The 55,543-nt window shown below is 69.6% G+C and carries 54 protein-coding genes and 1 riboswitch (2 of these 55 cut by a window edge); of the genes, 34 read left to right on the top strand and 20 right to left on the bottom strand.

Features of this window, described 5'->3' with window-relative positions; genetic code table 11:
- Both ACIBQ1_RS25705 and ACIBQ1_RS25700 read left to right on the top strand, forming a co-directional pair.
- Positions 1-1,522 carry the 3' portion of an L-aspartate oxidase gene (locus tag ACIBQ1_RS25705; protein ID WP_397281328.1) on the top strand. The gene continues 1,013 nt to the left of window position 1, outside the view, so the window shows 1,522 of its 2,535 coding nt (coding positions 1,014-2,535); its start codon lies beyond the left edge, outside the window; the stop codon is at positions 1,520-1,522.
- Positions 1,523-1,525: 3 nt separating this feature from the next.
- Complete coding sequence (locus ACIBQ1_RS25700) at positions 1,526-2,308, top strand: type III pantothenate kinase (RefSeq protein WP_397281326.1); 783 nt, start codon at positions 1,526-1,528, stop codon at positions 2,306-2,308.
- Between the two features lie 64 nt (positions 2,309-2,372).
- Here the strand turns inward: ACIBQ1_RS25700 and ACIBQ1_RS25695 are convergent, their stop codons facing one another.
- Positions 2,373-2,855, bottom strand: a complete 483-nt coding sequence (locus ACIBQ1_RS25695) for a hypothetical protein (protein WP_397281324.1) — start codon at positions 2,853-2,855, stop codon at positions 2,373-2,375.
- A 147-nt stretch (positions 2,856-3,002) separates the two neighbouring features.
- Here ACIBQ1_RS25695 and lysX point away from each other — a divergent pair, with 147 nt between their 5' ends.
- The 3 genes from lysX (at position 3,003) to ACIBQ1_RS25680 (ending at position 5,878) form a co-directional block, all read left to right on the top strand.
- Positions 3,003-4,484, top strand: coding sequence for a bifunctional lysylphosphatidylglycerol synthetase/lysine--tRNA ligase LysX (gene lysX, locus ACIBQ1_RS25690; protein WP_397281322.1), 1,482 nt, complete (start codon positions 3,003-3,005; stop codon positions 4,482-4,484).
- Positions 4,485-4,601: 117 nt separating this feature from the next.
- Positions 4,602-5,003, top strand: coding sequence for a winged helix-turn-helix transcriptional regulator (locus tag ACIBQ1_RS25685; RefSeq protein ID WP_397281320.1), 402 nt, complete (start codon positions 4,602-4,604; stop codon positions 5,001-5,003).
- A gap of 662 nt (positions 5,004-5,665) precedes the next feature.
- Entirely contained in the window at positions 5,666-5,878 is a 213-nt protein-coding gene (locus tag ACIBQ1_RS25680) for a LuxR C-terminal-related transcriptional regulator (RefSeq protein ID WP_043615366.1), read from the top strand.
- A gap of 25 nt (positions 5,879-5,903) precedes the next feature.
- On the opposite strand, the gene ACIBQ1_RS25675 is transcribed toward ACIBQ1_RS25680, so the two are convergent.
- Entirely contained in the window at positions 5,904-6,854 is a 951-nt protein-coding gene (locus ACIBQ1_RS25675) for a C40 family peptidase (protein ID WP_397281318.1), read from the bottom strand.
- 95 nt (positions 6,855-6,949) lie between these two features.
- A riboswitch (cyclic di-AMP (ydaO/yuaA leader) is annotated at positions 6,950-7,099 on the bottom strand.
- Positions 7,100-7,374: 275 nt separating this feature from the next.
- Here ACIBQ1_RS25675 and ACIBQ1_RS25670 point away from each other — a divergent pair.
- The 6 genes from ACIBQ1_RS25670 to ACIBQ1_RS25645 all read left to right on the top strand — a co-directional run bounded on the left by ACIBQ1_RS25670 (position 7,375) and on the right by ACIBQ1_RS25645 (position 16,121).
- Positions 7,375-7,944: an amino-acid N-acetyltransferase gene (locus ACIBQ1_RS25670; RefSeq protein WP_355366221.1), complete on the top strand. Its 570-nt coding sequence runs from the start codon at positions 7,375-7,377 to the stop codon at positions 7,942-7,944.
- 85 nt (positions 7,945-8,029) lie between these two features.
- Complete coding sequence (locus ACIBQ1_RS25665) at positions 8,030-9,484, top strand: RDD family protein (RefSeq protein ID WP_397281316.1); 1,455 nt, start codon at positions 8,030-8,032, stop codon at positions 9,482-9,484.
- Positions 9,485-9,594: 110 nt separating this feature from the next.
- Positions 9,595-10,083 carry an RDD family protein gene (locus tag ACIBQ1_RS25660; protein WP_397281314.1) on the top strand — a complete coding sequence of 163 codons (489 nt, stop codon included), beginning with the start codon at positions 9,595-9,597 and terminating at the stop codon, positions 10,081-10,083.
- Positions 10,084-10,598: 515 nt separating this feature from the next.
- Positions 10,599-10,931, top strand: a complete 333-nt coding sequence (locus tag ACIBQ1_RS25655) for an Lsr2 family protein (RefSeq protein WP_355366212.1) — start codon at positions 10,599-10,601, stop codon at positions 10,929-10,931.
- A 1,084-nt stretch (positions 10,932-12,015) separates the two neighbouring features.
- Entirely contained in the window at positions 12,016-14,517 is a 2,502-nt protein-coding gene (locus ACIBQ1_RS25650; protein ID WP_355366209.1) for an ATP-dependent Clp protease ATP-binding subunit, read from the top strand.
- A gap of 665 nt (positions 14,518-15,182) precedes the next feature.
- Complete coding sequence (locus ACIBQ1_RS25645) at positions 15,183-16,121, top strand: sugar phosphate isomerase/epimerase family protein (protein ID WP_397281311.1); 939 nt, start codon at positions 15,183-15,185, stop codon at positions 16,119-16,121.
- Between the two features lie 79 nt (positions 16,122-16,200).
- Here ACIBQ1_RS25645 and ACIBQ1_RS25640 read toward each other — a convergent pair whose 3' ends face one another.
- Positions 16,201-16,665 carry a MarR family winged helix-turn-helix transcriptional regulator gene (locus tag ACIBQ1_RS25640; protein WP_397281309.1) on the bottom strand — a complete coding sequence of 155 codons (465 nt, stop codon included), beginning with the start codon at positions 16,663-16,665 and terminating at the stop codon, positions 16,201-16,203.
- A 60-nt stretch (positions 16,666-16,725) separates the two neighbouring features.
- Between ACIBQ1_RS25640 and ACIBQ1_RS25635 the strand changes: the two genes are divergently transcribed.
- Complete coding sequence (locus ACIBQ1_RS25635; RefSeq protein ID WP_397281307.1) at positions 16,726-17,142, top strand: cupin domain-containing protein; 417 nt, start codon at positions 16,726-16,728, stop codon at positions 17,140-17,142.
- On the opposite strand, the gene ACIBQ1_RS25630 is transcribed toward ACIBQ1_RS25635, so the two are convergent.
- Positions 17,135-18,016 (bottom strand): A/G-specific adenine glycosylase, encoded by an 882-nt coding sequence (locus ACIBQ1_RS25630; RefSeq protein ID WP_397281305.1) that lies wholly within the window; start codon positions 18,014-18,016, stop codon positions 17,135-17,137. The genes ACIBQ1_RS25635 and ACIBQ1_RS25630 overlap by 8 nt on opposite strands.
- Before the next feature lie 79 nt (positions 18,017-18,095).
- Here ACIBQ1_RS25630 and ACIBQ1_RS25625 point away from each other — a divergent pair, with 79 nt between their 5' ends.
- On the top strand, positions 18,096-18,770 hold the full coding sequence (locus tag ACIBQ1_RS25625) for a hypothetical protein (RefSeq protein ID WP_397281304.1): 675 nt from the start codon (positions 18,096-18,098) through the stop codon (positions 18,768-18,770).
- Between the two features lie 153 nt (positions 18,771-18,923).
- Here the strand turns inward: ACIBQ1_RS25625 and disA are convergent, their stop codons facing one another.
- The 5 genes from disA to ACIBQ1_RS25600 all read right to left on the bottom strand — a co-directional run bounded on the left by disA (position 18,924) and on the right by ACIBQ1_RS25600 (position 22,953).
- Positions 18,924-20,000, bottom strand: a complete 1,077-nt coding sequence (disA, locus tag ACIBQ1_RS25620) for a DNA integrity scanning diadenylate cyclase DisA (protein ID WP_397281302.1) — start codon at positions 19,998-20,000, stop codon at positions 18,924-18,926.
- 40 nt (positions 20,001-20,040) lie between these two features.
- Complete coding sequence (radA, locus tag ACIBQ1_RS25615; protein WP_397281301.1) at positions 20,041-21,444, bottom strand: DNA repair protein RadA; 1,404 nt, start codon at positions 21,442-21,444, stop codon at positions 20,041-20,043.
- A 58-nt stretch (positions 21,445-21,502) separates the two neighbouring features.
- Positions 21,503-21,808, bottom strand: coding sequence for a thioredoxin (gene trxA / locus ACIBQ1_RS25610; protein ID WP_355366182.1), 306 nt, complete (start codon positions 21,806-21,808; stop codon positions 21,503-21,505).
- A 2-nt stretch (positions 21,809-21,810) separates the two neighbouring features.
- Positions 21,811-22,179: a MerR family transcriptional regulator gene (locus tag ACIBQ1_RS25605; RefSeq protein ID WP_397281299.1), complete on the bottom strand. Its 369-nt coding sequence runs from the start codon at positions 22,177-22,179 to the stop codon at positions 21,811-21,813.
- 75 nt (positions 22,180-22,254) lie between these two features.
- Positions 22,255-22,953, bottom strand: coding sequence for a class I SAM-dependent methyltransferase (locus ACIBQ1_RS25600; RefSeq protein WP_397281297.1), 699 nt, complete (start codon positions 22,951-22,953; stop codon positions 22,255-22,257).
- An 84-nt stretch (positions 22,954-23,037) separates the two neighbouring features.
- Between ACIBQ1_RS25600 and ACIBQ1_RS25595 the strand changes: the two genes are divergently transcribed.
- The 7 genes from ACIBQ1_RS25595 (at position 23,038) to ACIBQ1_RS25565 (ending at position 29,895) form a co-directional block, all read left to right on the top strand.
- Positions 23,038-23,847 carry a sugar phosphate isomerase/epimerase family protein gene (locus ACIBQ1_RS25595; protein ID WP_397281296.1) on the top strand — a complete coding sequence of 270 codons (810 nt, stop codon included), beginning with the start codon at positions 23,038-23,040 and terminating at the stop codon, positions 23,845-23,847.
- On the top strand, positions 23,844-24,614 hold the full coding sequence (locus ACIBQ1_RS25590; RefSeq protein ID WP_397281295.1) for a class I SAM-dependent methyltransferase: 771 nt from the start codon (positions 23,844-23,846) through the stop codon (positions 24,612-24,614). Before ACIBQ1_RS25595 ends, ACIBQ1_RS25590 begins: the two co-directional genes overlap by 4 nt.
- A gap of 109 nt (positions 24,615-24,723) precedes the next feature.
- A complete protein-coding gene (locus ACIBQ1_RS25585) occupies positions 24,724-25,308 on the top strand; it encodes a TetR family transcriptional regulator (RefSeq protein WP_397281293.1) in 585 nt (194 codons plus the stop codon).
- 138 nt (positions 25,309-25,446) lie between these two features.
- Positions 25,447-27,552, top strand: a complete 2,106-nt coding sequence (locus ACIBQ1_RS25580; RefSeq protein WP_397281292.1) for a (Fe-S)-binding protein — start codon at positions 25,447-25,449, stop codon at positions 27,550-27,552.
- A gap of 148 nt (positions 27,553-27,700) precedes the next feature.
- The gene (locus ACIBQ1_RS25575) at positions 27,701-28,507 is read left to right on the top strand and encodes a hypothetical protein (RefSeq protein WP_397281511.1); all 807 of its coding nucleotides are present in this window, start codon (positions 27,701-27,703) and stop codon (positions 28,505-28,507) included.
- Positions 28,504-29,571 (top strand): glycosyltransferase, encoded by a 1,068-nt coding sequence (locus tag ACIBQ1_RS25570; RefSeq protein ID WP_397281290.1) that lies wholly within the window; start codon positions 28,504-28,506, stop codon positions 29,569-29,571. Before ACIBQ1_RS25575 ends, ACIBQ1_RS25570 begins: the two co-directional genes overlap by 4 nt.
- A gap of 42 nt (positions 29,572-29,613) precedes the next feature.
- Complete coding sequence (locus ACIBQ1_RS25565) at positions 29,614-29,895, top strand: metal-sensitive transcriptional regulator (protein WP_394506365.1); 282 nt, start codon at positions 29,614-29,616, stop codon at positions 29,893-29,895.
- 482 nt (positions 29,896-30,377) lie between these two features.
- Here ACIBQ1_RS25565 and ACIBQ1_RS25560 read toward each other — a convergent pair whose 3' ends face one another.
- A complete protein-coding gene (locus tag ACIBQ1_RS25560) occupies positions 30,378-31,700 on the bottom strand; it encodes a hypothetical protein (RefSeq protein WP_397281289.1) in 1,323 nt (440 codons plus the stop codon).
- A 53-nt stretch (positions 31,701-31,753) separates the two neighbouring features.
- On the opposite strand from ACIBQ1_RS25560, the gene ACIBQ1_RS25555 reads away from it, so the two are divergent.
- Positions 31,754-32,656, top strand: a complete 903-nt coding sequence (locus ACIBQ1_RS25555; RefSeq protein WP_397281287.1) for a hypothetical protein — start codon at positions 31,754-31,756, stop codon at positions 32,654-32,656.
- On the opposite strand, the gene ACIBQ1_RS25550 is transcribed toward ACIBQ1_RS25555, so the two are convergent.
- Entirely contained in the window at positions 32,628-33,149 is a 522-nt protein-coding gene (locus ACIBQ1_RS25550; protein WP_397281285.1) for a gamma carbonic anhydrase family protein, read from the bottom strand. The genes ACIBQ1_RS25555 and ACIBQ1_RS25550 overlap by 29 nt on opposite strands.
- A 150-nt stretch (positions 33,150-33,299) precedes the next feature.
- Here ACIBQ1_RS25550 and ACIBQ1_RS25545 point away from each other — a divergent pair, with 150 nt between their 5' ends.
- Positions 33,300-34,271 carry a hypothetical protein gene (locus ACIBQ1_RS25545; protein ID WP_397281283.1) on the top strand — a complete coding sequence of 324 codons (972 nt, stop codon included), beginning with the start codon at positions 33,300-33,302 and terminating at the stop codon, positions 34,269-34,271.
- A 628-nt stretch (positions 34,272-34,899) separates the two neighbouring features.
- On the opposite strand, the gene ACIBQ1_RS25540 is transcribed toward ACIBQ1_RS25545, so the two are convergent.
- The 3 genes from ACIBQ1_RS25540 to ACIBQ1_RS25530 form a co-directional block, all read right to left on the bottom strand.
- Positions 34,900-35,652: a GntR family transcriptional regulator gene (locus ACIBQ1_RS25540; RefSeq protein ID WP_397281282.1), complete on the bottom strand. Its 753-nt coding sequence runs from the start codon at positions 35,650-35,652 to the stop codon at positions 34,900-34,902.
- 152 nt (positions 35,653-35,804) lie between these two features.
- Positions 35,805-36,347, bottom strand: coding sequence for a VanZ family protein (locus tag ACIBQ1_RS25535; protein WP_397281280.1), 543 nt, complete (start codon positions 36,345-36,347; stop codon positions 35,805-35,807).
- A 40-nt stretch (positions 36,348-36,387) separates the two neighbouring features.
- Positions 36,388-37,101, bottom strand: coding sequence for a dienelactone hydrolase family protein (locus ACIBQ1_RS25530; RefSeq protein WP_397281278.1), 714 nt, complete (start codon positions 37,099-37,101; stop codon positions 36,388-36,390).
- Positions 37,102-37,226: 125 nt separating this feature from the next.
- On the opposite strand from ACIBQ1_RS25530, the gene ACIBQ1_RS25525 reads away from it, so the two are divergent.
- The 5 genes from ACIBQ1_RS25525 to kynU are packed head-to-tail and all read left to right on the top strand — an operon-like array spanning position 37,227 to position 42,169.
- Positions 37,227-38,636 carry an aldehyde dehydrogenase family protein gene (locus ACIBQ1_RS25525; protein WP_397281277.1) on the top strand — a complete coding sequence of 470 codons (1,410 nt, stop codon included), beginning with the start codon at positions 37,227-37,229 and terminating at the stop codon, positions 38,634-38,636.
- Positions 38,629-39,426 (top strand): 2-keto-4-pentenoate hydratase, encoded by a 798-nt coding sequence (locus ACIBQ1_RS25520; protein ID WP_397281275.1) that lies wholly within the window; start codon positions 38,629-38,631, stop codon positions 39,424-39,426. The genes ACIBQ1_RS25525 and ACIBQ1_RS25520 overlap by 8 nt, the downstream gene beginning before the upstream one ends.
- Positions 39,423-39,854: a RidA family protein gene (locus ACIBQ1_RS25515; protein WP_397281273.1), complete on the top strand. Its 432-nt coding sequence runs from the start codon at positions 39,423-39,425 to the stop codon at positions 39,852-39,854. The genes ACIBQ1_RS25520 and ACIBQ1_RS25515 overlap by 4 nt, the downstream gene beginning before the upstream one ends.
- Before the next feature lie 29 nt (positions 39,855-39,883).
- Positions 39,884-40,972: an ABC transporter substrate-binding protein gene (locus ACIBQ1_RS25510; protein ID WP_397281271.1), complete on the top strand. Its 1,089-nt coding sequence runs from the start codon at positions 39,884-39,886 to the stop codon at positions 40,970-40,972.
- Positions 40,973-42,169 carry a kynureninase gene (gene kynU / locus ACIBQ1_RS25505; RefSeq protein WP_397281510.1) on the top strand — a complete coding sequence of 399 codons (1,197 nt, stop codon included), beginning with the start codon at positions 40,973-40,975 and terminating at the stop codon, positions 42,167-42,169.
- Here the strand turns inward: kynU and ACIBQ1_RS25500 are convergent.
- Together ACIBQ1_RS25500 and ACIBQ1_RS25495 are read right to left on the bottom strand one after the other, a co-directional pair.
- Entirely contained in the window at positions 42,162-42,542 is a 381-nt protein-coding gene (locus tag ACIBQ1_RS25500; protein WP_397281268.1) for an MmcQ/YjbR family DNA-binding protein, read from the bottom strand. The genes kynU and ACIBQ1_RS25500 overlap by 8 nt on opposite strands.
- Complete coding sequence (locus ACIBQ1_RS25495; RefSeq protein ID WP_397281267.1) at positions 42,539-43,570, bottom strand: DUF2293 domain-containing protein; 1,032 nt, start codon at positions 43,568-43,570, stop codon at positions 42,539-42,541. Before ACIBQ1_RS25495 ends, ACIBQ1_RS25500 begins: the two co-directional genes overlap by 4 nt.
- A gap of 114 nt (positions 43,571-43,684) precedes the next feature.
- Here ACIBQ1_RS25495 and ACIBQ1_RS25490 point away from each other — a divergent pair, with 114 nt between their 5' ends.
- Complete coding sequence (locus tag ACIBQ1_RS25490; RefSeq protein WP_397281265.1) at positions 43,685-44,491, top strand: FKBP-type peptidyl-prolyl cis-trans isomerase; 807 nt, start codon at positions 43,685-43,687, stop codon at positions 44,489-44,491.
- 38 nt (positions 44,492-44,529) lie between these two features.
- On the opposite strand, the gene ACIBQ1_RS25485 is transcribed toward ACIBQ1_RS25490, so the two are convergent.
- Positions 44,530-45,426 carry a M23 family metallopeptidase gene (locus ACIBQ1_RS25485; RefSeq protein ID WP_397281264.1) on the bottom strand — a complete coding sequence of 299 codons (897 nt, stop codon included), beginning with the start codon at positions 45,424-45,426 and terminating at the stop codon, positions 44,530-44,532.
- Positions 45,427-45,535: 109 nt separating this feature from the next.
- Here ACIBQ1_RS25485 and ACIBQ1_RS25480 point away from each other — a divergent pair, with 109 nt between their 5' ends.
- Entirely contained in the window at positions 45,536-48,238 is a 2,703-nt protein-coding gene (locus ACIBQ1_RS25480; protein ID WP_397281262.1) for a BTAD domain-containing putative transcriptional regulator, read from the top strand.
- Positions 48,239-48,359: 121 nt separating this feature from the next.
- Here the strand turns inward: ACIBQ1_RS25480 and ACIBQ1_RS25475 are convergent, their stop codons facing one another.
- A complete protein-coding gene (locus ACIBQ1_RS25475; RefSeq protein WP_397281261.1) occupies positions 48,360-49,706 on the bottom strand; it encodes an NERD domain-containing protein in 1,347 nt (448 codons plus the stop codon).
- Positions 49,707-49,767: 61 nt separating this feature from the next.
- On the opposite strand from ACIBQ1_RS25475, the gene ACIBQ1_RS25470 reads away from it, so the two are divergent.
- The 3 genes from ACIBQ1_RS25470 to ACIBQ1_RS25460 all read left to right on the top strand — a co-directional run bounded on the left by ACIBQ1_RS25470 (position 49,768) and on the right by ACIBQ1_RS25460 (position 51,629).
- A complete protein-coding gene (locus ACIBQ1_RS25470) occupies positions 49,768-50,385 on the top strand; it encodes a type 1 glutamine amidotransferase family protein (RefSeq protein ID WP_397281260.1) in 618 nt (205 codons plus the stop codon).
- Positions 50,382-50,834 carry a MarR family winged helix-turn-helix transcriptional regulator gene (locus ACIBQ1_RS25465; RefSeq protein ID WP_397281258.1) on the top strand — a complete coding sequence of 151 codons (453 nt, stop codon included), beginning with the start codon at positions 50,382-50,384 and terminating at the stop codon, positions 50,832-50,834. The genes ACIBQ1_RS25470 and ACIBQ1_RS25465 overlap by 4 nt, the downstream gene beginning before the upstream one ends.
- A 528-nt stretch (positions 50,835-51,362) precedes the next feature.
- A complete protein-coding gene (locus ACIBQ1_RS25460) occupies positions 51,363-51,629 on the top strand; it encodes a hypothetical protein (RefSeq protein WP_397281256.1) in 267 nt (88 codons plus the stop codon).
- Positions 51,630-51,810: 181 nt separating this feature from the next.
- Here ACIBQ1_RS25460 and ACIBQ1_RS25455 read toward each other — a convergent pair whose 3' ends face one another.
- Entirely contained in the window at positions 51,811-52,308 is a 498-nt protein-coding gene (locus ACIBQ1_RS25455) for a C40 family peptidase (protein ID WP_397281254.1), read from the bottom strand.
- Positions 52,309-52,759: 451 nt separating this feature from the next.
- On the opposite strand from ACIBQ1_RS25455, the gene ACIBQ1_RS25450 reads away from it, so the two are divergent.
- Positions 52,760-53,026 (top strand): hypothetical protein, encoded by a 267-nt coding sequence (locus ACIBQ1_RS25450; protein ID WP_397281252.1) that lies wholly within the window; start codon positions 52,760-52,762, stop codon positions 53,024-53,026.
- Between the two features lie 281 nt (positions 53,027-53,307).
- Complete coding sequence (locus tag ACIBQ1_RS25445) at positions 53,308-53,649, top strand: STAS domain-containing protein (protein WP_397281251.1); 342 nt, start codon at positions 53,308-53,310, stop codon at positions 53,647-53,649.
- Here ACIBQ1_RS25445 and ACIBQ1_RS25440 read toward each other — a convergent pair.
- Positions 53,634-55,543, bottom strand: partial view of a germacradienol/geosmin synthase gene (locus ACIBQ1_RS25440; RefSeq protein ID WP_397281249.1) — the 3' portion only. It continues 238 nt past the right edge of the window; only the last 1,910 of its 2,148 coding nucleotides appear in the window; its start codon lies off the right edge, out of view — the gene reads right to left on this strand; the stop codon is at positions 53,634-53,636. The genes ACIBQ1_RS25445 and ACIBQ1_RS25440 overlap by 16 nt on opposite strands.

Genomic DNA, 55,543 nt, shown 5'->3' with positions numbered 1-55,543 from the left:
GATCTACGCCGTCTGCCGCGAGCACGGCATCGACCCGGCCGTCGAGCCGATCCCCGTGGCCCCGGCCGCCCACTACGCGAGCGGCGGCGTCATGACGGACCTGCGCGGCCGCACCTCGATCGAGGGACTGTACGCGTGCGGCGAGGTGGCCTGCACCGGCGTGCACGGCGCCAACCGGCTGGCCTCCAACTCCCTGCTCGAAGGGCTCGTCTTCGCCGAGCGCATCGCCGAGGACATCCAGGCGGTACGCCCCTCGCCGGGCGAGCCGGTCGAGCCGGTCGAGAGCGGCGCACCCTCCGGGCTGGCGGACCCGCGGGTCAGGCCCAGGATCCAGGCGCACATGAGCACCGGGGCGAGCGTGCTGCGCAGCCGCGAGTCGCTGCTGGCCACGGCCAGGGCGCTGCGGGAGGCCCGCTGGACGCCGGTCGAGGTGCCCGCCTGCACCGAGTCCTGGGAGGCCACCAACCTGCTCACCGTGGCCACCGTGCTCACCGGCGCGGCGGCGGCCAGGCTGGAGACCCGTGGCTCGCACTGGCGCGAGGACCATGACACCCGCGACGACAACGAATGGCTGGGGCACCTGGACGTGACCCTGACCGAGGAGGGCCTCCGCATGACGTACACGCCGCACGGTGACGCGATGCCGCCGCGCGTGGCCCAGGAGCTCACCGCCGCCGGGCTGGACCCGGCCGAGGTGGACGCGCTGATCGACCGGGCGCTGGCCGAGGACCTGCAGGAGGCCGGCGACGTGACGAGCCTGGCCACGATCCCGGCGGAGCAGCGTTCGGCGGCCGACGTGGTGGCCCGCAAGGACGGTGTCGTGGCCGGGCTGGCGGTGGCGGAGGCGGTGTTCGTCCGGCTGGGCGCCGCCCGTACCGAGAGGAGGGCCAAGGACGGCGAGCGGGTGCGGGCCGGAGACGTGCTGATGACGGTCGAGGGGCCGGTACGGGCCCTGCTGACGGCCGAGCGCACCGCGCTCAACCTGCTCACGCACCTCTCCGGGGTGGCCACGCTGACCGGCAGGTGGGTGGAGGCGATCAGCGGCACGGCGGCGCGCGTGCGCGACAGCCGCAAGACGCTGCCGGGGCTGCGGGCGCTGGAGAAGTACGCGGTGCGCTGCGGCGGCGGCGTGAACCACCGGATGTCGCTGTCGGACGCCGCGCTGATCAAGGACAACCACGTCGTGGCCGCCGGCGGCGTGGCCGAGGCGTTCAGGGCGGTCAGGGAGCGCTACCCCGATCTGCCGATCGAGGTGGAGGTCGACCGGCTCGACCAGTTGGCGGCCGTGCTCGACGAGGGGGCCGAGGAGATCCTGCTGGACAACTTCACGATCGAGGACACAGCTCGCGCTGTACATGTCGTGAAAAATCGGGCGGGAAACAGGGTTGCGCTTGAAGCCAGCGGGGGATTGACCTTGGAATCGGCTCGTCGTGTGGCCGAAACTGGCGTTGACTATCTGGCGGTGGGAGCTCTGACGCACTCTGCGCCGGCCCTGGACATCGCATTGGATCTGCGGGGGTAATTGATGCTGCTCACGATCGACGTCGGTAACACACACACGGTGCTCGGGCTGTTCGAGGGCGAGGACGTCATCGAGCACTGGCGGCTGGCCACCGACGCCCGCCGCACCGCCGACGAGATCGCGGTCGTCCTCCAGGGGCTGCTGGCACAGTCGCCGCTGCTCAAGGGGGCCGACATCGACGGCATCGCCATCTGTTCCACCGTTCCGAGCGTGCTCAACGAGATGCGCGAGATGTGCCGCCGCTACTACGGCGACGTGACGGCGGTGATCGTGGAGCCGGGCATCCGCACCGGGGTGCCCGTACGCATGGACAACCCCAAGGAGGTCGGCAGCGACCGCATCGTGAACGCGCTGGCGGCCATCGACCAGTACGGCGGCCCCTGCGTCATCGTCGACTTCGGCACCGCGACCTCGTTCGACGCGGTGTCGGCCAAGGGCGAGTACATCGGCGCGGTGACCGCTCCCGGCATCGAGATCTCGGTCGACGCGCTGGCCGCCGCCGGGGCCCAGCTGCACAAGGTGGAGCTGGTCAGGCCGCGCTCGGTGATCGCCAAGAACACGGTCGAGGCCCTGCAGGCCGGCATCATCTACGGCTTCGCGGGCCAGGTGGACGGGATCGTGGAGCGGATGGTGGCCGAGCTGGCCGACGACCCCGACGAGGTGACGGTGGTGGCCACGGGCGGCCACGCGGCGCTGGTGGTGGGCGAGTCGCGCTCCATCGACGTGCACGAGCCGTGGCTGACGCTCATCGGCCTGCGCCTGATCTACAACAGGAACACCGCCTGACCGGCATGAAGAAAGCGGCCCCCCGCTCGGGTGGGAGGCCGCCTGCGCGTCCGGGGACGACTCGTCACTCGCTCTCGGCGGTGTAGAGGTAGGACCAGGGGCCGCACTTCGTGGGGTAGTTGCTGTACTGGCCGATCTGGCAGACCTTCACCCGCACGCTGCTGACGTCGTTCTCCGAGAAGCTGAACTTCTTGTAGCCGGGGAAGCCGCAGTACTTCTTGGAGTAGACCGGGGACCAGTCGTCGTCGAAGTCGCTGGCCTCGAACTTCACGAACGCGCACTTGCCGCCCTCGTCCTCGTCGCGGTCGTCCAGGTCGTAGAGCCGGCCCCTGACGGTGGCCTCGTTCGACTCGCCGTCCTCGTCCCAGCTGACGCCGATCCAGCCCTGCGACTTGGCCAGGCCGTTCTTGGCGTAGACGGGGCCCCAGTAGTCGGAGGAGTCGTGGTCGTAGGCGGCCGTGCTGGCGTTGGCGGCGGAAGGCAGCGACAGGGCCAGAGCGCTGGTGGCGGCGACGGCGAGGAAGCCTGTCGCGATCTTCTTGAACATCGTCTCTCCTTGAGCTCCCCTTGGACCGGCTCCGTACCGGTTCCCCCCTTGAGCTCGTGAGATATTGATAAGAGAGGGCTCTTGCAGAGGTCCTGCAGCGCGCCGACGAACCCTTGCAGGTCGCCATATCCCCTACCCTTTGATGTTGTGAGCGACGAACTTCCCGAGCAGATGCGCATCCGGAGGGAGAAGCTCGACCGCCTTCGCAGCGAGGGCGTCGACCCTTACCCGGTGAATTTCCCCCGTACGGCCACCAATGCCGAGGTCAGGGAGAAATACCAGGGCCTGGAGCCCGACACCGCCACCGGCGACACGGTCGCGGTCGCGGGGCGCGTCATGCTCAACCGCGTGGGCGGCAAGCTCTGCTTCGCCACGCTCCGCGACGGCGGCGCCGACCTGCAGGTCATGATCTCGCTCGACAAGGTGGGCGAGGAGTCGCTGGCCGCGTGGAAGCGCGACGTCGACCTGGGCGACCACGTGGGCGTGATCGGCGAGGTCATCACCTCGCGGCGCGGCGAGCTGTCCATCCTCGCCGACAGCTGGCAGATCACCGCCAAGTGCCTGCGCCCGCTGCCGGAGAAGCACGTCGGGCTCACCGACCCGGAGGCCCGCGTCCGCCAGCGCTACGTCGACCTCATCGTCAACGACGAGTCGCGCAAGATGGCCCGCCTCCGCAGCGCCACGGTGCGCGCGGTGCGCGACTTCTGGCACGAGGAGGGCTACCTCGAGGTCGAGACGCCCATGCTGCAGCCCATCCACGGCGGCGCGGCGGCCCGGCCCTTCAAGACCCACATCAACGCCTACGACATGGAGCTCTACCTTCGCATCGCGATCGAGCTCTACCTCAAGCGGCTCGTGGTCGGGGGCATCGAGAAGGTCTTCGAGATCAACCGCAACTTCCGCAACGAAGGCGCCGACTCCACGCACAACCCCGAGTTCACGATGCTCGAGGCGTACGGCACCTACCTCGACTACAACGACATGGCCGACCTGACCCAGCGGATGTACCAGAAGGCCGTGGTGGCCGCCCTGGACACCACGGTGGTCGTCCACGACGGGGTGGAGGTCGACCTGGGGATCGCCCGGTGGCCGCGCATCACCCTGTTCGGCGCGGTGTCCGAGGCCGTGGGCGAGGAGATCACCACCTCGACCTCCCTGGAGGAGCTGCGCAAGATCGCCGACCGGCGCGAGATCCACTGGGACCCGAAGTGGGGCTCGGGCAAGCTGGTGCAGGAGATCTTCGAGGCCCTGGTGGAGCACACGCTCGTCCAGCCCACGTTCGTCATGGACTACCCGCTGGAGACCTCGCCGCTGACCCGCCAGCACCGGGACAACCCGCTGCTGACGGAGAAGTGGGACCTGATCGGCTTCGGCACGGAGCTGGGCACCGCCTACTCGGAGCTGATCGACCCGATCGAGCAGCGCCGCCGCCTGATGGAGCAGTCCCTCCTGGCCGCCGGGGGCGACCCCGAGGCGATGCAGCTGGACGAGGACTTCCTTCAGGCCCTTGAGTACGCGATGCCGCCGACGGGGGGCATGGGCGCGGGGATCGACCGGATGATCATGGCCTTCACCGGCAAGAACATCCGCGACACCATCCTCTTCCCCCTGGTCAAGCCCACCCACTGACCCACGCCCGGCTCGCGCGTGCGGCGGCGCCCCCAACCGGCCCGCCGCACGCCCCCGCCCTCCCCTTTCCGGGGAGTTACCCTCTCGGAGTAAGCAGGGGTGGAAAGGGGCGATCGGGTGGCCACGAAGACGGCGGCGGAGCGGCGCGACGAGGCCAGGCAGACCTTCGACGCGTACTTCGCCCAATGCCCTTCCAGGAAGCTGCTCGACACCCTCAGCGACAAATGGGTCACCCTCCTGCTCACCGCGCTCTCGGAGCGTCCGCGCCGCTACGGCGACCTGTCCAGGCGCATCGCGGGCGTCAGCCAGAAGATGCTCACGCAGACCCTGCGCGGCCTGGAGCGCGACGGCCTGGTCTCGCGCACGCTCACCCCCTCGGTGCCGGTACGCGTGGACTACGCGCTCACCCCGCTGGGCGAGAGCCTGATGCCGCTGGTGGCCGCGATCAAGAGCTGGGCCGAGACGCACATCGGGGACGTCGAGGCCGCCAGGGACCGCTACGACTCCGCCAACGGCTGAGTGATCACCGCTGTCGGGAATCCGGCTTCTGGGCCGCCCGGTTTCCGATCCGAAGACGCTTGTAAGCATCGCGTCAAGGTCGCGCAGGCAGGCCCCGCTCCGCCTCCGGGAGCGTCCGCGGCGCCTCGTCCGCCTCTGTGATCGCCTCATTGCACGCCGCGTACGGGCACCCGGAAACGAGGTCGCACGGCCCGGCCAACCGGGCGGGCCACCCGCCGGGCGCCGGCCCGCCGGTCGAGACCCCCGGCGGCAATTGTCCTGCGGGATTGATCAAATTGGCTTAACCGGCCGCCTGACCTGGGTGGGCGGATCGTGTGGCGGTGCCGTACAAAGCGAGCGATTGGTGGCTTGTCGCGCGCCGGAAAGATCGCGTCACGGACGCGCTCCCCGCGATATCGAGCTTATCGATCATGCGGAATATCCATACCGTACTGATCGAAAACCGGAAGGCTGGTCAGGGCCATTCCGGAGGGCCCAATGTGATCACTCACCGTCCTGACATATCGCGAGTGCGTCATATATAGCGGATCATGTCAATAGCGCTCGTCAAGTGCGGCGATTGTCGAGCTTGACGACCTTTCCAGGATGCGTTTACCGTCTGCGAGGAGCGGCTTTGGCCCATCTGTGAGGTCCAAGTTCTGCTGTTGGGGGGAGGGCTCCCGATGGATGTGCTCACTGAAGGCGTTGAGCTCAGCCATGCTGATTTGGCGCTGCTGGCGGAGCTGGCCAAGGGAGTCACGGTTGATCGAGTGGGGCGGCGGCTGGATATCAGCGGGCGCACGGTACGCCGCAGGTTGCGGGGCATCTGCGACCGCATAGGCGTGGCCACCGCGATCGAGGCCGTGGCCTGGGCAGCCCGCCGCCAGCTGATCTAGCCGCGGCGGACCGCCGGGGTGCGGCTCAGTCGGCGATGCGCACCGCGCCGGCGAACGGCCGCCTCGCGATCGACGCGATCCGTACGACGTCGCCCGTCTGCGGGGCGTGCACCATCATGCCCCCGCCGATGTAGATGCCCACGTGGTGCAGGTCGCTGTAGAAGAACACCAGGTCGCCCGGCCGGAGTTCCTCGCGCGAGATGTGCCTGCCGGCGGTCCACTGGTCGCCGGTGTAGTGCGGGAGCGAGATGCCCACCCGCTGGAAGGCCGCCATGACGAGCCCGGAGCAGTCGTAGGAGCTGGGGCCCTCGGCGCCCCAGACGTACGGCTTGAGCTGCTGCGTGAGCGCCCACCGCGCGGCCTCGGCCGCCTTGCCGGAGCCCGGGATCGGGAGGTTGACGCGCACGGCCCGCGTGCCGGGGCGCCCGGCCTCGCCCAGAGCCCGCGTGAACAGGCTGCTCTCGACCTTCGCCACCAGCTTGGTGATCCTGTCGCGCTTGGAGTCGATGTCGGTGACGAGCTGCTGGACCTCGGCTATGCGTGCCTTGGCGCTCTCCCTGGCGCGGGTGGCCGTGTCCATGGCCCTGGTGAGGGCGTTGATCTCCTCGCCCTGCTCGGCCTGCATCGCGTACGAGGTCGCGGCGCGGTTGAGGAAGCCTTCGGGGTCGTCGGAGGTGGTGAAGGCGAGGGTCTTCAGGCCGCCGGTGATGTAGGCGTTCTGGGCCAGCATGGCGGCTTTCGCGCGCTTGGCGGCCAGATCCGACTCGCTGCTCGTTAACGTCTTCTCCGCGGCCTCGGCGGCCTTCTTGGCGGTCTTGAGCTTCTCCCGCTGGCCGTTGTACTGCTCGCTCAGCGTCTCGATGTCGGTGTGCAGCTTCGTGGCCTGGTCGGCGAGATCCTTCAGCGTGGGCTTGGGGTCAGCGGACGCCGAACCGACGGGGATGGCGAACAGCAGCGCGGCGACTGTGAGACTCACCACACCGAAGCGGCGCGGTCGCCGAGCCCGTTCCGAAGGGCGGGCGTGCTTGCCCGCCGACTTCCCCCCACCGCTGAGCGTGCGCTTCACCAACCAGCTCCTCTCGTAGACGCCTACCGGGTTAGCTGACGGGTTCGGGCCGGAGCAGCCCTACCGAGAGGCTCGGATTCACCCCAGTGGTGGCGTCGGAGGTCGCCACCGGCGGTTCCCCGGCTTCCCTTGCGAGAATTGGGCGTGCCTCCCGCGCGATACGCGGGGGCATTGTCGCTGGACACTAATGCACTCCGGGTTCCTGCTCAACCAGAACTGCCAAGTCCGTAGAGGTTTCACAACCGAAGGGTCACAAGGTGATCTCGTGGACAGCCGTGCGGAAGAGGTCCTATGCCCTCTTTGTCCGCGCTTTCGATGGGCGGGAGTCGGCGGCGAGGGCCCGCGCCCATCTGGCCACAAGATGTAACAAGATGGGCCGAGACATGGGAGTTAGGGCTGAGCCGTAATGAGATCTGTACCCTGGAGAACCATGGAGCAGGTGGCCGAACTGACAGTGCCCGAGACCGCGGTGGTGGTCCGGCGTGCCCGCACGCGCGACGTGCGCATGGTCAGGCGCCTGGTGGACACCTATGCGGGTGCGGGGCCTCGGCTCCTGGAAAAGGCCACGGTGACCCTGTACGAGGACGTACAGGAGTTCTGGGTGGCCGAGCGGGGCGGGCAGGTCGTCGGCTGCGGCGCGCTCCACGTGCTCTGGGAGGACCTCGCCGAGGTCCGCACGGTGGCCGTGGATCCCGAGTGCCGGGGGATGGGCGTCGGCCACCGGATCGTCTCCGCACTGATCCAGCAGGCTAAGGATTTGGGTCTGCGGCGTGTATTCTGTCTTACTTTTGAGGTCGACTTCTTCGCGAGACTGGGGTTCCGCCCGATTCAGGGCACACCTGTTTCCCCTGAGGTGTACGCCGAACTGCTGGCCTCGTACGACGAGGGTGTGGCGGAGTTTTTGGATCTTGAACACGTCAAGCCGAACACACTCGGCAACACCCGCATGCTGCTCCACCTGACATCGGGTGACGCGGACCTTGACCAGATGGAAAGGTGATTGTTGATACCTATGTCGATACGTTGGGCAGCACAGGCATGTGTCCTGACACGTGCCACATGCGCACTCGAAGCGAGGTGACACGGTGAGTACCGGACAGCCGCCGTATCCACAGAACGAATCCGGCGACAACTCTGCGCCCCCCCAGTACGGGCAGCAGAACCCGGGCCGCCACCCCGGCGAGCCCGACCCGGACGCGACTGTGATCGGCTACCGGGCGGACGATGCCTACGGGCAGCAGCCCCCGTACGGTCAGCAGGGCTATGGCCAGCAACAGCAGTACGGCCAGCAGCAGCAGTACGGTCAGCAACCCCAGTACGGGCAGCAGCAGCAATACGGCCAGCAGCCCCAGTACGGCCAGCAGCAGCAGTCCCAGCCCGACTACGGCCAGCAGGGCTATGGCCAGCAGCAGGCGTCCCAGCCTGACTACGGCCAGCAGGGCTACGGTCAGCAGCAGGCCTCGCAGCCTGACTACGGCCAGCAGTACGGGCAGCAGCCGCAGTCGGGCCAGCAGGGCTATGGCCAGCAGTACGGCCAGCAGCAGCAGTCCCAGCCCGGTTACGGCCAGCAGCAGCAGTCCCAGCCCGGTTACGGCCAGCAGGGCTACGGCCAGCAGCAGGCGTCCCAGCAGGGCTACGGGCAGCAGGGCTACGGCCAGCAGCAGCCCTCGGGCCAGTACGGCCAGCAGCCCCAGTCGCAGCCGGACTACGGTCAGCAGCAGTACGGCCAGCAGCCGCAGTCCCAGCCGGACTACGGCCAGCAGCAGTACGGCCAGCAGCCGCAGTCCCAGCCGGACTACGGCCAGCAGCAGTACGGCCAGCAACCCCAATCCCAGCCCGACTACGGCCAGCAGGGCCAGTACGGGCAGCAGGGCTACGGCCAGCAGTCCCAGCCCGGCTACGCCCAGCAGGGCTACGGCGACCAGCAGTACGGCCAGCAGCAGTACGGGCAGGCGCAGCAGTACGGCCAGCCCGGCTACGGCCAGGCCTACGGTCAGCCCGGCCCCGTGGGCGTGCAGCCGCCCGGCGCGCCGGCCCCGCTGGCGGAGTGGTGGCAGCGTCTGGTGGCCAGGCTCATCGACGGGGTCATCCTCTTCGTCGTGAACCTCGTCATCAGCGGCATCCTGACGGCGATCCTCGTGGCCAGCTACGTCTCGGGCAGCGGCGCCAGCAGCGGCTTCTTCTCGAGCGTGGTCGTGGGCATCCTGATCACGATCATCGTGACCGCCCTATGGGTCGGTTACGACTTCTTCCTGCTGAAGGCGAAGGGCCAGACCGTCGGCAAGATGGTCATGGGCATCAAGGTCGTCCCCGTGGGCCAGGCCCTGTCGCCGGGCGGCCTGCCGACCGATGCGGCGCTCAAGCGGGCCGGCGTGACGTGGGGTGGCTACGCGCTCGGCGCCATCCCGCTGGGCTTCCTCAGCTCGCTGCTCGCCTACGCGGCCGTGGCCGTCAACGGCGCCTCGCAGCTCTGGGACAAGCCGCTGCAGCAGACGTTCGCGGACAAGGTCGCCAACACCGTGGTGGTGAAGATCAAGTAGTCCAAGCGTCAGGTAAAAGCAGGGGCCGGCTTCGTGCCGGTCCCTGTTTTGTGTGCGGGGGCCGTACCAAAATGGGGAGCCTGGGCCGCTGATGACGCGAGGTGGGGGTTATGGCCGGGTCGCCGCCGCGGGCGGACGCGCCGCCCGCGGAATGGTGGGAACGGCTCGCCGCCCGGGCGATTGAAGCGTTCGTCTTCGGAGTGTTCTATTACATTCTGTTCATCGCGCTGTGGGGCATCTTCCGAACTGTCGGGATGCTGGAGGCGTTCGACGGGCGGCTGCCCGGGGTGTTCGCGTGGCTGGTGGCGGGGCTGGCTTATACGGGCTACGACTGGTCGGCCCATTACCGGCGCGGCAGGACGTTCGGCAAGGCGATCATGGGGATTCGCCTGGCACCGGCCCACGTCTCCGCCTGGGCGCTGCTCAAACGGTCCCTGGTCTATCCGGGCCCTGTCATGCTCATGGGCATTCCCGTGGTCAATCTGCTCGCCGGAATGCTCCTGTTCTGCGTGGGGCTGCTCATCCTGATCGACAAGCCCCTGGAGCGCGGTCCGCACGACAGGCTGGCCGGAACACGTGTGGTAAAAGATCTTCGCTGACCCATCCGTGCCTGGCAGGACGCCAATTCCAAAAATTTTCTCTTGATCCGGTAAGGAGCCTGGAGAGACTGGCATTAGGCTATGGGGCGTCCGGGTTGCCGGATGTTGGTGCCCCGCGAGGCGCAGGGCATCTGTGCGCCGCTATGGTCGGGTGCGAACGGTAGTCACCCAGCGCGCCGTGAGGGCCGCAGCGCTCCTCCCGGGCGCGCTCCCATCCGCATAATGCGCCCCCCAAACCCCGCTAGCCGTGGAGGCGAGGACGAATGGAAGCCCTTACAGACGTATTGTCAGCGCTCATCCCCCCTGTGGTGGTGGGCGGCGCCTTCATCTTTGGCGTAGTGAAGTTGGTCCGGTCCGAGGCCCTGGGCGGCCGCCGAAACCGCGAGGATCAGGCCGAGAGCCAGAACTGATCGGCTAGTCAGCCGAATCCCCGCTGCGCTGAATTGTCTCCGCGCCTTTCCGGGTATATGTTTGGGCAGGCGAATGAAACAATGCTCCGCGAAAGGATTGCGTAGATGGCCAAGCAGATCCAGGAGATTCTCATCGATGACCTCGATGGGGGCGAGGCCAATGAGACGGTCAGCTTCGCTATTGACGGCTCGTCCTATGAGATTGACCTCAGCGACCTTAACGCGAAGAAGCTGAGGGACGCGCTCACGCCTTTCGTGCAGCACGCGCGCAGGGCGGGCGCCATCTCCACGCGTCGCCGCGGTCGCGGCGGCAGCAGGGCGATGAGCCGCGAGAAGAGCTCGGAGATCCGGCAGTGGGCCAAGGCCCACGGCCTGCCGGTCAGCGAGCGCGGGCGGATCGCCTCCACGGTCGTCGAGAAGTACGAAGCGGCTCACTGAGCGAGTCAACGATCGACCATGCGCTTATGCCGTTCGCCTAGGACCCCGGCGGCCGCCATAAGCGCATGATCGTTATCCGGGCCCGGAACTCGAAAGCCGGACGTCCGGATGGTGATCTTCCATGCGCACATATGCGGGCGTTTTGGCTGCATGTTCCGGCTCCGTCCCGGGCGCTGTTTCGGCGGCGGGCGTCCACATATGTGATGGCGCCGCAGTCGCGCGCCGAAAGCCGTGTGGGGCGGTCATGCCCCATTCAACGTACGCTCGCGTCCGTACGTCATGAGCGTTCCTCCGCGCTCATGGAACGCGCCATAGCGGAAAACCCGGCGCCGTATAGCCTTGGAGCGATCTACGGACGGCGCCGCGTGTATACCGGTGATCTCACCGAGCGTAAACCCGTGACCGGCTCCCGGGTAAAGCCGTGACGGAGGGGATGCACGGAGGCGGGCAATACCGCGGGCGCCGGGATCCCCGTCGGCGGGCAAAACCCGCGAACCCGAGCACGGCTCGGACAATCCCCGTTCCCCGGCATCTGCGCACAATGCCGTGTCTTCTCAACTGCGTAGAAGTTGCTCGAATCCCGCGCGCCCTGCGGGGCGTGGTCTCATCATGCGAGATGAAGTTGGTAACCGGGCTGACCGGATACAAGATTCGCCCGGTGCGCCGCCTGTGCCGCGTTGTGCTCAGGGCGTAGGACGGGCGTTTGGACGGTGGCCCTCCGCTACGTAGGATGATTACGTAACGATACGGACGCGGCATCTGGGATGTGCGGGCGAAGTGGCGCCCCAACGCCGACTCCGCCCGGGCGCGTCCGATGGCCGATCCGTGTGTATCGCATGCGCCGCAGGGGCGATTTTCGACGCTTCCGCGAAGCGTCCTAAACATCGTTCGCTTGCGGCGTATCGGGAACACGTCACCCCCGAACAGTAGTTGGATGGAGGGTGAACGCCCTGCTCTCGGGGAACGTCTCTGCTATAGAGCGTGTCAGTGGCAGTGGGCACGGTTCGCCGAGCCAGGGCTAGCATGCGGGATGACGGGCCCGGATTTACCGGACCTGACTGACCGCTCTGTGAGGAGCGACGAGATGTTCGAGAGGTTCACCGACCGAGCGAGGCGTGTTGTCGTCTTGGCCCAAGAAGAGGCCAGGATGCTCAACCACAACTACATCGGCACTGAGCACATTCTTCTTGGCTTGATCCATGAAGGTGAGGGCGTGGCCGCCAAGGCTCTGGAGAGCCTTGGGATCAGCCTTGAGGGTGTGCGCCAGCAGGTCGAGGAGATCATCGGCCAGGGCCAGTCGGCTCCGTCGGGGCACATTCCGTTCACCCCGCGGGCCAAGAAGGTCCTCGAGCTGTCGCTCCGTGAGGCTTTGCAGCTGGGTCACAACTACATCGGCACCGAGCACATCCTGCTCGGGCTCATCCGCGAGGGTGAGGGTGTGGCCGCCCAGGTGCTGGTCAAGCTTGGAGCTGATCTCAACCGTGTGCGGCAGCAGGTCATCCAGTTGCTCCACGGTTACCAGGGCAAGGAGCCGGCCGCGGCAGGCGGCCCGCAGGAGTCGGCCCCGTCGACCTCCCTGGTGCTCGACCAGTTCGGCCGCAACCTGACCCAGGCGGCCCGCGAGGGCAAGCTGGATCCGGTCATCGGCCGTGAGAAGGAGATCGAGCGGGTCATGCAGGTCCTCTCCCGGAGGACCAAGAACAACCCGGTTCTCATCGGCGAGCCCGGCGTCGGCAAGACCGCCGTCGTCGAGGGCCTGTCGCAGAAGATCGTCAGGGGCGAGGTGCCCGAGACGCTGAAGGACAAGCAGCTCTACACGCTTGACCTCGGCGCCCTGGTCGCCGGCTCCCGCTACCGCGGTGACTTCGAGGAGCGCCTGAAGAAGGTGCTCAAGGAGATCCGCACGCGCGGCGACATCATCCTGTTCATCGACGAGCTGCACACGCTCGTCGGCGCGGGCGCCGCGGAGGGCGCGATCGACGCGGCCAGCATCCTCAAGCCCATGCTGGCGCGCGGCGAGCTGCAGACGATCGGCGCGACCACGCTCGACGAGTACCGCAAGTACCTCGAGAAGGACGCGGCGCTGGAGCGCCGGTTCCAGCCGATCCAGGTGGCCGAGCCCTCGCTCAGCCACACGATCGAGATCCTCAAGGGTCTGCGCGACCGCTACGAGGCGCACCACCGCGTGTCCATCACCGACGACGCGCTGGTGGCCGCCGCGCAGCTGGCCGACCGCTACATCAGCGACCGCTACCTTCCCGACAAGGCCATCGACCTCATCGACGAGGCCGGCTCCCGGATGCGCATCCGCAGGATGACCGCTCCGCCGGACCTGCGCGAATACGACGAGAAGATCGCCAACGTCCGCCGCGACAAGGAGTCCGCGATCGACGCGCAGGACTTCGAGAAGGCGGCTGCCCTCCGCGACCAGGAGAAGCAGCTCCAGCTCAAGCGCGAGCGGCGGGAGAAGGAGTGGAAGGCCGGCGACATGGACGTCGTGGCCGAGGTCACCCAGGAGCTCATCGCAGAGGTTCTGGCGACCGCCACCGGCATCCCGGTCTTCAAGCTGACCGAGGAGGAGTCGCAGCGCCTGCTCCGCATGGAGGACGAGCTCCACAAGCGGATCATCGGCCAGGACGACGCCATCAAGGGCCTGTCGCGGTCCATCCGGCGCACCCGCGCCGGTCTGAAGGACCCGCGCCGTCCCGGCGGCTCGTTCATCTTCGCGGGCCCCTCCGGTGTCGGTAAGACCGAGCTGTCCAAGGCTCTGGCGGAGTTCCTCTTCGGCGACGAAGACGCTCTGATCAGCCTGGACATGTCGGAGTTCATGGAGAAGCACACCGTCTCCAGGCTGTTCGGCTCGCCTCCCGGCTACGTCGGCTACGAGGAGGGCGGTCAGCTCACCGAGAAGGTGCGGCGCAAGCCGTTCTCCGTGGTCCTCTTCGACGAGATCGAGAAGGCCCACCCCGACATCTTCAACTCGCTGCTGCAGATCCTGGAAGACGGTCGCCTGACCGACGCCCAGGGCCGCGTGGTCGACTTCAAGAACACGGTCATCATCATGACCACCAACCTCGGCACCCGCGACATCTCCAAGGGCATCGGGGTCGGGTTCGCGAAGTCGAATGACGCCGACTCCAACTACGACCGGATGAAGTCCAAGGTGCAGGAGGAGCTCAAGCAGCACTTCCGGCCCGAGTTCCTCAACCGTGTCGACGACATCGTGGTCTTCCACCAGCTCACGCCGAAGGAGATCATCCAGATCGTGGATCTGATGCTCACCCAGGTGGACAGCAGGCTGAAGGACCGCGACATGGGGCTCGACGTCTCGCCCGAGGCCAAGCAGCTGCTGGCCGACCGGGGCTACGACCCGGTCATGGGCGCCCGTCCGCTGCGCCGTACGATCCAGCGCGAGCTCGAAGACTCGCTGTCGGAGAAGATCCTGTACGGCGAGCTCCGGCCGGGGCAGGTCGTCAAGGTGACCATCGAGGGTGAGGGCGACAACGCCAAGTTCATCTTCAAGGGCGAGTCCGCCTCCAAGGTCCCCGACTCGGCCGCCGCCATCGCGGCTCCGATCCAGCACTGACGGATCCCGAAAGCCCCCGTGTGAATCCCTCACACGGGGGCTTTTCGCATGCCCGCATGCCTTGGGTGCGGGGGTGCGGGGGTGCGGGGGTGCGGGGGTGCGGGGGTGCGGGGTGCGGGGGTGCGGGGGCGCCTCTTGGCGTCAGGGAGGCGCTGAGCGGCTCCTGCTTCTCTTGGGGATCGCGTTGCGGCTTCGGCGCCCCGCCCGCCCGGTGTGCGCGTCTCCGTGACGTCGGGGGTGGCGTCCTTGTTGCTTCGTCCGCCTGGCGTTCCCGGGACTTCACGGCGCGGTAGGCCTTTTGCCCGTATGACGCCCGCATGGCCCACGGCGACCGGGTAAGGTCGGCAGTCGCCTCGGCCCTTCGCCTGGCCGGCGTCCCCTTGCGCCGCATGTCCCGGCGGTGGCCTCACTCGGTCGTTGCGTAATTGTTGAAGTACCGGGTGTGCCGCCACCGCGAGTAGTACTACAATGTGTAGAGCTTCTCCGAAGTCGCATCCAAGCGAATCACAAGATCGTGTTCTTAGGCTGAGGCCTGCTCCCTGGGGAGTAGTGCGAAATCAACTCAGGGCGGACGCGCGACCTCCGAACGAGCAGCCATGCTCACAAGGGTCAGCAACGTCCGAGGCGGGCGAAGGAACACAAAGAGCAAGCCGTGGAGGAAACCGATGCGCCTGCGTCACGATGACGGAACGCTCGTTCACCTCGCCTACAACGCGGGCATCCACCCTGCCGAGGACCTGGAGAACCTGATCGCCCACCTGACCCGCTACGCGGTTCCGGTGCGCAAGCGGCTGGGCGTGGAGCGGATGGGCATCGGGTTGTGGCTCTCGCCGACCGTTGCCGACCACCTCACGGCCGACCGCATCGAGCTCGTACGGCTGCGCCGCTCCCTGGAGGAGCGCGGCCTGGAGGTCGTGAGCCTCAACGGCACCGGCGGCCGCAACCAGGAGGTCCCCGGCCCCGACTGGGCCAAGCCCGAGCGCTACCGCTACACCATGGCCCTGGCCAAGATCCTGGCGTTCCTGCTGCCGGAGGACGTGCGGTTCGGGAGCATCTCGACGATCCCGATCGGGTGGCGCCGCGACTGGCCCGCCGACCTGCACTCGATCGCCACCCGCCGGCTGGAGCGCCTGGCGCGCGAGCTGCGCGGCATCTACAGCGTGACGGGGAAGACCATCAGGGTCGGGTTCGAGCCGTGGCCCGGGTGCGTGCTGGAGACCACCGAGCAGGCTCTTGAGCGGGTGGGCGGCATCGACTCCGAGCACCTGGGCGTGTGCCTGGACGCCTGCCACCTCGCCTGCGGGGCCGAGGAGCCGGGCGCGGCCCTGAAGGGGCTGGCCAAGGCCGGTGCGCCGGTGGTCAAGCTGGGGCACGTGCACAACCACACGGGGGAGACGCCGAGCACGGGGGCCGTGCTGCACGACACGCTGACCGCGATGCTGTCGGGCGCGGTGAGCGGCAGCGCGCACATCGAGGTCGAGACGCACAACCTGACCGTTCCCGGGCGTGCCAAGGGGCCGGGGGCCCTGGTGTCGCTGCTGGCCGAAGAGCTGGCCTGGGCCCGTACGAACCTGACCAGCCTGGGCCTCCAGCTGGCCGCCTGAGCCCCGCCCAGGCGCCGCCTCCGAGGCTCTCAACCGCCTGGGCGCCGCGCCTGGGCCCTTGCGGGCGGTCCTCCGCGCTTCACAAGCCGCTGAACCAGCCGGGGGTGTCGAGGCGCCAGAGATTGGCCGGGGTCATTCTGCGCAGGTCCGACTCCAGGGCCTGCAGGCGGTCCTCTCCGAGCTCGGCGGCCCAGCGGGCGCGCAGGGTGTCGAAGATGCGGGCCGACCGGTTCAGGGCGTCGATCCCGTACGGGGTGAGCCGGACGATCTTGCGTCTGGTGTCGTGGGGATCGGCGGTGCGTTCCACGTAGCCGACGCGTTCCAGGGTGTCGATGGTTTTCCCCGCCGCCTGTTTGGACACCCCGAGCGTGCGGCCCAGTTCGACGGCCGTGGTGCCGTCCGGGCCGATCGCCTGCATGACGAATCCGTGCATGGGCCGCATGTCCGGATGCCCCTGCCTGGCCAGCTCGGCATGGAGCTCGTCGATCAGCACCCTGAACGCGAGCAGCAGACGCAGCGGAAGTTCGAAGCCTGGGCTTGACATGATAGACAACCTGGTTAACTATATAGACAACGTAGTTGCCTATCTTAGAGGAGTTCGAACATGTCTGTTGTCATGGCCGCCGATTCCCGCAAGACCGAGACGCCCAACGGCGTCATGACCACGCTCGCCTCTCCGACCCAGGGCGGGGCGGGCCAGGCCATGTGGCGGGTGGACGCCAAGCCGGGCATGGTGGGGCCGGTGCACGCCTTCGACGCCGAGCTGGTGTGGACCTGGCTCGACGGGTCCGCCGTGGTCGAGCTGGGCGGCGAGCGGGTCGAGGTGGGCCCGGGAGACACCATGGTGCTGCCGGCGGACGTGAGCCGCCAGATGTTCGCCGACCCGGAGCGCGGGTTCGTGTCCATCGTGGCCGCCCCGGCCGGGGCGCGGGCCTACAACCCGGACGGGGTGTCGGAGCCGGACGCCTGCGACCTGGCGCCCAAGGACGCGGAGCGCATCGTGCCGCTCTGGGTCAGGTAGTCGCGTGGGGGAGGCGGTAGGTGCCGTCGTCCAGGTGCTCGGCCAGGCCGTCGGCGATCAGGCCGTCGAGGGCGCGCTCGCGCTGGACGGCGTCGTCCCACACCACGTCCAGGGCCGCCTTGGGCACCGGGCCGTGGGCCTTCCGCAGCACCTCCAGCAGGCGGCCCCGGCACTGCCGGTCGGTGCCCGCGTACGTCTGGCCCTTGCGCGCGGGGCCGGCGTGCGGCGGCTTGCCCGCCAGGCGCCAGGCGCACACGTTGGTGATCGGGCAGTCGGCGCAGCGTGGGGAGCGGGCCGTGCAGACGAGGGCGCCCAGCTCCATCACGGCCACGCCCCAGCGGGCGGCGCCCAGCTCCGGCAGGAGGGCCTCCGCCAGCCGCCGTTCGGCCGCTGAGGTGGCCGTGGGAGGGTACTCCTCCGCGCGTACCGCTCTGGCGAAGACCCGCCGTACGTTGGTGTCCAGGATGGCGTGGTGGCCGCCGTACGCGAAGCTGGCGACTGCGGCGGCGGTGTACTCGCCGATGCCGGGCAGGGACAGCAGGGTCTCGTGGTCGGAGGGCACCTCGCCGCCGTGCTCGTCGGTGATGGCCTTGGCGCAGGCGTGCAGGCGCAGCGCCCGGCGCGGGTAGCCGAGCCGCCCCCAGTGGCGTACGGCCTCTCCCGGCTGCTCGGCGGCCAGCGCTCCGGGGGTGGGCCAGCGGTCCATCCACTCGTGCCAGACGGGCAGGACGCGTACGACCGGGGTCTGCTGGAGCATGATCTCGCTCACCAGCACACCCCAGGGGGTCGCGTCGGGGGCGCGCCACGGGAGGTCTCGGGCGTTGTCCTCGTACCAGTCCAGAACGGGGACGTGCAGGAGGTTCGGCTCAACCACGCGGTCAAGCGTATTCGTAGAAGTAGGCCCTTCGGCGTGTCGTCACTCGTTGTAGCCGCACGGCTACCATCCTGTGCCTATGGATCCGGATACTATGCGCGGCGACGGCGGTGACGTCTACTGGCGGCGCCGGATGAGCGTGCTGGTGGCGGTGCTCGTCGTGGTGGCCGTCGTGGCGTGGGCGTGCTCCAGCGGGGGCAGCGGGCCGGAACGCACGTCCAGCGCGAAATCTTCACCGAGCGCGACGCCTGCCGTCGATCCCCTGCTGGCGGGGCTGCGTACGCTCGCCATGGGCACGGCCAGCCCGTCCCCGTCCCCGTCCATCCCCAAGCCGACCCCTCCGGCGCTCCCCAAGCGCCCCGGCGACCCCTGCGCCGAGCAGGACCTGGTGCTCAGCATGCAGGGGGGCAGGGAGCCGATCTACACCGGCGAGGCCCGGCCGACGTTCATGGTCACTCTGGTGAACACCGGCACCGTGATGTGCACCACCGACGTGGGGCCGCGCGCCATGGAGGTTCGCATCACCTCGGGGGCCGACCGCATCTGGTCCACCGCCGACTGCGTCAGCGGTGGGGGCTCGGAGGTCAAGGAACTGCAGCGCGGGGTGCCGTACGTCCGGTCCCTGGAATGGGACCGGCGCCGCTCCAGCACCGACTGCCGCTCCACCCCGACCGTGGCGCTGCCCGGCACGTACGTGGCCACGGTTCGCATGGGCCAGCTCCGCACCGTCAAGGGCGTCTTCCACCTCCGCTGACGACCCGAGGAGCTTGCGCACCATGTCGTGATTTCTCCACACATGATCTGGACTCACAGGAGAGTGAGCCGGTCATGTGATCATGGAGGAGTCGTTATGAGGCAGACGGCAGCCGGGCGGATCGGCCGTTCGGTCCTGGTGGTGGCGCTGGTTTCAGACGTAGCGCTCCAGGATGGAGGACTCGGCCAGGCGGGAGAGGCCCTCGCGGACGCTGCGGGCGCGCGACTCCCCGACCCCGCCCACCGCCTGCAGGTCGTCGATGCTGGCCGCCAGCAGCTTCTGCAGGCCGCCGAAATGGTTGACCAGGCGGTCGACCACCGTGGCGGGGAGGCGGGGGACCTTGGCCAGGAGGCGGAAGCCGCGCGGGCTGACCGGGCTCTCCAGCTTGTCGGCGCCGGTGTGGCCCAGGACGTGGGCGACGGCGGCGAGGTCGAGCAGCTCGCTGCCCGACAGCTTGTCCAGGTCGTGCATCGCCTCGACCAGGCGGCGCTGGCGGCGGCCCGAGGGGGCGGGGAGGTAGTCGCGGATGACCAGCTCCCGCTCCGAGTCGACCCCCGCCACCAGCTCGTCCAGCTGCAGGGACAGCAGGCGGCCGTCCGTGCCCAGCTCGACCACGTAGCCCTTGATCTCGTCGGAGATCCTGCGGACCATCTCCAGCCGCTGGGCCACCGCGGACACGTCTCTGACCGTGACCAGGTCCTCGATCTCCAGCGCCGACAGGGTGCCGGAGACCTCGTCGAGGCGGTGCTTGTAGCGCTCCAGGGTGGCCAGGGCCTGGTTGGCCTTGGAGAGGATGGCCGCCGACTCCTCCAGCACGTAGCGGATGCCGTCGAGGTAGAGGGCGATGATGCGCATCGACTTGCTGATGGCGATGATGGGCAGGCCGGTCTGCCGGGCCACGCGCTGGGCGGTGCGGTGGCGGGTGCCGGACTCGTCGGTGGGGATGGACGGGTCGGGCACCAGGTGCACGGCGGCGCGGACGATCTTGTGGTCGCCGCTCAGCACGATCGCGCCGTCCATCTTGGCCAGCTCGCGCAGCCTGGTGGCGGAGAAGTCGACGTCGAGCTCGAAACCGCCGCTGCACAGCTCCTCGACGACCCTGTTGTAGCCGAGCACGATCAGCCCGCCGGTCTGCCCGCGCAGGATCCGCTCCAGGCCGTCGCGCAGAGGCGTGCCCGGGGCCACCGCGGCCAAGGCGTCGCGACGACGGTCGTCCAGACTCCTATCCACCTGACCCCCGTGTCGATCGGTCACGCTCAGCTTAGCCGTGCTATGTCACGTGCGTGAGAGCGTCCCAGACGTTCTCCGCCTGCACCACCTCGAACCCGGGCGCGAACGCCACCGGCCCCACCGGCACCAGAGCACGCTGTCCGTTACGCTTGCGGCTGCCTTCTTCGAGCGACCCGGACGGTACGAGGGCCCGCTTGAAACCGAGCCTGGCCGCCTCCGTCAGCCTCCTGCGTACGTCCTTGACCGGGCGCAGCTCGCCGGCCAGGCCGACTTCGCCGAGCGCCACCAGGCCGGGCGGCAGCGGCTTGTCGCCGGCGGCGCTCGCGACGGCGAGCATGACCGAGAGGTCAACGGCCGGATCGGCCAGCTTGATGCCGCCCACGGTCGCGGTGAACACGTCGCAGCCGCCGAGCCGGGCGTTGAGCCGGCGCTCCAGCACCGCGAGGATCATCTGCACGCGGTAGGTGTCGAGGCCCGACGACGTGCGCCTGGGCTGCTGCGCCTCGGTGCGGGCGACCAGGGCCTGGACCTCGGCGGGAAGCGGGCGGGTGCCCTCGACCGTGACGGTGACGCAGGTGCCGGGCACCGGCTCGCTGCGCCGCGAGACGAACAGGCCGCTCGGGTCGGTGATGCCCTCGATGCCGCGCTCGTGCAGGTCGAAGCAGCCGACCTCGTCGGTGGGCCCGAACCGGTTTTTGATCGCGCGCACCATGCGCAGCCTGGAGTGGCGGTCGCCCTCGAAGTTGAGCACGACGTCGACCAGGTGCTCCAGCGTGCGCGGGCCCGCGATCGAGCCCTCCTTGGTGACATGGCCGACCAGCACGGTGGCCATGTTGCGCTCCTTGGCCAGGCGGACCAGGTTGGCGGCCACCTCGCGCACCTGCGTCACCCCGCCGGGCACGCCAGTGGCCTGCGCCGAGCCGATCGTCTGCACCGAGTCGACCACCAGCAGCGTGGGCTCGACCTTCTCCACGTGGGCGATCAGGGCCGACAGCTCGGTCTCGGCCGCGAGGTAGAGGCGGTCGCGGATCGCGCCGATGCGGTCGGCCCGCAGCCGCACCTGGGCCGCCGACTCCTCGCCCGTCACATAGAGGACCGTCTCGCGCTCGGCGATGCGGGCCGCGGCCTCGAGCAGGAGCGTGGACTTGCCGATGCCCGGCTCGCCCGCGAGCAGCACCACCGCCCCCGGCACCAGGCCGCCGCCGAGCACCCGGTCGAGCTCGCCGACGCCGGTCGTGCGGGCGGTCGCCACCTCGGCCTTGACCTGCCCGATCGGCACCGCGGGCCCGGTGGTGGCGCCGGCCTGGACGACATTGGCCCCGCGCGCGCCCTCCTCGTCGACCGTGCCCCACGCCTGGCACTCGCCGCACCTGCCCACCCACTTGGTGGTGCGCCATCCGCACTCGGCGCAGCGGTATCCGGGCTTCTGGGCAGTCTTGGCCATGTCGAGCAGGCTAGCGGGACGTGCCGACAATCTTCGACAGGCGCGGGCCCGAAGGGGGCTACGCCAGGCCCAGCTCCGAGACGAGCATGCGCTTGGGCTTGGCGCCGACGACCTGCTTGACCGGCTCGCCGTTCTCGAACAGCAGCAGCGTCGGGATGCCCATCACGCCGTAACGGGCCATGATCTCCGGGTTTTCGTCGGTGTTGAGCTTGCCGATGGTCAGCCCGTGCTCAGCCTCGATCTGGTCGAGCACCGGCGCCACCATGCGGCACGGCCCGCACCACTCCGCCCAGAAGTCGACCAGCACCGGCTTGTCGCTCTTGAGCACCTGCTCCTCGAAGTTCTCGGTGGTCAACGTGATCATGTCTATCCCCTTACGAAGCAACCTGGGCACGACTGCGCGAGCTGGGCGGCGACCTCGGCACGGCGGGTGAGCAGGACGTGGATCTCCTCGTCGATCTCGTTGAGCTTGCGCTCGTAGACCTCGACCGACTCCGCGCACGAGCCTCCCGAGCTGTGCCCCCGGCGCAGGCAGTCGATGAACGGCCGGGTGTCCTCCAGCGTGAAACCGATGCTGAGCAGCGCCCGGATCTCGGACACCAGCCTGACGTCGTCCTCGCTGTAGTCGCGGTAGCCGTTGGACCCGCGACGGGCTCTGAGCAGCCCGTGCTGCTCGTAGTAGCGAAGCGAGCGAGTGCTCACCCCCGTGCGTTCCGCCAGCTCACCGATGCGCATGCCTCCACCGTAAACGTTGACACCGACGTCAATGTCAAGCCTGACCGCGCCGCCTCACGGAGTGAGGCCATGAGCTCAGTAGTAGCGCCAGCGCAGCACGTTCGGGTAGGGGAGCTCCAGGCCCGGCGTCTCGGCGATGGCCTGTTCGGCCACCTCGGGGGTGAACTCGATGCGCAGCACCGCCTCCAGGTCCGCCCGCCGCTCGAAGGCCATCCTGAGGTCCAGAGGCCGCCGCTGCCAGCCCTGGCGGTCCCAGAACGACTCGACCTCCCGGACGGAGTACGTCGGCACCGTACGCGAGAACCAGCGGCCGAACGCCCCCCGCGTGGCGTCGAGGTCGAGGACGAAGGCCGCGCCGCCCCGGCGTACCACCCGGGTCAGCTCGCGCAGGCCCGGCTCGCAGCCAGGGCCGAAGAAGTACGCCCAGCGCGCCACGGCCACGTCCACGCTCGCGTCGGGCAGCGGCAGGTTCTGGGCCGTGGCGGCGTGGACGGCCACGTTGGCCAGGGCGGCGCAGCGGCGCCTGGCGAGCGTGGCCAGGTCGCCGTGCGGCTCCACGCCGATCACCTGCGCGGCCTCGGAGGCGAGCGCGGGCAGGTGGAACCCGGTGCCGCAGCCGATGTCGAGCACGGTGGCGTCGTTCCAGGGGCGTAGGGCGCGCATCGCCGCGTCGGCCGCGCCTTCGGGGTCGACGGCGCGGTTCTCCAGCTCGTAGATCTGGGGCGTGTTCCAGATGTTCGGGCTGGGGATCGCACCCTTCGCTATCCGTGGCATGTCCCAAAGTTAAGCCAGCCCCCGGACGCGGCTCACCAAAGGGGCTTTCGCGCCAGATCCGCTCCACCGGCTTAGGCTGGCAGCGTGGCTGATGTCATCCGCGTGCCCAATGCGAAGATCGCATTGTCCACTGCTTCGGTATATCCGGAACGTACTCCCGACGCGTTCGAGCTGGCCGCGCGCCTGGGTTACGACGGTGTCGAGATCATGGTGGGCGCCGACCCCGTGAGCCAGGACATCGACGTGATCGAGCGGCTCTCGGAGCACTACCATGTCCCCGTCCTGGCCATCCACGCGCCCTGCCTGCTGGTCACCCAGCGCGTCTGGGGCCGCGACCCCTGGGCGAAACTGGTCAAGGCGCAGAAGGCCGCCGAGCGGCTGGGCGCCTCGACGGTCGTGGTCCACCCGCCGTTCCGCTGGCAGCGCGAGTACGCCCGCGAGTTCGAGACGGGGCTGGCCAGGATGCGTGACGAGACGGACGTGACGTTCGCGGTCGAGAACATGTTCCCCCTGAAGGCCAGGGGCAACGACGTGGTGCCCTACTCGCCCGACTGGAACCCGATCGACTACGACTTCCCGCAGGTCACGCTCGACCTGTCGCACACGGCCGTGTCCGGCTCCGACGCCATGGAGATGGCCGTCAAGCTCGGCGACCGGCTGGCCCACCTCCACCTGGCCGACGGCCTCGGGGTGACCAACAAGGACGAGCACCTCGTGCCCGGCAGGGGCAACCAGCCGTGCGCCCCGATGCTGGAGCGCCTGGCCAACACCGGCTACTCGGGGCTGGTGGTGCTGGAGATCAACACCCGCAAGGCGGCCAGCCGCACCGAGCGGATCGACGATCTGGCGGAGGGGCTGGCGTTCGCCCGGCTGCACCTGGCGGCGACCTCATGAACATAGGACCGATCAAGGGCCTGGGCAGGATCTTCGAGCGGGTGGCCGACGCGTACGACGCGGGCCGGCCCCACTATCCCGACGAGCTGTACCGCGCGCTGACCGAGGTGTCCGGCGTCGACCTCGACGGCGCGACCACGGTCGACGTCGGCGCGGGCACCGGCATCATGACGCGCGCGCTCAGGGCGCGCGGCTCCCACGTCATCGCGGTCGACCCGGGCGCGGAGATGCTGGCCCGCCTGGTCTCCCGGTCGGAGGGCGGAACGCCCTGCGTCGCGGCCGTGCTGGGCGACGGCAACGCGCTGCCGCTGGGCGACGGCGTGGCCGACCTGGTGACGTACGCGCAGTCGTGGCACTGGCTCGACCCCGTGGTGTCGATCGCCGAGGCCAGGCGGGTGCTGCGGCCCGAGGGGGCCATCGTGGGCTGCTGGAACTTCAACCACGCGGCGCAGGTCGGCTGGCTGGCCGCCTACGAGGCCCGCCTGGCGGAGGCGGTGCCCTCCTACTACGGCCCGGCGGTCGAGCAGTGGTCGGCGCCGCCCATCGCCTCGGCCTTCGAGGTGATCGAGGAGCGCTGGATTCCCTGGACCCGGCTGGTCGGCATCGAGGACTTCCTGCTCGACCTGCGCTCCCACTCCTACATGGCGGCCCTGCCGCCGCACGTCGCCGACGAGCTGGTCGAGCGGCAGCGCGTCGAGCTGCGCGAGGAGTTCCCCGAAGGCGTGCTCTCCGTCCCCATGCGCGTCTACCTGGCGGTGGGCCGGTGACGCGAGGGAGCGCCGCCGCCTGGACTGAGGAGCGCAGGGAGCGGAGCGACTGGAGCGACGAGGGAAGGCGGCGGGTTTGAGCGACCGAGCCGCCTCACGAAGTGAGGCCATGAGCACGGACAGGAAACGTCCTGGGCGGCGGCCGGGGTCGGCAGACACGCGGGGGGAGATCCTGGCCGCGGCCAGGAAGGTGTTCGCGGAGAAGGGGTTCGACAAGGCCACCGTGCGCGGCATCGCCCGCGAGGCCAAGGTCGACCCCGCCCTCGTGCACCACTACTTCGAGACGAAGGAGGGCATGTTCGCGGCGGCCATGCGGCTGCCGTTCTCCCCGGAGAACATCGTCCTGGTGCTGGTCAACGGCCCGCGCGAGGAGGTCGGCGAGCGGCTCGTACGCCTGCTGCTCCAGGTCACCGCCTCGCCCGAGACGCGCGAGCCGATGCTGGCGCTGATCCGCTCGGCCATGACGAACGAGCAGACGGTCATGATGGTCCGCGAGTTCTTCACGAACGCGCTGCTCTACCAGGTGGCCGACCGGCTGGAGGTGCCGCACCTGCGGATCGAGGCGGCGTTCGCCCAGATGTTCGGCATGGTCATGGCCCGTTACGTGATCAGGCTGGAGCCGATGGCGAGCGCGAGTCACGACGAGCTCGTGGCGTTGCTCGCGCCGACCATCCAGAGGTACTTCACCGGCTAGAGCATTGTTCTGCGCAGAGCGATGACCATAGGGTATGTCGCGTACGCCGGAGATGTTACTCGCGGGTAGGATCTGGGTAGCGGTTGGTGGGACGGGTGACCGTACGCTGACAGCCAACGTCGTCTGTGGGAGGACCCTGTGCTCTGGGTAGCCATCATCGGGCTCGTGATGACCGTCCTCGCGGTGGCCGTCGCCGGCCGCAGGGCGCTGTTCCTGTTCAGGCTGGCGACCGTGGGGCCGCCCGCGCCGGAGCGGATCGAGTACGCCAAGACCCATGCGGCCGACGAGGCGAAGGCGCAGCTGGTCGAGGTGTTCGGGCAGAAGAAGCTGCTGAAGTGGACGCCGTCCGGCGTCGCGCACTTCTTCGTCATGTGGGCGTTCTTCATCCTGCTGACCGTCTACATCGAGGCGTACGGCGCGATCATCCAGGGCGCGATCACCGGCACGCCCGACTTCCACATCCCGCTGATCGGCACCTGGGGCGTGCTCGGCTTCCTGCAGGACTTCATCGCGGTCGCCTGCGTGCTCGGCCTGATCGCCTTCGCGGCCATCCGGATCAAGAACTCGCCCGACAAGCTCGGCCGCAGCTCGCGCTTCTCCGGCTCCCACCTCGGCGGCGCGTGGCTCGTCCTGTTCATGATCTTCAACATCATCTGGACGCTGTTCCTGGCCAGGGGCGCCTCGGCGGCCAACGGCAACTTCCCCTACTCCTCCGGCGCGTTCGTCTCGCTCGCGCTCGGCGACGTGCTGCCGGACAGCCCGCTGCTGGAGGAGATCGCGCTGCTGCTGCACATCGGCTTCATGCTGGTGTTCCTGGTCATCGTGGTGAACTCCAAGCACCTGCACATCTTCACCGCCCCCCTCAACGTGCTCTTCTCGCGCCGTCCCGACGGCCTGGGCGGCGCGCCGGAGATGCGGGTGGCGGGCAAGGTCGTCGACTTCGAGGACGAGGACCTCGACCCGGAGAAGCTCGGCCGCGGCAAGATCGCCGACACCACGTGGAAGGGCTTCCTGGACTTCTACTCCTGTACGGAGTGCGGCCGCTGCCAGTCGCAGTGCCCGGCGTGGAACACCGACAAGCCGCTCTCGCCGAAGATGCTCATCCTCGACCAGCGCGACCACGCCTTCAAGGTGGCCCCGTACCTGCTGGCCGCCCAGCAGGGCGTGGAGCACAAGGACACCGACGTGCTCGCGCTGCTGGACAAGCCGCTGGTCGGCGAGGACGGCGTGATCCACCCCGACGTGCTGTGGTCCTGCACCAACTGCGGCGCCTGCGTCGAGCAGTGCCCGGTGGACATCGAGCACATCGACCACATCCTCGACATGCGCCGCTACCAGGTGATGGTGGAGTCGTCGTTCCCGTCCGAGGCGGGGGTGATGGTGAAGAACCTGGAGAACAAGGGCAACCCGTGGGGCATGTCCGAGATGAAGCGGGCCGACTGGATCGAGGAACTCGACTTCGAGGTCGAGCTCGTCGAGGACAAGATGCCCGAGGACGCCGAATACCTGTTCTGGGTGGGCTGCGCGGGCGCGCTCGAAGACCGGGCCAAGAAGACCACCAAGGCCGTGGCGGAGCTGCTGCACATCGCGGGCGTGAAGTTCGCGGTGCTCGGCCCGATGGAGGCGTGCACCGGCGACCCGGCGCGTCGCCTGGGCATGGAGTACCTGTTCAACATGCTGGCCCAGCAGAACATCGAGACCCTCAACGAGGCCGGCGTCAAGAAGATCGTCGCCACCTGCCCCCACTGCTTCAACACCCTGGCCAACGAATATCCGCAGCTCGGCGGCACGTACGAGGTGGTGCACCACACGCAGTTGCTGTCGAAGCTCGTGGACGAGGGCCTGCTCACCCCGATCACCCCGATCGAGGAGAAGATCACCTACCACGACCCGTGCTTCCTGGGCCGCCACAACAAGGTCTACTCCCAGCCCCGCGACATCATGTCCAAGGTGCCGGGGGTGCGGACCCAGGAGATGCACCGGCACAAGGACCGCGGGTTCTGCTGCGGCGCCGGCGGCGCGCGCATGTGGATGGAGGAGCGCATCGGCAAGCGCATCAACACCGAGCGGGTGGACGAGGCGCTGACGACCGATCCTGACACCGTCTCGACCGCCTGCCCGTTCTGCATGGTCATGCTCGGGGACGCGATCAACGAGAAGAAGAACAACGGCGAGGCCAAGGAATCGCTCGAAGTCGTGGACGTCGCCCAGCTCTTGATCAAATCGGTCAAGGGCGCTTCCTGACTGTGCGATGTCGGACTCCTCCACAGCTCTTGTGGAGGAGCTTCGCACGTCATGCGGGTCAACTGCACGAAATCCAGCATCCACATAACGGGAAAATCACGGTAACCTCAACGTCGCATGGCTCTATTCGACGGGGAGGGGGCTCGTGATGGGCGTCGTCGTCACGGACGCCGAAGTCACTCTGGCCGACATCCTCGCCCTCCGGCTCGCCATCGACGCACCACTGGAAGACGGCACCGAACTCGTGCTCAGGCATCGCACCACGGGGGTGGAACGCGACGTGCGGCTCGGCACGCCGGGCGCTCGGGCGCGCGAGGCCACGGTCGCGGTCTCGCTCGCGCCGCTGGAGCTCACCACCGGACGCTGGGACGCCTACCTGCGGGGGGCGGGCGGCAAGCGCAGCAGGCTGCGCAGCGTCGATCCGGGTTTCTCGCTGGACCACCTCGACGCGTACGCCCTGTGCAAGCGGACCCTCGCCTACCGCTCGTACCGCACGCGCAACGGGTTCCTCGCGCTGAAGATCTCCGATGCCGAGCCGGTGGCCGAGGTCCGCTCGATCTGGTTCAGGGAGGGGCGCTTCGAGGTGATGGGCCTGCTGGCGTACACCGGGCTGGAGGACGACGACTCCCGCCATGAGGCCGTGCTGAGACTGGACCGCAGGCAGACCAACGCGCGGCTCTCGGCCACCGCCACCGTGCAGGGCGTGCGCTTCCACGCCGCCGTGTCGCTCGTGGACGTGGTGGGCGCCGACCCCGACGCCGCGGCGAGCTCCGGCACCTGGGAGCCCGCGCTGGAGGTCGAGGGCGTGCCCACGCCGCTCAGGCTGGGCTCGCGGCTCGACGACGTCGACGGCAAGAGACGCCGGCTGCACTATCCCTCGGCCACGGTGGACGGGGTGCCCATCAGGCCCTGCTACACCGCCGACGACGAGCTGCGGATCGAGGTCGGCGGATGAAGGTCAGCCTGCTCCTCGCCTCCGCGTACGCGATGAGAGGTGACGTGCACGCCACGCTGAACCTCGCGACCGCCCTGTCCGACCGGCACGACGTCGAGGTGATCAGCGTCAGGCGGCAGCGGGAGAAGCCGTTCTTCGCGGTCGGGCCCAAGGTGACCATGCGCAGCCTGATCGACGCCCGGCCGGGCGTCCGGCACCTGTTCCCGCGCGGGCAGGTCCGCGCGGAGGTGGCGCTGTGGCGGTTGATGCGCAACCTCAAATCCGACGTGCTGATCACGACGAGGCCGGGGCTCGGCGTCCAGGCCGCGCGGCACGCTCCGCGCGAGACCCTGAAGATCGCCAGGGAGTGGGGCCGGCCGGCCGTCCCCGCGCCGGTGAAACGCTACTACCCGCGCCTGGACGCCGTCGTGACGGCCACGGAGTCGGCCGAGGAGGAGTGGAGCAAGCTCCTCACCGACGGGCCCCGTGTGACCTCTGTGCTGGACGCGCTGCCCAAGGGGCCGTGGCCGCGCTCGCGGATGGACAACCGGATCGTGGCCGCCGGCGGCCGGTGGGTGCCGGTCAAGGCGTACGACCGGCTGATCAGGGCGTTCGCGATCGTGGTGGACAAGCGCCCCGACTGGCGGCTGCGCCTGTACGGCGGCGGGCCGGAGGAGCGGCGGCTGCGCGCGCTGGTGCGCGAGCTCAGCCTGCACAACCACGTCTACTTCATGGGCACGACGCCCGACCTGGCGGGCGAGTTCGCCAAGGCGTCGATCGTGGCCACCACCTCGATCAGCGAGGACCTCGGCATGGCGGTGCTGGAGGCCATGGGCTGCGGGGTGCCCGTGGTGGCCTTCGAGGGGGCCAGGGGGCCGAGGGAGTTCGTGGCGACGGGCTACAACGGGGTGCTGGTGCCGGAGACCGAGGGCGACCTGGAGCTGTTCGCGGCGGCCCTGCTGGCGCTGATCGACGACGAGCGCCGGCGGCGCTCGCTCGCGGCGGGCGCGCTGGACACCGCGGTGCGCCACGCGCCCGGCGAGGTGGCCGAGCAGTGGGAGAAGCTCATCAGGGACCTGCGCTGAGCGACCCGGGCACCCCCCACCCGTTACGGGTACCTTAGAAGCATGCATGGGTACAGCGGAGACAAGCAGGCATATCTGACGCGTCTCAGGCGGATCGAGGGTCAGATCAGGGGCCTGCAGCGCATGGTCGATGACGACGCCTACTGCATCGACGTGCTCACCCAGGTCTCCGCGGCCACGCGGGCGCTCCAGGCGGTCGCGCTGGGGCTGCTGGAGGAGCACATCTCCCACTGCGTGGCGGACGCGATCAACACTGGCGGGCCGGAGGCCGACGCGAAGGTCAAGGAGGCGTCGGCGGCCATCGCGCGCCTCGTCCGCTCATAGTGCGGCGGTCCTCCTTCAGAAGGAGGACGTACCGAGGGATTAACTAGTTATGGGAAACCCCGGAAACCTTCTAACTAGGTCTCCGGGGCTAGTAATCGAGTTGATCCTTCAGCGGCTCGCCGAAGTCCGCAATCCGAGCGCGTCGTCGAGTTCGTCCAAGGTCAGCCGCCGCTCGCTGACAGCCACGGCCGTGAGCACCTCGGCGTAGAGCGCAATCTCGTCCAACGCGACACGGTCGTGGACCCGAGAGTCCAGGTCATCGTGCCCCACCGCGTCGTCCTTCCTTCCGCAGCCCACACCCTCTACGAGGTTACGGCGGCGACCCTTCTGGCGACATGGCCCATCGGAGTCATTCCTTTCCGAACCACGGGGCTCCGCCGGGATCATTTCCCGATTCCGAGATCACAATTCGGAGAATGGCCTGTTACTCAAGTGTTAGAACGATATAGGCGAAGTAAGGGATAAATAGCGAAATTTGTGGTTTAGGTGGGGTCTGTGTGGTTGTCGTCGCGTTCGTGGATGAGTCTGCGGACGAGCGCCGTCTGCCCGGCCAGCCCCCGCTCCGGCACCCTGGCCCCCGTCAGCCTGCCCCACGCGAGCCCCGTCGCGTACGCGGCCCCGAGCACGGCCGCGGTGCCCGCCCGGTCCGGTGGCGCGACCTCCAGCGCCGCCGCGGGCTTGGTCAGCACCTGACCGCGCACGGGGAAGCCGTCCGGCTCGGTCGACTCGCTCGCCGAGGTGCCGGTCAGCCCGGCGCGCTCCAGCTCCTCGTACGCGCGCCGGAGCCGGTGGTCCAGCCGGGCCGGCAACTGCCCCCTGGAGTCCGACAGGTCGGCCAGGAACGTGGCGGCGGCCATGGGCGGGTCGGGCATGAAGGCCAGTGCCTCCACCAGGTCGTAGACGGCGTGCGAGAAGTCCGCCTCCGGGTCGTTCTCGACCAGCAGGGCCCGGCACAGCCGCCGCGGGCACCGCTCCAGCCAGGCCGCGCGCAGGGCCTCGGCGTCGGCGTGGTTGTCGGGCCCCCGCCGGCGCAGCATGGGCTCGACCATCGTCAGCAGGGCGAGCGCCCGCGGCCTGAAGCGGATGTCGGACATCAGGATCTGGGCCGCGTCCGCCATGGTGGCGGCGAGCCTGAGCGCGGCCCGCGACTGTCCCGCCCGCAGCCGCTCGGCCACGAGCGTGGCGAGGTCGAGCAGCGGCGGCGCGGGCAACCAGCGCACCCACTCGTCGCCGGGCAGCGGCCGGCGCAGGTATTCGCCGAACACCGTGATCAGCCGCTCGTTGCCGTCGAACGCGGGCGCGTACGCGCACCACATGATCGTGCCCCAGACGGCCGCCACCGTGCTCGGCACGTCGGAGCCGAAGATCTCGTCGAAGGCCGTCAGCGGGTAGTCCAGCTCCGACTTTAGCCCGCTGGCCCGCAGGAGCACCCTGAGCCGCTCGGTGAGGTCCTCCGAGACGTCCGGGCCGATGAACGCCTGGGTGGAGCCGGGCTCGGCGTGGAAGTCGGGCCCGTACGGGATCACGTCCTCCGGCAGGACCGCGGCGGGATGCTGCACCTGGCGCACCCGGGTGCCCCTCGGGGGCGGCGCGAGGTGCCAGCGGCCGTCGGCCGGATCGTGCAGATGCCAGCGCGCGTGGACCCCGAAGAGCCACCTGTCGCCATCTGGGGTCACAAGTATTCTGGCGGCCAGCACGTGGGCCCGGTCGGGGACGGAAAGCCCTTGCCAGCGCGGGTCCGCGACCATCGCTCGGACCTCCGCCTCGGCGGAGGTGAACGCATCCCAGGGTCGCACGGGCGCCATCGTACTGGGAGCAGCCAAATCATCCATCGGCATTTCACGGCACAATGACCGTTATGAGGGCGAAGGTAGTGGGGGTGCTGGCAGTGGCCGGCGCGCTCTCCGCGTGCGGGACGACCACGACGGCACAGCCGACCCCGACGGGGCCCGGCGTGCTCACGCTGGACAAGGCCAAGGCACCGGAGCCCGGCGGAGAGGTGGGCGAGGCGTCCACGGAGTTCCAGAACGCGACGGACATGTCCGTGTGGACCAGGCTGAGCGAGACGGAGAAGGACGTCGACCGGATCGCCAAGCTCGACGTCAACAAGACAGCGAAGGGCTCGCTGTATCTGGAGCCCAGGACCTCGGCCTGGTTCGACGGCTTCCGCGGCCCCTTCGTGTACCAGGAGCTGGCGGGCGACATCCTCATGTACGCCAGGGTCAAGGTCGAGGGCAAGAAGGGCGGGCAGCCCAAGCGGAAGTTCTCGCTCGGGGGCCTGATGGCCCGCCAGCCCGGCTCGTACGCCAAGCCCAACTGGGTGTCGGTCACCACCGGCACGGCCGAACAGAGCGGCCAGGTCGAGGTGAAGTACACCCAGGACGGCAGCTCCAAACCTCAGGAGCTGGCCGTCAAGAGCGGCTGGGTGGATCTGGCGCTCGGCCGGGTGGGCCGCGTCTTCGTCGCGCTCTACCGGGAGGACGGCGGCAAGTGGAAGGTCGGCCGGCGCTGGCCGTCCAACCTCCCCGACGTGCTCCAGTGGGGCATCACCGCCTACACCGACTGGGACAGCTACAACCTGCTCAAGAAGGACGCGACCAAGGCCAACGCCAAGCTGGTCAAGGGCGCGCCCGACCTGAAGCTGACCGTCGACTTCGTCCGTTTCCTGCGACCTGAGCTGCCCGAGTACGCCGACGCGCTCAACACCGCCTCGGTGTCGGACGAGGTCCTGATCAAAGCGATGACGCCTGCCGGTGCCTGAGCGCCTTGGCCATGTAGTTGTCCGGCGTGCGGGCGAAGGACGCCCTGTCGTCGTCGGTGAGTTCGCGTACGATTTTTCCGGGAACGCCGGCCACCAGCACGCCGGACGGGATCTTCTTGCCCGGCCCGACGAGCGCGCCGGCGGCCACCAGGGTGCCCGCGCCGACGCGGGCGCCGCCCAGCACGATCGCGCCGATGCCGATCAGCGCGCCGGTCTCCACGTGGGCGCCGTGGACCATGGCCTTGTGGCCCAGGCTGACCCGGTCCTCCAGGATCGCCGGCTCGCCCGGGTCGGCGTGCAAGCAGCACAGATCCTGTACGTTGCACTCCTCGCCGATCTCGATCCGCTCGTCGTCCCCTCGGAGAACGGAGCCGTACCAGATGCTGGACGCCCGGCCCACTCGCACGCGGCCGACCACGACGGCACCGGGGGCTATGAAGGCCTCCGGGTGTATGTCCGGGACTGCCCCGTTATCCAACGATGCGATGTACATCCGAGCCATCGTAATTCCCCGTCCGGCTGTGGCGTTCCGGTTGCGGACGTGGGCAGATGGCAGGAAAGTCGTTTCCTGACGTCTCGTCGTCAGACCCTCACAACCCGCAATTTTCCCCCGCCTCACGCAAACCACCCTTAGGTAACCCCCATGATGAACCAGCACGAGAGCATTCCCGATCTGATGCAAGAGGACACCTTCGAGGTCGTGATGCGCGGCTACAACCGCCGTCAGGTTCACGACTACATGATCCGGACCCGTAACCAGGTAAGGGATCTGGAAGAGCGGCTGGCCCGGGCCATCGACCAGGCCGAGCAGGGCCGCATCGAGCTGGCGGAGGCCAGGCGGCGCATGGTCGAGGCACCGCAGAGCTACGACGACCTCAGCCCCAGGCTCGCCCAGATCCTGCGGCTCGGCGAGGAGGAGGCCGCGGCCAAGCGGGAGGACGCCGAGGCCGAGGCCGCCAGCGTGCGCGACGCGGCCAAGTCGGAGGCCGACCGGCTGCTGACCTCGTCCCGCGAGACCGCCGACAAGATCCTCACCTCCGCGCAGTCGGAGGCGGAGCGGCGCGTGAACGAGGCCACGCAGGCGGCGGAGCGGATGCTGGCCCAGGCGGGCACGGACGCGGAGGAGCAGCTCGCGGCGGCCCGCACCGAGGCCGACGACCTGCTGCGCGACTCGCGCGCCGAGTCCGAGCGGCTGGTCGCGGCGGCCCAGACGGAGTCCGAGCAGATCATGCAGTCCGCCAACACGCAGGCCGAGCAGCTGGTGACCGGCGCGCGGAACGAGTCGGAGTCGATGCTGGCCTCCGCGCAGCAGCGCACCGCCGTGCTCGACGAGCAGGCGGGGCGGCGGGTCGAATATCTGACCAACACGCACACGGAGGTCGTGCGGCGGCTGACCGAGGTCAGCTCCGTGCTCGGCGACCTCATGCGCACCGAGTCGGCGGCCGGGCCGCTGGTGCCCGACGCGGCCGCGCCCCCGGCCGCGCCCCCGGTCTCGCCGCAGGAGGACGTGCGGGTCATCGTGGAGGAGGAAGAGGAGGAGAAGCCCCTGGTGGAGGGCAGCGTCTCCGACGACACCGACATCCACATCGTCCGGCTGTCCGAGGTGCACAAGTAGGCCACCCAGGCGGGCACGACTGGAGGCGTGCCCGCCCGGCTGGGACCGCCCCACAGCCGAGCGGGCGGTGAAAGCCTCCTGACCGCGCTGGGGAAGGGGCGCGCGGCCCGGAGGTGCAGGCGGTCCACCGAGCGGAAGCCCCCGCCCCCGATTGGGTCGGAGGCTTCCGCGTCCGTGGCCCCTCCTGTTGGTGGCCCGGTGCCGGGGCCGCCGAGACGCTGGACACGGCACCGGGCTGCTCTTGTACGCCGGCCGTGGGGCGCGCCACGGCCGGCGTCATGGAGGTGCGGGCCCGGCTCGCCGCGGGTGCTGCCCGCCGGCCCGCCTCTCCTGGTCCCGGAGCTGGCCGCGAAGGCCGTCCGGGTCGTCCGCGTCGATGGTCATCGCACATCCGGCGTCACGCTGCGTCGCGCTGAGCGGATGGTGTCTCGTGGCCCACCAGCGGCCGGCGTCGCTCCGCCAGATGGTCCATTGGGGATATTCCCGGGCGATCTCGGCAAGGTGCCGATCAAAGGACATCGCTGTCAGCCTTTCCCGGGCCCCAGGCGAGGTTTCCATCTCCTTCGACGATGCGGTACTTCTCTAGAGACGTCAATGATCGTGGTGGACAGGTCCACCTTGCCTTGAACTAGGCATCGAAGTCGTACTGGAGTATGTACGCGGCGGAGTCGAGCACCATCTCGTTGAGCTCGACGGGCAGCCCGCCCGACGTGTACGCGGTCCTGGCGATCACGATGACCGGCGTGCCCCCCGGCAGGTCGAGCAGCGCGATCTCGCGGGGTGAGGGCATCCGGGCCCGCACCTCCTCGGTGAAGTGGGCAGGGGAGACGCCGAGGTCGCCCAGCCTGGCGTAGACGCCACCGGGTCCGGTGTCCGCGAGGGTGATCGCGCTGCCCTCGACCAGGTGCGCGGGAAAATACGAGGTGGCCAGCTGCACGGGCCTGGCGTCGACCGAGTAGCGGCGGCGACGTACCCATACCTCGCCGCTCTCGAGGACGCCCGCCACCTCCTCGCCGGCTCGCTCCAACACCACTTCCACCCCGTCCACCGTGAAAGGCCGGCCACGAGTGTCGGCGTCCCAGATGGCCCGGCCCTGACCCCACTGCTCTCTCGACAGGCGGCGTGAGCCGTGCCTGCGGATCGGTTTGAACAGCCGCACGTAAACCCCCGAACCTCGTTTGGGCACCGCCAGCCCTTCGTTGATCAGTACGGCAAGCGCCTGCCTGGCGGTGGCTCGTGCGATTGCGTATTCGGCCATCAACGCGTTCTCGCCCGGTAGTCGGTCCCCGTCGCGCAGTTCGCCGGACAGGATCCGGGCGCGGAGGCCGTCGGCGATGCGGCGATAGATAGGGGGCTCGTGGGGTACCGGGGATTCAGACAACTTTGATCACCCTCTGTCACCAACTGGGCTGTGGCGTCTCCAGAGAACTTGCCCCGTCTTGTCCACGATCGCACAGATAGAATGGTTGGTCGCGGCCTTCTTTTGAGCGGATCGTGCCCAAGTGGTGAATTCCGGCGGGTTTTAGCAGACCGTTATCGTGGAACGGTCCCGGCCGGTATCCGATCGGCCCACCAGCGGCGAGTAACCAAAGCGAAGATCACAGCGCCTGCCGTGTTCAGGAGCACATCGTCGACGGAGGAGAAACGGCCTAGTCGCAAGGCGTGCTGGAGGATCTCGACGATGACCGAAAATGCGGCCGCCACCGCCGCAACGCGCGCGAGAGAGGACATCGCGCGGCTGCGTACGGGGAGCAGCGCGCCCAGTGCGGCGAACACCAGCAGGTTGCCTCCGACCTGCACCAACACCGCCTCCCACGGCGCGCTGACCAGGTCGATGAGATCTTTGAACGGGACGAGGCTGACTCCGGTCTGACCGTTCGACGGAGTGAGGGTCATCCAGATCCACGGAGCCGTGCCGACCGCTATGCCGACATCGGCGATGGAGGTGCGCAGGGGCGCCGGGTGGCGGGCGCGGGCGCGGTGGCGGGAGAGCAGCAAGATTGCTAGCAAGGCCAGCGGAAGTGCAAAAGTACCAGCAATAATGACGTTTCCCCACAATTCCCACGTCCGCGCCATCCGACCATGATGACGATCGATCCGGGGTACCGGAAGATGTCTATCTGGACAGGGTCGCCGGCAGGTGCTCGGACAGGAAGGCGGTCGCCACCTCCCAGGTGCGGGCAGCCGCCTCCGGGTGGTGGAACATCGGGGCCTCGCTGTTGTGGAAGGCGTGCCCGGCCTTCTCCTCGACGTGCATGACCACGTTCGGCCTGCCCTCGGCGGCCCGCTCGACGACGGCCACCCGGTCCCGCCCGATGTACGGGTCGCTGCCGCCGAACACCAGCAGGAGCGGCGCGGTGATGCCGTCCATGAGCCCGGTCGAGTCGGGCACGGCGGAGCCGTAGAAGGACAGGACCGCGGTCAGCTCCACCCGCGTGGCCAGCAGGTAGCCGACCGAGCCGCCCAGGCAGAACCCGACCGTGCCGACCCCGCCCGCCACCTCGGGCAGCTCGCCCAGGTGGGCCGCCGTGAGCGCGCAGTCGGCCACCCCCTGCGCGAAGTCGAACCCGCCGGCCAGCTCGATCGCGGCCGCCGTGCCCTCGGGGGTGTGCTCGCCCTGCCAGTTGGGGTGCAGGCGCCAGAACAGGTCCGGCGCGGCCACCACGTAACCGCGCGCGGCCAGGTCCAGCGCGACCTTCTCGATGTAGGGCCCCACCCCGTAGATCTCCTGGACGAGGAGGATGCCGGGGCCCGTCCCGGTCTCGGGAAACCACAGGCGGACGTCGAAGCTGCCGTCGTGGGCAGCGACCTGATCGGTTCTGGTTCGCATGTGCAACAGCATCGCGCATGGCGCGGGCCGCGTTCCGGGGAGACGATGCGATCAGGAAGGTCCCGACGCACCCGTTGTCCGCCGATCGCCCAGCGATCTATACAGAGGGAGAAGAGGAGAGTGTTGTGCTGACCCATTTCATCGGTGGCGAGCCGGTGGGCGCGGGTAAGGCGTTCCCGGTCCACGACCCCGTGACGGGTGCGGTGATCAGGCAGGTGCACGAGGCCGACCCCGAAGTCGTGGACCGCGCGGTGCGCGCGGCCAGGGAGGCGGCCCGCGACTGGGCGGCGATGCCCGTCGGCGAGCGCGCGGGGTGGATGCGCCGCCTGGCCGAGGGCATCGAGTCCCGCTTCGACGACCTGGTGGACGCGGAGATCGCCGACACGGGCAAGCCGATCGAGCAGACCCGCACGCTCGACGTCCCGCGCGGCATCGCCAACTTCCGCGCCTTCGCCGAGATCGCCGCCCAGCGCCCCGACGACGCCTTCCACCTGTCCGGGGTGCTCAGCTACACCGTGCGACGGCCGCTCGGCGTGGTCGCGGTGATCGTCCCGTGGAACCTGCCGTTCCTGCTGATGACCTGGAAGCTCGCGCCCGCCCTCGTCGCCGGCAACACCGTGGTGGTCAAGCCGTCGGAGCACACGCCGGGCTCGGCGGCGATCTTCGCCGAGATCTGCGCCGACGCCGGGCTGCCCGCGGGCGTCGTCAACATCGTCTTCGGGTACGGCTCCGCCGGCCATCTCCTGGTCGAGCACCCGGGGGTGGACGCCGTGACGTTCACCGGCTCCACCACGACCGGCACCGCGATCATGAACACGGCGGCCGAGCGGGTCAAGCCGCTCTCGTTCGAGCTGGGCGGCAAGAACGCGGGGCTGGTCTTCGACGACTGCCGGCTCGACCAGGCGGTCGAGGGCACCGCGAAGTCGGTCTTCACGAACGGCGGCCAGGTGTGTCTGTGCACCGAGCGGGTCTACGTGCAGCGGTCGATCTTCGAGGAGTTCTGCGCCCGGCTGGCCGCCCGCGCGCAGGAGTTCGAGCCGCAGCCCATGATCTCGAAGGAGCACCGCGAGAAGGTGCTCTCCTACTACGCCTTGGCCCGCTCGGAGGGAGCCAAGGTGCTCACGGGGGGTGGCGTCCCCGCGTTCGGCGACAACCGCGATTCTGGATATTTCGTAGAACCAACGGTGGTGGCAGGTTTGTCGGAATGGTCGAGGTTCAACAGGGAAGAGATCTTCGGCCCCGTGTGCCATGTCGCCCCCTTCGACAGCGAGGCCGAGGCGGTCGATCTGGCCAACGGCAGCGAGTACGGCCTGGCCGCCACGCTCTGGACGGGTAACCTCGACCGCGCCCACAGGGTGGCGCAGCGGCTGGAGGCGGGGCTCGTCTGGGTGAACACTTGGTATCTGCGCGACCTGCGCACCCCGTTCGGCGGCGTGAAGCTGTCGGGCATCGGCAGGGAGGGCGGCGTCCAGTCACTCGACTTCTACTCCCAACCCACCACGATCACCATCAGACTGGAGCAGCCCGATGCATGACGAATGGTCCGAGGCCGTGGACACGCGGTCCCAGGTCGCCGACCGGCTGGCCGAGGCCGCGAGTTCCGGAAAACCGTGCCCGCCGATCAGGGACCTGGTCAGCACGGTGGCCGAGGCGTACGCCATACAGGAGATCAACACGCGGCGGGCGCTCGAAGCGGGGCGGCGGCTGGTCGGCAGGAAGGTCGGCGTGACCAACCTGCTGCTGCAGCGGCAGTTCGGCATCGACCAGCCGGACTTCGGCATGCTCTTCGCGGACATGTCCCACTGCGACGGGCTCCCCGCGCCCGTGGACGGGTTCCTGCAGCCGCGGGCCGAGGCCGAGGTCGCGCTGGTGCTCGGCAGGGACCTGACCGGCGGGCCGTTCACGGCCGCCGACGTGCTCAGGGCCGTGGAGTTCGCGCTGCCCGCCATCGAGATCGCCGACTCGCGGATCGCCGACTGGGACATCACGCTGACCGACACGGTCGCGGACAACGCCTCGGCCGGCGCGTTCGTGCTGGGCAGCACCCCGGTCTCGCTGACCGGGCTCGACCTGCGGGCGGCCCGGATGACGATGACCCGGGGCGGCGAGGAGGTCTCGACCGGCTCCGGCGAGCTGGTCATGGGCAACCCGCTCAACGCCGCCGTCTGGCTCGCCACCCGGCTCGGGCGCACCGACTACGCGCTGCGCGCCGGAGACGTGGTGCTGACGGGCGCGCTCGGCCCGATCGTGCCCGTCGGCCCGGAGGACGTGTTCGAGGCGCGCATCGAGGGGCTGGGCTCCGTCCGGGCGGTGTTCTCGAAGTGATCGAAAGCACCAGAGGGCTCCGGGTGCCCGGCAAGGCCACGCCTCGGGGCAGGTTCCCGCACGTCAAGCGGGCAGGCGACCTCCTGTACGTCTCGGGCACGAACTGCCGGCGCACCGACGGCACCTTCGTGGGCGTGGAAGTGGACAAGCACGGCTCGACGAACCTGGACATCCGCGCTCAGACCAGGGCGGTCATCGAGAACGTCGGCGACATCCTCAAGGCCGCCGGAGGCTCGCTCGGCGACCTCGTACAAATCACCACCTATCTGGTCAACATGAACGACTTCAACGGCTACAACGAGGTCTACGCCGAGTTCTTCGACGAGGAGGGGCCCACGCGGGCCACGGTCGCGGTGCACCAGCTCCCGCACCCCCACCTGCTCATCGAGATGCAGGCCGTCGCCTACCGTCCGCAGGAGCGGCCATGATCCCCGTCGTGGCCCGCGCAGAGTGAACCATGCGCGCATCCGTCCTGGGATTGGTGGTGCTGATGGCCGCCGGTTGCGGCGGGGCGGTGCCGCTCTCGGCCGCGGGCGAGGCCCCGGTCAGGGTCGGCGCGATCATCTCGCAGACCGGGGTGTACGCCGTGCTCGGCGACGACATGGAGGCCGCCATGCGCCTCTACCTGGACGACCACGGAGGACGCCTGGCCGGACGGCCGGCCAGGCTGGTCGTGGCCGATGACGCGGGCAACCCGGAGGAGGGCCAGAAGCAGGCCAGGCGGCTCATCGAGGACGATGGCGTGGACGTGATCACCGGGCTGATCGCCTCGCCCGTCGCCGAGTCGGTGGTCAAGGTGGCGGGCCGCACGCCCGTGGTGATCGCCAACGCGGGCGCCGACGCGCTGGGCGGCCCCGACGTCTACCGCGTCTCGTACACCAACCGCGCCCACGGCTACGCGGCCGGGCGCTACGCCGCCGAGCGCTACGGCAAGGAGGGCGTGGTGCTCATGGCCTCCGACTACTCCGCGGGCGCCGAGACGCTCAGGGGCTTCACCGAGGGATACGGCGCGCAGCCGCTCAAACGGATCCTGACGCCCTACGGCAGGGTCACGGACCTGGAGCCGTACTTCGCGCAGATCCCGCCCGACACGAAGCTCCTGTACGCGTTCTACGCCGGCGGCGAGGCGGTCGAGTTCCTGAAGGGGTACCGGCAGCACGCCTCCAAGATCACGTTACTGGGCTGCCAGAACCTCACGGACGAGGACGTCCTGCGCGCCGTCGGCAGGGAGGCCGAGGGCATCACCACGGTCGGCATGTACTCGCCCGCGCTGGACAACCCGGACAACGCCGCGTTCGTGGCCCGGTGGCGGGCCAAGACCGGCCGCAACCCGTCGGCGGTCGCGCTCCAGAGCTGGGACGCCATGCGGCTCATCGACCGGGGACTGGCCGCGAACGGGGGACTGGCGGGAGCGGGCGAGCTGGACGGCCCGCGCGGGACGTTCCGGCTGGACGCGAACCACAACCCGGTGCAGAACTGGTACGTCCGCGAGTACCAGAATGGCGTGAACCGGATAATCGCCACCATCCCCCCGCAACAGGAGTGAATCGTGGATCGCGAACAGTGCCTCGCTCTCGACGCCACCGACCCGCTGCGGGGATTCAAGGACGAGTTCGTGCTGCCGGAGGGGGTCGTCTACCTCGTCGGCAACTCGCTCGGCGCGCTGCCCCGCCGTACCGCCGAGCGGGTGCGACAGACGGTCGAGGACGAGTGGGGCAGGCAGCTCGTCGGCGGCTGGAACCAGGCCGGCTGGTACGCGCAGCCGCTGACCGCGGGCGACCGGCTGGCCCCGCTGATCGGCGCGGGCCCCGGGCAGGTCGTGGTGGGCAACACCACCTCGATCGCGGTCTTCCAGGCGGTGGCGGCGGCGCTGCGGCTGCGCCCCGACCGCCGGGTGATCGTCTCCGACGTCCGGAACTTCCCCACCGACCACTACATGGTCCAGGGGCTGGCCGGGCTGCTCGGCGGCTACCAGGTGCGCGACTTCGCCGAGGGGCGCTTCGACGACGCGGCCGTGGTGCTGCTGTCGGAGGTCGACTACCGCACCGGGGCCCGCCACGACGTGCCGTCGGTCACCGCCCGGGTGCACGAGGCCGGCGCGCTGATGGTCTGGGACGTGTGCCACAGCGTGGGCGCCATGGACGTGGACGTCTCGGGGGCCGACTTCGCGGTGGGATGCACGTACAAGTACCTCAACGCGGGGCCGGGCGCGCCCGCCTTCCTCTACGTCAACCCGCGGCACCACGCCGCCGCCGAGAACGTGCTGTCCGGCTGGCACGGGCACGCCGAGCCGTTCGCGTTCGAGCCCGGTTACCGCCCGGCCGAGGGCGTCAGGCGGTTCTCGGTGGGCACCCCGCACGTGCTGTCGTTCGCGGCGCTGGAGGCGGCGCTCGACGTGTGGGAGCGGGTGCCGATGGACCAGGTGCGGGCCAAGAGCATGGCGTTGACCTCGCTCTTCGTGGACCTGGTCGGCGACGCGCTGGAGCTGGTCTCGCCCGCCGACGCCGCCGCCCGCGGCAGCCAGGTGAGCTTCCGCCACCCCGACGGCTACCCGGTGATGCGGGCGCTGATCGACCGGGGCGTGCACGGGGACTTCCGGGCGCCGGACATCCTCAGGTTCGGCTTCGCGCCGCTCTACATCGGCTACGCCGACGTCCACGACGCCGCGGCCACGCTGCTCGAAGTGCTGGACAAGGAGCTGTGGCGGGACGAGCGGTACGCCACGCGCCTGGCGGTCACCTGACCGGGTTCTCGTCCAGCTGTTTGACCGCCCGCTTCGGGGCGACGGCCCGGTAGCTCTCCTCCACCCAGTCGAGCAGCACGTCCGTCTCGGGCAGCTCCGCCAGGAACGGCACGGTCACCCACCCCGCCTTGCCGAGCCCGTGACCGGTGGGCGCCGCCCCCTCGACGGTCAGCGCGTGGCCGTGGGCCTCCGAGACCAGCTTCACGCTGAACATCGGGTCCCACTTCTCGGTCTGCTCCTCGATGCCGAGGAAGAGGAAGACCTTCTTGTTCGCCTTGACGACGGTCTCGCCCCACGGGTGCTCCTCGTGGGCCTCGGGCAGCCCGAGCGCGAAGGCGCGCAACTCTTCCCGTACGTCGTGCCAGTCGCTCATCCGCGGAACTCCTCCAGCTTGCGCTCGATGCGTCCTCTGATCCTCTCCCTGGCATCCATCCTGGGCACGCCGGACATGAGCAGCCGGTCGTAGTCGGTGTCGAGGTGCCTGATGGAGGCGATGACCGCCAGCGTGATGGCGTTCTCGTCGAGCGCCTTGGCCGCCGCCGTCCTGCCCACCCGGCCGCTGCCGCGCTGGGCGGCGTGCTCGGCGATCTCCCGGGCCCGCTCCCGGGGGCAGCCGGGGAACAGCCTGGCGATCTCGGCCGCCATCCTGGCCTGGAAGTCGACGTCCTGCTCGGCCCTGCGGACGCGGTCGCGCTCGCGGCGGCGCTCGCGCACCTCCTCGTCGGCCAGGCACCGTTCCTCCGCGGCGGCCAGCGCGGCCTCCTCCACCAGCAGGCCGAGGCGCTGGTAGACCTTGCGCCGCCGGTTGAACTGCACGACCACCGCCGCCAGGCCGCTCTCCTGCTTGGCCCGCCGGCTGAGCGCGGCGTTCCCGGCCGGCAGGAACACCAGATGGTCCATGTCCGCGCAGGTCAGGCAGTGCGACTGGTCCTCCTCCACGATCAGGTAGGGGCCGGTGTCGCCGCAGGAGGCGCACGTCCAGGCGTTGAGCGGGGCCACCGCCACCAGGTCGGGCACCTTGGGCTCGCTCAGCTTGCGGACCCTGGCCTCGCTGAGGTCGGGCGCGAGCCAGTGCACGCGGAACGGCTCCTGCCCGTCCCCGGAGGTGAAGCGCAGGTCGCGGCGGTCGCGGGTGCCGGCCACGTACGGGGAGTCCACCGGCCTGAGCCCCTTGGCCAGCGCCCACTCCTTCAGCAGGGCGGCCGTCGTGCGCAGGCGGTCCTCGTCGACGGCCGCGAGCTCGGCCAGCGTGGCGACCCGGCCCTGCCGCCAGGTGTCCACGTGCCTGGAGTGCAGCCAGCGCAGGCCCGTCACCACGTCGATGAACGTCACGTACTTCCGCGTGGTCAGCGCGATCTCGGCCGCCTCCGCGACTCTCCGCGCCAAGTTGGGCTTGCTCATGGACCCCAGTCTCCCGCGCCTTTGTCGTGAGATGGGGAGACCCGCAGCTTTGCTTTTGCCCATCGCGGCAAGTAACACGTCCGGACCACCGGCCTTGAGGCCATGGAGGATATCGTGCGCCTGTTCCTGCCGGCCGTGCTCATGCTCGCCACCTCGTGCGGCCTGGCTGAGGAGGGCACGCAGCCCGTCGTCACGGGCGCGTTCGGCACCAAGCCGGTCGTGGCCATTCCCAAGGGCAGTCCGGGCCCCACCCCGCGGATCACCGTGCTGTCGACGGGTAGTGGGCGGCGCACGCTGCCGGGTGACGTGGTCCTCGCCGACGTGGACATCCGGCGCTGGTCGGGCAATCAGCCGTACCTGAGCACGTACGACGGCCACCAGCCCACCTCGGTCGTCTTCGACGGCAGGCAGGTGTCGGAGACCTGGCGGCAGTCGCTCATCGGCCGGCCGGCGGGCAGCAGGGTCATGCTGGTCAGCCCCGCGGGCGAGGCCCTCGGCCCGGACGCGCCGCTCACGCCGACCGATCTCTCGCCCACCGACACGCTGGTGCTGGTCTTCGACATCCTGGGCGGCTACCCGCCCGACGCCCGGCTGGTCGGCCGCACCCTGCCGGTGATCCCGGCGGACCTCGTGCCGGGCTCGCCGCCCCGCACGCTCATCGACGGCTCCGGCGAGGACGTCGTGGCCGGTTCGAAGGTGGTGGTCCAGTACGTGGCCGCGTCATGGCCCGAGCGGAAGGTCCTGGACTCGTCCTACCGGAGGGGCGGGCCGAGCGCGTTCACGCTGAAGGAAGGGGACGTGCCCGACGGCTGGCTGAGCGCGCTCGTGGGCCGGCGGGTCGGGAGCCGGATAGCGGTGTCCTCTTCCGGCGACGAGCCGTCGCTCTACGTGATAGATGTGCTGGGTACGGTCCATGTATGAGAGGGGCCGGAAAGGTTCACCCGGCCCCTCCGCTCTCGTCAGCCGCAGTGTTCGAACGCGCTGTCGTACGTCGAGGAGCCGGCCTTGCCGCCCCACTTGACGCACTTGCCGGCCGCCGAGGCGACGACCGGTCCCGCGTAGTAGCCGAAGTTGCCCGAGTCGGTCTTTCTCGTACTCCCCTGCACCTCCAGGTAGGCCGACGTGGCGGTGGCCGTGCCGACGTTCTTGTACTTCAGCGTGGTCACGCAGTTGTTGCCGTTGGAGGAGTTGTAGAGCAGGTAGACGGCGCCGTCGCTGCCGAGCGTGGCCGAGTCGATCACGTCGTAGCCCGAGCCGCAGACCTCCGTCGGGGTGTGCGGGTTACCGCAGTTCTTCGAGGTCACCGACTGCTGCGGATACCCGAACGTGACGCCGTTGAAGACGGCCTTCTGGATGTTGGCCGGGTAGTCGGTGCCCAGCCGCACCTCGTAGTGCAGGTGGGGGCTGATGTTGTTGCCCGGCTTGCTGGTGTTGCCGACCGTGCCGATCTGCTGGCCCTGCGAGACCGCCTGGCCCTGGCTGACCGTACGGGAGTTCAGGTGGGCGTAGTACGTGGTCCAGCCGCCGCCGTGGTCGATCTTGACGAGGTTGCCGTAACCGTTGGTCGAGCCCTGGTGCGCGGAGATCACCACGGTTCCCGCCGCGGCCGCCACCACGGTGTCGCCGAGGTCGGCGTCCGCGGTGCTGCCCCGGTTGAAGTCGATCTCCCACGACTCGTGCGCGCTGCTGTTGCTGGAGTTGCCCGTCCAGGTCTGGTTGCAGGGGAAGGGCAGTTGGAAGTTCGTGGCCAGGATCTGCGCGTCCGACTCCGGCACCGGGTCGGCCGCGGCGACTGAGGTCGTGCCGAGGCTGAGTAACAAGGCGAGGCCCGCGACCATTGCTGCGCTGAGCTTCATGGGGTGATCCTTTCCCGTGGGATCTCTGAGACCCAGGGTCTGGACAAAGCGCACATGAATCGTCCAGAACCGATACAGGAAGTTGTCAGACCTCCGTAGAGGAGCCGATGTGTCGGTCACCTTCCACGTGCTCGGGCCGCTGGAGGTCCGTCGCGATGGCCGTCCCGTCCGGATCTCCGGCAGGAAGCCCCGCATGTTGCTGGCGACGCTGCTGCTCGACGCGGGCCGCGTGGTCGGCGCCGATCGGCTCGCCGAGGTGCTCTGGCCGCACCGCCCGCCCCGTTCCGCCCAGGCGAATCTCCGTACGTACGTCAGCTCGCTCCGCTCCGACCTCGGGCCCTCGCTCTTACGGGCCGACGGGGCCGGTTACGCGATCGACGTGGGCGGCGGCGCGCTCGACCTGCTGGAGTTCGAGGCCCTGGTGGACCGGGGCGAGTTCGCCGAGGCGCTCGCGCTCTGGCGCGGGGCGCCGCTGTCCGACCTGCCCGGCAGCCCCGTCTGGGAGCGCCGCCTCGAACCCCTCCACCAGGTGCGCCTGCGTGCCGCCGAGGCGCTGATCGGGCGGCGGATCGAGCGCGGGGACCACGACGGGGCCGTGTCCGAGCTGCGCGGGCTGCTGGCCGAGCACCCGTACCGCGAGGACCTGTGGGGGCGCCTGGTGCTGACCCTGCACAGGGGCGGCAGGAAGGCCGAGGCCCTGCGTGCCTACGCCGCGGTCAGGGCCCAGCTCGTGGACGAGCTCGGCGTCGAGCCGGGGGCCGACCTGCGCGGGGCGTACGAGCTGATCCTGGCGGACGAGGCGCTGCCCGCCGTGCCCCGTCAGCTCCCGCCCGGCCTGCCCGACTTCACCGGCCGGGCCGGCGAGATGAGCGCGCTGGGCCGGCCGTTCGCCATCGCGGTGATCTCGGGGCCGCCGGGGTCGGGCAAGTCGGCGCTGGCCGTGCAGGCGGCGCACGCCCTGTGCGGCGCCTACCCCTCCGGGCAGCTCCACCTGGAGCTCGGCCTCAGGGAACCGGGTGACCTGCTGGCCGAGGCGCTCAGGGCGCTCGGCGTTCCCGGCCTGCCGCCGACCGTGGGCGAGCGGTCCGCGCTGTTCAGGTCGCTGCTGGCCGGGCGGCCGATGCTGGTGCTGCTCGACGACGCCCGCGACGCGGACCAGGTGCGCCCGCTGCTGCCCGGCAACGGCAGCGCGGTGATCGTCACCAGCCGGCGCCGCATCACCGAGCTGCCGGGCGCGGTGCTGGTCCAGCTCGGACCGCTGGCGCCTGACGAGGCGCTGTCCCTGATCGGCTCCATCGCAGGCGGGGACCGGATGGCCCGCGAGCGCGAGGCCGCGCTGGCCATCGTGGCCGCCTGCGGAGGGCTGCCGCTGGCCGTCAGGAACGCGGGCACGCGCCTGGCCGCCCGGCCCGGATGGTCGCTGTCGGTGCTCAGGCAGCGGCTGGAGGACGACTGGCTCGGCGAGCTGCGCGACGTGCGGGCCAGCTTCGACGACGGGTACGCGCGCCTGCCAGCGGAGGCCGCTCGCACGCTCGCGACGTTCGGCCTGCTCGGCACGCCCGCGCAGCCCGGATGGGTGGTCGACGCGGCGCTCGGGCGGCACGGGGCCGACGACGTGACCGACCTGCTGGTGGACGTCAACCTGCTGGACCTGGTCGGCACCGACGCGGTGGGCCAGCCGCGCTACCGCGTCCCCGGCCTCGTCGGCCGCCACGCCCTCGAACGCGGCCCGTCACTCGCGCTCGGGCGGGAGGGCGGCGGGCCCCGGCTGGAGGCGGTGGGCAGGGTGCTGGCGGCGTGGACGGCGACCGCGGAGCACGCCATGGCGCGGCTGCCGACCACCGTGTTCAGCCTCACGGCCGCCAGGGCGCCGCGCTGGCGGCTGCCCGGTCGCACGCTCGACCGGCTGACCGCCGACCCGGTCGCGTGGTTCGAGGCCGAGCACGAGGCGCTGGCCCAGGCGGTGGACGTGGCGGCCGAGACGGGGCTCGCGGAGTCGGCGTGGGGGCTGGCCGCCGCCATGGTCCCGTACCTCGACCTGCACTGCCATCTCGGCACCTGGCGGCGCACCCACACGGCCGCCCTGGCCGCCGCGCGGGCGGCCGGCGACAGGTACGGCGAGGCCGCCATGCTCAGGGGCCTGGCGCAGGTCAGCCTCTACCAGGACCGGTACGAGGAGGCGGCCGAGGGCTTCACCCGCTCCCGCCGGATATTCGCCGACCTGGGGGACCGGAGGGCCGAGGCCACCTCCATCTGCGGGCTCGGGGCCGTGAGCCAGTTCCGTGGCCGGCCCGAGCTCTCGCTCGCCCATTTCAGGGACGCGCTGTCCGTCTTCCTGGCCACCGGGGACCGGCACGGCGAGGCGTTCGCCCGCCAGGCCATCGGCCGGGCCTGCCTGAAGGCGGGAGACCTGGTACAGGCGTCGGAGTCGCTCGGCCAGGCCATGCGGCTGGCCCAGGAACTGGGGGACGCTCATCGGGAGGGCTGCGTGTGCCTCCAGATGGGCCATCTGCACCAGGCGATGTCGTTCCACCAGCACGCCCTGGAGATCTTCGAGTCGCTGGGGGACCGGCACTGCGGGGCGTACGCGCTGCAGAGCCTGGCCGGGCTGCAGGCGGCGCGCGGGGACCTGACGCGGGCATCCACCGGGCTGGAGCGGTCGCTGGAGATCTTCCACGAGCTCGGCGACCTCAGCGGCGAGGCGTCCTCCACGCAGCTGCTGGGCGAGCTGTACCGCATGGCCGGCCGCACGGGGCTGGCGCACACCTATCTCAGCCACGCCAGCGCGCTGCGCCGCAGCCTCCCCGTCTAGCGTGCCGCTCTTACTCCTGCTCAGTGTCAAGGGACGGTTCTGGAAGCCGTACCACTGCGTGCTGCCGGGGTCGCTCGTGAGTCGGGCAGATCAAAACCTTCGACAGGGCGCAGTCGTATGGTCATGATCGGGACACCAGACGACGTACGAGTCGCTTGAGGCGGGACTCCTGGAGGGGCGCGGCTTCAAGGGCGTCAAGGGCCTCCGCGGCGGTCGGGCGCTTGGCCGGGGAGTGGTCGAGCATCCTGCGCACGACCTCCGGCACGTCGGGGCCGTGGGCGTCGGCGCTGGTCGGGAACTGGCCCGTGAGGAGCTGGTAGGCGATCGCGCCGGCCGCGTAGACGTCGGAGGCGGTCGTCATGAGGTCGGGCCGCTCCTGGCACTCGGGCGCCACGTAATGCGCGTCGAGCACGTTGCCCAGCTCGTGGGCGACGGTGTAGTTGCGCGGGCCCGGCTTGGCGTAGTCGAACCCGGTCAGCACCGCGTGCCCGTCGTCGGTGACCAGGACGGAGGCGGGGGTCAGCGCCCGGTGCACGACGCCGTGCGCGTGGGCGTGGGCCAGCCCGCGCAGCAGGTCCTGGATCACGCCCAGCCGGTCGCCCTGGCCCAACGACAGCTGCAGCGCCTCGCCGTGCACGTCGTCCAGCACCAGCACGAACCGGCTCTCGTCGTCGATGGCGAAGAAGTCGCGCGAGCGCACCACGCACGGGTGCGGGGGGATCCTGGCCAGGGTCTGGTACGCGTTGGCGATGCGCTGCCGCTCGGCCGCCCGCGCACGGTGGTCGGCCAGCGGGTCGGCCTGGTAGACGCGCAGCAGCACGGTCTCGCTGCCCGGCAGCGTGGCGTTGAACGCACGGTATTCGGTGATCTTGGTGTCGCCGCCGAGCTGCTCCTCGACCTCCCAGTTGCCGAACCTCGGCGGGGCGGTGCTGCGGCGTACGGTCTGGTTGAGGGCGTCGAGGATCGCGGTGAGGTACGGCTTGGTGTGCGGGCTGCAGCCGCGCCTGACCCTGGAGACGTCGCTCAGCGTGGCGAGCAGGCCGGGCAGGTCGGTGACGTTGACCGCGTCGCGCCCGGCCGGGTCGATCAGCTCGGCGTCGGGCGAGGAGAGCACGACCAGGCTGTCGACGTAGACCCGCTCCAGCTGGGTGGCCTTGGACACCAGCAGGCCCTTCAGCGCCTTGGCGGTGCCCCGCAGCTTGGCCACGGGAGAGCCGAACGCCTCCCTGCGCGGCGGGAACCAGCGCGTGCCCGACACCTCGATGCGGCCCCTGGTGCCCTTGACGTCGACGACCACGATCGAGTGGCCGGTCATCACGATCAGGTCGACCTCGAAGACGTCGTGGCCGCGCGGAACCTCGATGTTGTGCAGCAGCAGCCAGTCGGCGGGCGCCTGGTCGCGCAGATAAGCGATCACCCGCCGTTCGGCGTCGTTGACCGGACGTCCCCCGCCGACGATCTCTGCCATGAGGAGTATCCTCCCACGATTGCGCATTGACAGTATGTTGTCGAAATGACAAGATGTTGTCATGAAGGGAATCGTGCACCACGCCGTTTATGACACGTTCGCCGACTGGGAGACCGGGCACGCGACCGCGCACCTGCGCAACGGGCGCTACCAGCGCGAGCCGGGCGGCTACGAGATCGTCACCGTGGGCCTCACCACGGACCCCGTCGTCAGCATGGGCGGGCTGCGCGTCACCCCTGACCTGTCGCTCGACCAGCTCTCGCCCGGGTCGAGCGCGCTGCTCATCCTGCCCGGGGCCGACCTGTGGGACGCCGGCCCGGCGCTGGCGCCGTTCGCCGCCAAGGCCGGGGAGTTCCTGGAGGCGGGTGTGCCGGTGGCGGCCATCTGCGGCGCCACCGCCGGGCTCGCCCGCGAGGGGTTGCTGGACGGGCGCGACCACACGAGCGCGGTGCTGCCGTATCTGGCGGCGCAGGAGGGCTACGCGGGCGCCGGGCACTACCTCGACCGGGACGCGGTGCTCGGGGGCGACCTCATCACGGCGGGTCCCACGGAGCCGGTGGCGTTCGCGCGGGAGATCTTCCGCCGGCTCGACGTCTACCGTCCGGAGGTGCTGGACGCGTGGTTCCGGCTGTTCGGGAGCAGTGACGCGTCGGCGTTCGAGGTGTTGATGGCGGCATGACCGACTCGTTCTCGGCGGAGCTGCTTTCGGGCCTGGCGCTGGGCTCCTTCCGGCTCAACGGGCAGTTCCTCCAGGTGGCGGAGGGGCTGGCCCGCCCGGCGGGGATGACGGCGGCCTGGTGGCAGGTGCTCGGGGCGGTCCTGCGGGATCCGCTTCCGGTGGCCGGGGTGGCCCGCGTCATGGGGATGACCAGGCAGGGGGTGCAGCGGATCGCGGACCTGCTGGTGGAGCGGGGGCTGGCCGAATACCAGCCCAACCCGGCGCACCGGCGCGCCAAGCTCCTCCAGCCCACGGCCGCCGGGCGCGAGGCCATCGCCAAGATCACCCCCGGCCACCAGGCGTTCGCCGATCGGCTGGTGAAGGAGCTGGGAGCGGACGCGGCCCGCGACTGCCTCGCCGCCCTCCACCGCCTCTCCACCGCCCTGGACCACCTCGCCACCCCACCGTGACGGGGTCCCTGGCGCGACGCCGTCCGTACGCCGCGACAGCCCGCTCACCAGCTGGGTGACGGGGCAAGTGGCGGGGCGGAATTCATGGTCGTTTTTGTATCCCGGCGTACGTACAAGGGTCATCATCTCACCTCCGTATTGCGGGAACTCGGCGGCCGTCTTCGCCGCTTTGTTCGTCCCTCGCGTCAGCCTCAGGAGGGCGCTCCGGGTGCGCCGGCAGGTGTGGGGGCGATTCTCAAGTTTCGGGTGATCGTTCGCTAAAAGGTGGTGCACGGCCGACCCATCAGGTGCGCGCCGAGCCAAAACAAATCCCGCCGTCCGGGCATCGGAGTTCGCGTGCGCGTAGCATTTCGTCGACGGGAATGAAAATTCGGCGCCAAGAAAGCGAGGTGCCTCCTTGACCTCGGCGATAGCTTTTTGAGTTGCAGTTCCCGCCGCCTGCCGCGATGGTTATTTCCGGCACCTCACAGCCCTGCACAAACGACTAGGCGACGGAATTTCCGCGCCGATCCATGGAGGAAACCACACATGATCCGTCGTATTCTGGCTGGTGCAGCAATCGCGGTCACCGCGCTCGGCTTCACCGCAACGGGCGCCTCGGCCAGTGTCGGGCCCAACCCGCACAACAGCGGTCAGTCCATTCTGAGCCAGCTGAGCGCCCTCGACGACCTGACCGCGCTCAACGACGTCCTCAACGACTCCGTGAAGTACGTCGACATCCTGACCCTCCTCCACCTGCAGGACATCGATGCCAACGTCCTGAACAACCAGGAGAACACGGGCGACAACAACTGACGACTCCTCGCGTGGCGTAGGCAGGAAGCCGATCGGCGCCTCTCCGGGAGGGAGCGCGTCCAGGCCAAGTTCGTCTTCCTGGTGCCTTGAGGTGAACCGCAGAACGGGCCGTGGAGATTCGCGAGGCCACGGCGCGGGCCCGGTGCGCACCGGGCCCTCCGTGTCCCGCGGCCCAGGTCGATCACTGCAGGAAGGCCTGGGCCGCGTGGCCGTTCGGGGCAGCGGAGCCCGGGGCGCCGCCGTCGTCCGTGGCCGCGGAATTCAGCGCATGGCCGTTCAGTCCGGCGCTGCTCGGCCGGACCACGCCGAGGAAGGTACGCCTGGCGAGCGGGTCCACCCGTACGGACTGCCCGCTGTACGGGGCGTGCACCATCCGCGTGGCGTCCACGACGATGCCGACGTGCTCGGGTCCGGGACTGTGAGAGTCGTTGTCGTAGAAGACCAGATCCCCGGGCTCCGCCTGCTCCCTGGGTATCCGGATACCGGAGCGCCACTGCTCCCGCGTGGTCGTGCCGACGTTCACCCCGGCCTGCGCCCAGGCGTATTCCGCGAGCCCGGAGCAGTCGAACCCCCACGTTCCGGCGCCTTTCCCGATGCCGAATCCCGGGCCGTTCACCCCGCCGCCGCCCCACGAGTACGGGACGCCGATCATCTCTATCGCCGCGCGTACCGCGATCATTCCGCCCGCCGACCTCCGGGCTTCCGCGGGAATGGCCGGGTCGGCATACAGAATCGCCGCTGCCAGTGCAATCGGCAGCAGTCGCCGTAGTCTATTCATGAAATATTCAGTGCTCCCGTCGACGCGCCACCGCCAGACCGTTCTCCCATAGCATTCCTCCTTCTCTATAGCGATAAAACGGACTTTGGGCATACGGGGTGTCCGTATAGCCATAAGCTGAAAAACTGCCTCCATGGCACCGCATGGCAAATCCGGGTAAGTCGTATATGTCTGGACGATCCGTGATCAACAATCAAGAAATTGGTGCGCGCATTTGACTCCGGCTTAGCGAAGTCGGGTTGCCACCCGTCGAGACGCCGCGAGAATGTTGCACCTGGAATCTCGCAGCCCGGTGCGAGTGATTCACGATGTCGCGCATCCCGCGCCGGTTCCGACGAAGGAGAAACTAGAAATGATGCGTCGCATTCTCGCTGGTGCAGCGATCGCGGGTTGCCTGCTCGGGTTCTCGGCCACGAGCGCATCCGCCGACGTCGGCCCCAACGCGTTCAACAAGAAGCAGCAGATCCTGAGTCAGCTGAGCCTCCTCGACGACCTCACGCTGGCCAACGACGTCCTCAACGACTCCGTCAAGTACATCGACGCCGCCACCGTCGGCCACCTGCAGGACATCGACATCAACCTGCTCAACAACCAGTCCCACGTGGGCGACAACAACTGAGCGCGTACGCCTGACCTGAGGGCGCTCCGGCAGCCACGGCCCCGTGGCGGCACCCTGCCGGAGCGCTCCCCAGGCAGGTGGCACCGTCCGCGTCGGATCTTCCGCGGCAGTCAAGGGCACGGCCATGCCGTGCCCTTCATAATTTCTCCCTAATTCGGTCATTTTCCGGCGAAAATTACATAGCCAAACATACTTCGTGTAACCTGGGTTCTGGTTATTTGCCGGAGCAGGCCAGTCGCAGGATTACACCCCCAGAGCGTGCGTGTTGGGGGGCGAAGAGCGTGAGCGTCCAAGAGCGGTTGCTCTATCAGGATGGGCAGCTGGCGATCACCGTGCGCGCGGCGCCCGGACCGCCGTCCGTGGCGTTGGTCGGCGAGATCGACGCCTCCAACAGCCCCGCGGTGGCCGACGCCCTGAAGGGGTGCCGCCGGGGCGCGTACATCGTCGTCGACACCGGCGAGCTGACCTTCATCGACGTCTCCGGGCTGCGCGTGCTCGTCATGCCCACGCTGCCGCCGGCGGAGCGATGGATCCGCCTGCACAATGTCACGCCGTACCAGCGCCGTCTGCTCCGCATGATGGGCTGGTTCTACGAACCCCGCACCCATCACCTGCCCGCGTAGGCCGCCGAGGTGCCGAGGCCGGTCGGCCCGCCCAGCCGCCGCTCGGGCACCCGGTTGTGGCGGCGCAGCGAGTCCTCGTCGTACCGGGAGCAGTTGTGGTGCCAGTGGAGTATCCCGGCCACCCAGTTCCGCAGCTCGTCCACGAACGCGTCGAGGTCGTGCCGGGCGTCCGCGTCGAGATCGAGGTTGTCGCACAGGACCGGCAGCTCGTGCTCGACGATGTGCTGGAACTGGCCCAGCCGCGAGGCGAGCAGGTCGGCCACGATGCCGAGCGCCGTCGGGTAGTCGCAGTCGAAGAAGTTCTGCACCACCAGGACGCTGTTGTGCAGCTCCCCCTCGAACTCGATCTCCTTCTGGTAGGAGAAGACGTCGTTGATCAGCGTCCCGACGTCGGAGACGGCGTTCTCCAGCGAGCGCATCGGCCCGCTCTCCAGCAGCTCCCGGGGGAGCCGCCGGCTGTTCCGCAGCCGGCTGAGGCGCATGGTCAGCTCGCTGCCGAAGGTCTGCCGCCGCATCTCGATGAAGTCCACGGGGTCGGGGATGTGGTTGGCGAACTGGTTGCCCAGCTCCCACAGCCAGCTCAGGCCCATGCTCTCGACCGACTCGCGGAGCTCGCGGCGCTCTTCGGGCGGCATCGGGCCCACCGTACGCGCCCAGACGTCGGCCAGGCCGCGCTCCAGCACGTTCGCGGGCGCGGGCGCGGGGGAGCCGTCCAGCGGCATGAACGCCGAGAACCGCTCCACCGCGATCCTGGCCGCCGCGAGGTTGCGGGAGCGGCCGAAGACGGCCGGGAAGTAGTCGTCCGCGTACGTCCCCCAGGTCAGCCAGTACGACGCCAGGTCCAGCTCCTCGGGAGTGCCGTCGGGATGCATGCCCGCGGCGCACAGCGGCAGGTCGATGTCGAGCAGCCGCCGCTCGTCCCATACGGTCGAGTCGGTGATCCCCATCTCCCTGCTCCAGGCCAGATTGCGCTGCCTGGCCGCGTCGAGATGGGGCGACAGGCGGAGCTGGAAGGGCACGTCCAGGTCGGGGATCCGCGCGGGCCCCACCCGCTGGTACGGCACGTGCGTGAAGCTGCGCAGGCGTTTGGCCCCCAAGAGGTTGACGATCGACGGCATGCCCAGCGGCTTGCGGGCGGCGACCCGCTTGTTCATGTACCGGCTGGAGCGCAGGTGCCACTCGTGCCCGCCCGACTGCCAGTCCTGCAGGCCCTTGACGTAGGCCAGCACGCCGGTCGCGGTGAGCGGGTCGACGCCGTACTCCACGAACAGCGGGCCCAGCTCACCCAGCGCCGTGTGCTCGAACTGCTGCAGCCGCGAGGTCAGCAGGTCGTTGACCGCGTCCGCGGCCTCCTGCGTGCCGCACCCCAGGAACCTCTCCAGCACCAGCACGCCGTTGCTCAGCTCGCCCTCGTCCCCGACCTCCCGCTCGTACGAGAACAGGTCGTTACGCAGGTGGACCCCGTCCGCGAAGGCGTCCTTCAGCACCCGCAGCGGCCGGGTCCCGGCGAGCCGGGCGGGCACCTCGGCGCCGACCGCGTGCTCGACCAGCCCAGCCGACCAGGGGGCCCCGCCGACCTTGCGGCGCATCTCGATGTACTCGACCGGGTTGGCCACCCGCCCCCGGTTCATGTTGGCCAGCTCCCAGAGCGACTCGTTCAGCAGGTTGCGAGTGCTCTCGGCGAAGCGCGCCCGCCAGTCCGCGGACCTGCTGGGCACCGTACGCGCCCACAGGTCGGCCAGTCCGGCCTCGACCGGGTTGGTGGGCTCGGGCATGGTCAGGTCATCGCCCATCGGCATGAACCGGGCGATGTGGTCGAGGTACGCCTTGCCACCCGCCAGGTCACCGCTGCGCTTGAAGACCTCCAGGAAGTGGTCGTCGAAGAAGAAGACCC

Origin of the sequence: Nonomuraea sp. NPDC050153, from assembly GCF_044460125.1 — a bacterium.
Taxonomy (GTDB): domain Bacteria; phylum Actinomycetota; class Actinomycetes; order Streptosporangiales; family Streptosporangiaceae; genus Nonomuraea.
This window is presented reverse-complemented; position numbering and strand designations above follow the sequence as displayed.

Bases quoted from the DNA above. Each gene is read 5' to 3' on its own strand.
- ACIBQ1_RS25570 (WP_397281290.1), top strand. From the start codon at position 28,504: ATGAAGGTCAGCCTGCTCCTCGCCTCCGCGTACGCGATGAGAGGTGAC.
- ACIBQ1_RS25700 (WP_397281326.1), top strand. From the start codon at position 1,526: ATGCTGCTCACGATCGACGTCGGTAACACACACACGGTGCTCGGGCTG.
- ACIBQ1_RS25535 (WP_397281280.1), bottom strand. From the start codon at position 36,347: ATGGCGCGGACGTGGGAATTGTGGGGAAACGTCATTATTGCTGGTACT.
- ACIBQ1_RS25670 (WP_355366221.1), top strand. From the start codon at position 7,375: ATGGAGCAGGTGGCCGAACTGACAGTGCCCGAGACCGCGGTGGTGGTC.
- ACIBQ1_RS25520 (WP_397281275.1), top strand. From the start codon at position 38,629: ATGCATGACGAATGGTCCGAGGCCGTGGACACGCGGTCCCAGGTCGCC.
- ACIBQ1_RS25590 (WP_397281295.1), top strand. From the start codon at position 23,844: ATGAACATAGGACCGATCAAGGGCCTGGGCAGGATCTTCGAGCGGGTG.
- ACIBQ1_RS25495 (WP_397281267.1), bottom strand. From the start codon at position 43,570: ATGAGCAAGCCCAACTTGGCGCGGAGAGTCGCGGAGGCGGCCGAGATC.
- ACIBQ1_RS25485 (WP_397281264.1), bottom strand. From the start codon at position 45,426: ATGAAGCTCAGCGCAGCAATGGTCGCGGGCCTCGCCTTGTTACTCAGC.
- radA (WP_397281301.1), bottom strand. From the start codon at position 21,444: ATGGCCAAGACTGCCCAGAAGCCCGGATACCGCTGCGCCGAGTGCGGA.
- ACIBQ1_RS25640 (WP_397281309.1), bottom strand. From the start codon at position 16,665: ATGTCAAGCCCAGGCTTCGAACTTCCGCTGCGTCTGCTGCTCGCGTTC.
- ACIBQ1_RS25655 (WP_355366212.1), top strand. From the start codon at position 10,599: ATGGCCAAGCAGATCCAGGAGATTCTCATCGATGACCTCGATGGGGGC.
- ACIBQ1_RS25475 (WP_397281261.1), bottom strand. From the start codon at position 49,706: ATGGCAGAGATCGTCGGCGGGGGACGTCCGGTCAACGACGCCGAACGG.
- ACIBQ1_RS25470 (WP_397281260.1), top strand. From the start codon at position 49,768: ATGAAGGGAATCGTGCACCACGCCGTTTATGACACGTTCGCCGACTGG.
- ACIBQ1_RS25555 (WP_397281287.1), top strand. From the start codon at position 31,754: ATGAGGGCGAAGGTAGTGGGGGTGCTGGCAGTGGCCGGCGCGCTCTCC.
- ACIBQ1_RS25695 (WP_397281324.1), bottom strand. From the start codon at position 2,855: ATGTTCAAGAAGATCGCGACAGGCTTCCTCGCCGTCGCCGCCACCAGC.
- ACIBQ1_RS25455 (WP_397281254.1), bottom strand. From the start codon at position 52,308: ATGATCGCGGTACGCGCGGCGATAGAGATGATCGGCGTCCCGTACTCG.
- ACIBQ1_RS25565 (WP_394506365.1), top strand. From the start codon at position 29,614: ATGCATGGGTACAGCGGAGACAAGCAGGCATATCTGACGCGTCTCAGG.
- ACIBQ1_RS25645 (WP_397281311.1), top strand. From the start codon at position 15,183: ATGCGCCTGCGTCACGATGACGGAACGCTCGTTCACCTCGCCTACAAC.
- ACIBQ1_RS25500 (WP_397281268.1), bottom strand. From the start codon at position 42,542: ATGAGCGACTGGCACGACGTACGGGAAGAGTTGCGCGCCTTCGCGCTC.
- ACIBQ1_RS25545 (WP_397281283.1), top strand. From the start codon at position 33,300: ATGATGAACCAGCACGAGAGCATTCCCGATCTGATGCAAGAGGACACC.
- ACIBQ1_RS25680 (WP_043615366.1), top strand. From the start codon at position 5,666: ATGGATGTGCTCACTGAAGGCGTTGAGCTCAGCCATGCTGATTTGGCG.
- ACIBQ1_RS25600 (WP_397281297.1), bottom strand. From the start codon at position 22,953: ATGCCACGGATAGCGAAGGGTGCGATCCCCAGCCCGAACATCTGGAAC.
- ACIBQ1_RS25575 (WP_397281511.1), top strand. From the start codon at position 27,701: ATGGGCGTCGTCGTCACGGACGCCGAAGTCACTCTGGCCGACATCCTC.
- ACIBQ1_RS25650 (WP_355366209.1), top strand. From the start codon at position 12,016: ATGTTCGAGAGGTTCACCGACCGAGCGAGGCGTGTTGTCGTCTTGGCC.
- ACIBQ1_RS25465 (WP_397281258.1), top strand. From the start codon at position 50,382: ATGACCGACTCGTTCTCGGCGGAGCTGCTTTCGGGCCTGGCGCTGGGC.
- ACIBQ1_RS25635 (WP_397281307.1), top strand. From the start codon at position 16,726: ATGTCTGTTGTCATGGCCGCCGATTCCCGCAAGACCGAGACGCCCAAC.
- ACIBQ1_RS25550 (WP_397281285.1), bottom strand. From the start codon at position 33,149: ATGTACATCGCATCGTTGGATAACGGGGCAGTCCCGGACATACACCCG.
- ACIBQ1_RS25560 (WP_397281289.1), bottom strand. From the start codon at position 31,700: ATGGCGCCCGTGCGACCCTGGGATGCGTTCACCTCCGCCGAGGCGGAG.
- trxA (WP_355366182.1), bottom strand. From the start codon at position 21,808: ATGATCACGTTGACCACCGAGAACTTCGAGGAGCAGGTGCTCAAGAGC.
- ACIBQ1_RS25530 (WP_397281278.1), bottom strand. From the start codon at position 37,101: ATGCGAACCAGAACCGATCAGGTCGCTGCCCACGACGGCAGCTTCGAC.
- ACIBQ1_RS25660 (WP_397281314.1), top strand. From the start codon at position 9,595: ATGGCCGGGTCGCCGCCGCGGGCGGACGCGCCGCCCGCGGAATGGTGG.
- ACIBQ1_RS25585 (WP_397281293.1), top strand. From the start codon at position 24,724: ATGAGCACGGACAGGAAACGTCCTGGGCGGCGGCCGGGGTCGGCAGAC.
- ACIBQ1_RS25510 (WP_397281271.1), top strand. From the start codon at position 39,884: ATGCGCGCATCCGTCCTGGGATTGGTGGTGCTGATGGCCGCCGGTTGC.
- ACIBQ1_RS25460 (WP_397281256.1), top strand. From the start codon at position 51,363: ATGATCCGTCGTATTCTGGCTGGTGCAGCAATCGCGGTCACCGCGCTC.
- ACIBQ1_RS25625 (WP_397281304.1), top strand. From the start codon at position 18,096: ATGGATCCGGATACTATGCGCGGCGACGGCGGTGACGTCTACTGGCGG.
- ACIBQ1_RS25605 (WP_397281299.1), bottom strand. From the start codon at position 22,179: ATGCGCATCGGTGAGCTGGCGGAACGCACGGGGGTGAGCACTCGCTCG.
- ACIBQ1_RS25450 (WP_397281252.1), top strand. From the start codon at position 52,760: ATGATGCGTCGCATTCTCGCTGGTGCAGCGATCGCGGGTTGCCTGCTC.